This window comes from Burkholderiales bacterium (assembly GCA_035560005.1).
In the GTDB taxonomy this organism is placed as follows: Bacteria; Pseudomonadota; Gammaproteobacteria; order Burkholderiales; family Eutrophovitaceae; genus DASRFY01.
Genome location: DATMAN010000038.1, coordinates 1 through 55,769, shown reverse-complemented (window position 1 = coordinate 55,769; position 55,769 = coordinate 1). Strand labels below are relative to the sequence as shown.

The window sequence follows — 55,769 nt, the reverse complement described above, 5'->3', positions numbered from 1 at the left end:
CGCCTGGTGGTCGTTGAACCAAGCGATCCGGCTTTCCACGGATACCGGCTCGATGTCCGCGGTGACCTGGCGCGATGGGATCGTCGAGTTGTAGATCTCGACGATCTGAGGCAGATCCTCCCGCTTTGCCACTCTGTGCGCAGTCGTGCGCGTCACTCGAAATCCTCAGAGGGCCGGCATTCGGCGGCCAGCGGCGCGCGAGTCACGCTACCGTGCGCCCCGAGCGGGCCGAAGAAGCCGATGATGCGTTCAATCTTCGTGCCGTCCGCCGAAACGAACGCGATGTCCAGGCCTTCCGGCAGGGCCGTGCCATCGGCCTGGAGGACATGCCAGGCAAAGCGCACGACGCGGTGATGTTCGTCGAGTTCGCTGGTACGAACGACCTTCGCGCCCGGCCGACGCGCCTGCACCCTGGCGATGTGCGACAGGAGTTCCTCCACGCCGGCAGCATGCACCGTTGGGTCGGTATAGGTCGCGTTTGGAGCCCATACCGACGCGAGCAATTCCGCGCGGCGATGCGGGTCCGGTTCAGACCAGGCCTCGCAGTAGCGATCGATGACTGCTGCACGATCCACGTTGCACTCGAACGCAGACTGCCTGGCGGTTTCATTGGGATTCATTGGAGCGCGCACCTGCCCGACCGATAACATGAGACCCGATAGGATAGCCCGGCCGCCTGGGCCGGAGTCCCTGGGGGCCGAACGGCGTGGGCGGTTTGCCCGGCGCGAAGATCCGGTACTCCTCCATCGTGCTCAAGCCGCGAAGCGGCCTTCGATCAGTCCGGCTGCCGGTAATGACCCAACTCGATCAGCGCGCTCAGATTGTCCCACTCCGCGCAGGCTTCGGCGATCTGCCCGGACTGCGGCCGATAGATGCAAAGGTAACGGGCCTTTGAGCACCCGGCCCGGCGGCAACGGGCCCATCGGGCCGCGCTGCGTGCCGCTGAACGTCATGAGCGCCGCAACCTTGTCGTCTTCGGCCACCAGCAGTTCGATCCACTCGCGGGCGTCGGTAAACACCCTCGGCTCGCTCCGCAGATAGTCCTTGAGCGCCTCGCGGCTGGTGACCGGCGGATCGCCGGCCGGGCCGGGGAGATTTCGGCCAGCTGCTCGGCGACCCACTTCGCCAACGCGCCGGCGGCGGGATCGATGCGCACATAGGCGGCGGTATCGCAGGCCACCACGCGCGCCAGTACGGTGGTGAGGCGCGCAGGGAAAGTCCCCGCATCGCGATGGCGGTACAGATCGTAGAGCGCGCTCAGGATCACGTCGACGGTCTTGCCGGAAGGCAGGGCATTCCGTATCTGCGTCACCATACGCGGCACCGTCCGGAAGCGAAATACGCCAGGTGGCGTAGTTTATCGCTGCGCCGCTTGCCGTATTGGTCCGCCATGTGGCGGGCCCGATCATGAGCCGAGCCGCAATCGAAGCCGGGCCCGAAAACATCCCGCGTGAAAAGGCAGAACGCGAACACAGCGCGACCCCGAAGGTCTACCATGTATCGGCAGGCAGCCTCGCACCAGCGATTTGCTTCGGGAGCCCCCATGACGAACACAAGAAAATGGCTGGGAGGAGTGCGCCGCATCGCGGCGCAGCACGAGCAGCGCCATGTCCCGGGCGATGACCCCGGCGCAGCGGCCGCCGCCGCGCCGCGAGATTATCGGCATCCGAGCGTGCCGGGAGGCTACCCCGGCGCGCGAGTAGAGCTCCATGCCGCGCTGCTCGCGAGCGCGCCCTTCATTCCTTCGAAGTACTTCTACGATCCGCTGGGCTCCAGGCTGTTCGAAGCGATCACGCGGCTTCCGGAGTATTACCTCACGCGGGTGGAGACCGGCATCTTTTCGCGTTACGCCCAGCAGATCGGCAGGATCACGGGCCGCGGCGCAACGCTGATCGACCTCGGCGCCGGCAATTGCGAAAAGGCAAAGCGGCTGTTCGGCGTGTTGCAGCCCGCGCAGTACGTGGCGGTCGACCTCTCGACCGAATACCTGCGCGAGGCGCTGAACAGCATGCGGTACCTGTTCTCCGGAATGGAAATGCTGGCGCTCGCGCTGGATCTGTCGGGGCCGTTCTCCCTGCCCGACGCGGTTCGGGCCCGCAAGCGGCTGTTCTTCTACCCCGGTTCGTCGATCGGGAACTTCACGCCGGAACAGGCGCATGCGTTTCTCGCGGCGGTGCGGTCGCAGTGCGACGAGGACGGCGCCATTCTGATCAGCGTCGATCTGGTCAAGGACAAGGCGGTGCTGGATGCGGCCTACGATGACGCCCTCGGCGTGACGGCGGCGTTCAATCTCAACGTACTCGAACACGTCAACGCGCTGCTCGGTTCGGATTTCGACTTCAGGGACTGGCGGCACGTGGCGTTCTTCAACGAGCCTGCGTCGCGCGTGGAAATGCACCTCGAGGCCAAGCGCGGCGTTTCGGTCACCTGGCCGGGCGGGGGGCGCGACTTCGAGCGGGGCGAACGCATTCACACCGAAAACAGCTACAAGTACCGCTTGCGCGACTTCGAGGTGATGCTGACGCGGGCCGGGTTTCGCGACCTCATCGCGTGGACCGACGAAAAGCAGTGGTACGCAGTGTGTTACGCACGGGCGTGAGGGGCGGGGCCGTCTTCTCCAAAACGGACAGCGACATGAACGATCCAGGCAGACCCGATCCAGCCCGCGACCGGTCGCGGAATCCGCCGCCGAAGCGGGCGCGCGCCGGAGCGGATGCGGACTTCGCCGCGGTGCGGGCCCGAACGCTCGCGCTCGCCGAGCCGCTGTCCGAGGAGGATTGCTGCGTGCAGTCGATGCCCGACGCGAGCCCGGTCAAGTGGCATCTCGCGCACACGACGTGGTTTTTCGAGACGTTCATCCTCGAGAAGTACGAGCGTCCGTTCCGGCCGTTCAATCCGGCCTTCCGGGTACTGTTCAACTCCTACTACAACGGCGTGGGCGAAAAACATCCGCGCCCTCAGCGCGGATTGCTGACCCGCCCGGCGCTCCACGAAGTGCACGCCTATCGCGCGGACGTCGACGCGCGCATGGCGGCGTTGCTCGCGGCGCGGGGCGAGGACCGTGAGTTGCGCCTGCTGACCACGCTCGGCCTGAATCACGAGCAGCAGCACCAGGAACTGATTCTCACGGACGTGAAGCATCTACTCTCGATGAATCCGCTGAAGCCCGCCTACCTCCGGCGCACGAGCGCCTCGCCGGCGCGCGCTGCGCCCTTGGAGTGGCTGGAGTTCGAAGGCGGAGTCGTCGAAATCGGCCACGACGGCAACGGTTTCTGCTTCGACAACGAGCTGCCGCGCCACAAGCAGTATCTGCATCCTTACCGGCTCGCCTCGCGTCTGGTGACGAACGGCGAGTACTTGAGGTTCGTCGAAGACGGCGGTTACGGCAATCCGCTGCTATGGCTGTCCGAAGGCTGGGATTGGGTGCAGGCCAATGCCGTGGAGCACCCGATGTACTGGATGCGCGAAGGCGCGGCTTGGACCGAGTTCACGCTGAACGGCGTGCGCCCACTCGATCCGGACCTGCCCGTGGCTCATGTCTCGTATTTCGAAGCCGATGCCTGCGCCCGCTGGGCCGGCGCACGCCTGCCCACCGAAGCCGAGTGGGAGCACGCCGCCGGTTCGCTCCCGGTGACCGGCAACCTCGCCGGCGCCGAGGCGTTGCATCCACGCCCAGCGACCGGTCCCGGGCTGCAGCAGATCTTCGGCGACGCGTGGGAGTGGACGCAGTCGAGCTATGCGCCCTATCCGGGATATCGGGCGCCCGCCGGGGCGATCGGCGAATACAACGGCAAGTTCATGGTGAACCAGTACGTGCTGCGCGGCGGCTCCTGTGCCACGCCCGACGATCACATCCGCGCGACCTATCGCAACTTCTTTCCCGCGGCCGCACGCTGGCAGTTCTCCGGCGTGCGCCTCGCCCGCGATCTCTGATCTACGGTCCCGGAGAAATTCGACACCCCGACGCCTCTGCGTCGAGTGTCGGTATCGCCTGCTGTCCGAAACCGTTATCGCTCAGGCCAGCCTGGCCCGGGCTTCGTCGATGACGGCGAGCGCTTCGACTTCGATCAGCAGCCCATCCATGACCAGCGCGTCGATTCCGATCATGGTGCTGGCCGGCGGATTGGCCTGATTCACGTACTTGTTGCGCACCTCGGTGATGAGCGCCCTGTTCTCCGGCTTGAGCCCGACGACGTAGTGAGTGAGCTTCACCACGTCGTTGAAGCTGCCGCCGGCTTCCTCGAGGATGATGCGGATGTTCTCGAACACCTGCTGCGTCTGCGCGCGCAGATCGCCCTTGCCGACGAGGCTGCCGTCCTTGTCGAGGGCGATCTGGCCGCTGACATGAACCGTGACGCCGCCCTGGGTGGCCGCGGCATGAGAGAACGCGCCGATCCTGCGCACGTTCGCCGGATTGATGAATGCCCTTTTCGCCATTTTTCCTCCTCCAGAAGGTTTGTACGCGTTGCGCTCCTCCGCGATCTTCGCGTCCCGCTACTGTGAAAACGAAAAGAGCCTCGCAGCCGAGGCTCTTTGCGAATCACGGCAAGCTGGCGCTCAGGGCACATCGAGGCTGCCGATCGCCTTGGGATAAGTCACAATGCCCCACGGCATCTTCTTGTCCGCGATGCGCTTGACCGGCTCCAGGGTTTTCGCGTCGATCACGACCACTTCGTTCGAGCGCCCGCAAGCCACCAGAATGTGGCTGTCGTCCGGGGTGAACGTGAAATGCCAGCAGCGATCGCCGGTGGGAACGTTCCTGATCGGCTCGAAGGTTTTCGCATCGAACACCTGGAGGGCCTTGCCTTTGGCCAGGGCGACGAACAGGCGCTCGCCGCTGCGATCGAAAGCCAGCCCGTAGGGCACCTCGCCGGTCGGCACCACTTTCACGACGTCGAAATCCTTGTCGAGCACGACCAGCTTGTTGGAAAACTCCAGGCTGGCGACGTAGCCGCTGCCGTCCGGGATCATCTTGATGCCGCGCGGCCGGTTGCCGTATTCCTTGGTGCTGATCTTCTTCACCAGCCTGCCGGTGGCGATCTCGTGCACCGAGAGATTCTCGTCGGCCTCGTTGGTGACGATGATCAGCTTGCCGTCGGCGGAGAACTCGATGCCCTCGGTTTCCATCCCGCCCGTGATCGCGCGAATCACCTTGCCTTTCTTCAGGTCCACCACGGCAATCTTGGCGGGCTCGGCATCTTCTTCTTCGCGCGCTTCGGCCAGCGCCCTTGCCTCTTCCGAGCCGGGCTTGGGCGGCGGGCCGCCGACGGCCGCCGGTTCGAAGGAGACGAACGCATAATTGCCGCGAATGCGGACGAACTCCGGGTTCTTGCCGATCGGGATGCGCTTGAGGAGCCTGCCGCTCGCCCGGTCGATGACCGAGATATCGCCGGCTTCTCCGTTGGCGGTGACCAGCAACTTGCCGTCCGCGGTGACTCCGATCCCGCGCGGTCCCTCCGCACCGACCTTGAATTCCGTAACCGTTTCCAGCGTGTCCAGATCGATGACGGTCACATCACCATTCTGGTTACTGACGTAAGCCATTCCCCTGCCGCCGTCCGCGGCGAGCGCGGGCATACACGCCAGACACGCAAGAGCGAGTAACGCGCCAGGACTCCACGGGCGCTTGGCAGTGACGATCGTCATCGATTCTCTCCTCCTTTGTCAGTTCAGGGCTCGACCGGATATCGCAGGTATCGATTCCATTAGAAGCGCACACGCCACCAAAGTTTGCGCCCGGTCCCTGCAACCGGGAAAAATTCCCGTCCGCGCGCAGCCGCACCGGCAGCGAAAAGCGGAGGATAGCGGGGGCTGGCGCCCGGCTCAACACGAGCGGCAGATTGCCGCGCGCCAGTCAGCGCGTGAACGGCGCGGCTAGCCGTCGTAGGCGCGCAGCCGGTCGACGTCGAGAATGCGCACCGTGCGGCCATCCACCACTATGAGGCGCGCCTCGGTCAGCTCGTGCAGTACGCGCGAGAAATGTTCTGGGGTGATGTTGAGCCGCGAAGCGATGACCGACTTGCTCGCAGGCAATGTCACCGCCAGCGATCGTTCAGAATCGCCGTGCTCGTGATCGGGGCGCAGCAGATAGCCGATCACGCGCTGCGCGGCCGAGCGCAGGGAGTAGGCCTCTACGTCGCTCACCAGCTGATGCAGCCGGCGGCTCAGCCCCGCGATCACCCGCCGCGCGAACTTCGGGTCGCGCTCGATCTCCTCGAACACCACTTCCTTGGCCACGTGCAGCAGCATCGAGTCGGTCAGCGCCTGACCGGTCACGACGTAGGGCTTTTCGAGGAACATCACCGCCTCACCGAAGCTCTGCCCGGGACCCATGATCTCGATCACCTTCTCGTCGCCCTGCGGCGTGACGAAGAGAAGTTTGACCTGGCCGTAGACAACGATGTGGAAACCGCGGCAGGGGTCACCCTTCTGAAACAGCACGTCGCCGCGCTTGACGCGCACTTCGCGCGTCCCAGACGCGATGCGATCGATCTCTTCCGCGCCCAGCTCCCGGAACAGCGGAAGATTGTTCAGGAAAGCCTGAGTCTTGATCGGAACGGTCAGCATGCTGCTTCCAACGCTTCGAGCCCGCGCGGTCCGTCTGTCATTATGCGGCGATCCGCGCGCAACCGGAATCGCGCGCATGGTCCTCCTCGGCGGAGTCGATCCGGCGCGAACGACCGCAGGCCGGATTCTAGGCCACCCGCGTCAGCCGATCTTCCGGGGACGACTCGGGCACCGGTTGCCCGCTGTCGCCGTACCACGCGAGCTGCTCGCGCAACTTCACGACTTCGCCCACGACGATCAGCACCGGCGGGCGCAATTCCGCTGCCGCGACCCGCCGCGGCAACGTGCGCAGATCGCCCGACACCACGCGCTGATGCGCGGTGGTGCCGCGTTCGATCGCTGCGGCAGGGGTCGAGCCGGGAAGCCCGTGGGCCGCAAGCTGCGCGCAGATCGCCTCCAGGCCGGCGAGCCCCATGTAGATCACCACGGTCTGGCGCGGGCGCGCCAGCGCCAGCCAGTCGAGGTTGACGCTGCCGTCCTGCAGGTGGCCGGTGACGAAAACGACCGACTGTGCATGGTCGCGGTGCGTCAACGGGATCCCCGCGTAACAGGACACGCCGCAGGCCGAGGTCACACCGGGTACCACCTGGAAGTCGATGCCCAGCGCTGCCAGTTGCTCGAGCTCCTCGCCGCCACGGCCGAAGATGAACGGATCGCCCCCCTTGAGCCGCACGACGCATTTTCCGGCGGACGCGAACTGCACCAGCAACTCGTTGATGCGCGGCTGCGGAAGGGTGTGGCGGCCGGACTCCTTGCCGACGTAGATGAGCTGCGCATCGGCACGCGCCAACGCCACGATCTCTTTCGCCACGAGATGATCGTAGAGAACGACGTCGGCCCGCCGGATGGCGCGCAGCGCCTTCAGGGTCAGCAGCTCCGGGTCGCCGGGGCCGGCACCGACCAGCAGCACGCAGCCGGACGAACGACGCCCGCGGCTCGCAAAGCCGAGCGAAGCGGTCGGAAAAGGCGAAGGCGATGACACCGCGTCCGCCTTCCCGGGGTCGGGCAATCCTCCGTCGTGAATGGTCATCCGCTGGTCCACCGCCGGTGCCTCGTTGATCGCACTGTAACCGCGCGGCAGCACCCCTCGGCTTGATTTGAATCAAGGATGACCACGTTTTCATCGCGACAATGTATCGCGCAACGGCACGGCAAATTCTGAAACCCGGCAAACGGAGGTCGAAATGCAATCCGCCCGCATCCTGACTGCGTGCAGCACGGCGTTACTGGTCCTGTGGCTGGCAGCGGGGAGAGTCGGCGCCGACGAGGAAAAGGAAAAGCACGGCGAGAAGCCGGGCGTGAGCGAGGAGGAGCTGAAGTACCAGGCCGGCGCCTCGCCGCTCGCGGAGGAACCGATGCACCAGGACATCAATCCGAAGGCGCCGCCGATGACCGCAGCCGAGTTCGAGCGCGCGCGCCAGATCTATTTCGAGCGCTGCGCCGGCTGTCACGGCGTGCTGCGCAAGGGCGCGACCGGCAAGCCGCTCACACCGGACATCACGCTCGAACGCGGCACCGAGTACCTGAAGGTCTTCATCAACTACGGCTCCCCCGCGGGCATGCCGAACTGGGGGACTTCCGGAGAGCTGACCGAGAAAGAAGTGGACCTGATGGCGCGCTACATCCAGCAGACCCCGCCCACCCCGCCGGAATGGGGCATGAAGGAAATGAAGGCGACCTGGAAGGTCGTCGTCCCACCCGAGAAGCGGCCCAAGCGCAAGATGAACCGGCTCGACGTGGATAACCTCTTCTCGGTGACGCTGCGCGACACCGGAGAAGTGGCCATCATCGACGGCCACAGCAAGAAGATCGTCAACATCGTCAAGACCGGTTATGCGGTCCACATCTCGCGGCTCTCGGCCTCGGGACGCTATCTCTATGTCATCGGCCGCGACGCCAAGGTGAACCTGATCGACCTGTGGATGGAAACACCCGACAACGTGGCCGAGATCCGCATAGGGCTCGAAGCGCGCTCGGTGGACACTTCCAAGGCCAAGGGCTACGAGGACAGGTACGCCATCGCCGGGTCCTACTGGCCGCCGCAGTACGTGATCATGGACGGCGACACGCTCGAACCAAAGAAGATCGTCGGCACCCGCGGCATGACGGTTGACACGCAGGAGTACCACCCCGAACCGCGCGTAGCCTCCATCGTGGCCAACCACCACAAGCCCGAGTTCGTGGTGAACGTAAAGGAAACCGGCAAGATTCTTCTGGTCGACTACCGGGACATCCGCAACCTCAAGACCACCGAGATCGGTGCCGCCCGCTTCCTGCACGACGGCGGCTGGGACGCCACCAAGCGCTACTTCCTGGTCGCGGCCAACCAGTCGCACAAGATCGCGGTGGTCGATGCCTTGCGCGGCAAGCTCACCGCGCTGGTGGACGTGGACAAGATCCCGCACCCCGGACGGGGCGCGAATTTCGTGCATCCGAAGTTCGGCCCGGTCTGGGCAACCGGCCATCTGGGCAGCGAGAAGGTCGCGTTGATCGGCACCGATCCGATCAAGCACAAGCAGTACGCGTGGAAGGTGGTGCAGATGCTCGAGGGCCAAGGCGGCGGCAATCTGTTCATCAAGACCCATCCGAAATCGACCAACCTGTGGGTGGACACGCCACTCAATCCCGATCCCAAGATTTCCCAGTCGGTGGCGGTGTTCGACATCCGCGACCTGTCGAAGAAGCCGCAGATCCTGCCGATCGCGGAGTGGGCGGGCGTCGGCGAAGGCGCCAAGCGCGTGGTGCAGCCCGAGTACAACAAGGACGGGGACGAAGTATGGTTCTCGGTATGGAGCGCCAAGAACCAGGAATCGGCGATCGTCGTGGTGGACGACAAGACCCGCAAGCTCAAGGCGGTCATCAAGGACCCGAGGCTGATCACTCCGACTGGACACTTCAACGTCTACAACACTCAGCACGACATCTACTGAGGAGCGGAAACATGAAGCTCGGTCCGATCGACATCCTGATCGCGGTCGCCGCGGCGATCGTCTTCTTCCTGGCCGGACAGGCGTCGGCCAACGACGCCGGAAAGCTCGCCGACGCCAAGGGCTGCATGGCCTGCCACGCAATGGACAAGAAGCTGGTCGGCCCTTCCTACAAGGACGTGGCGAAGAAATACAAAGGCAACAAGGACGCGCAGGCGGCGCTGGAAAAGAAGGTGATCGACGGCGGCAGCGGAGTGTGGGGCGCGATCCCGATGCCGCCGCACAAGGGCAAGCTGAGCGATTCCGAAGTCAAGCTGCTGGTGCAGTGGATCATGGCGCAATAGCACCGGCAGGCACGAAGAGACAGCGGCACATCATTGATCTGACCTGTATTTGGTGCACTCCAGTTTCGCGGGGGCTCTGCCCCCGTTTTTTTGCTGCACACGAGCCGATTTGACCTGCCTCAAAACATCCGCTGCTCGGTGCAGGCAAAGTTCTCTGGTGGCCATTTTCAAACTGTTCGTGCGGCAAACGATTCACAGCGGTTCCGGACTCGCCCTCGCCGCCTCGCTGGCGCTTGCGGCGCAGGCAGCCTGCGCGGTCGACCCGGCAGAACCGAGCCTGGCGCGCAGGCAGGAACTGGCCCATCTCATCCGCCACGACTGTGGCGCCTGCCACGGCTTGCGCCTGACCGGCGGGCTCGGGCCGGCGCTCGATCCATCGAGCCTGCGCGGCAAGCCGCCGGAAAATCTCACGCGGATCATCCTCGATGGCCGCCCGGGCACGGCGATGCCGGGCTGGCGGACTTTCCTCAGCGAGCGCGAAGCGCGGTGGCTGACCGAGGCGCTGATGCGCGGCCTGGATTCAGAAGAAACACAAGAGCGAAGCACGAGAACACGAAGGCACGAAGAAGTGCAAAACCAGGAGCCGGAATAGGCGTGAAGATTACCGAGAGACTTTTCCGCAGTTGTGCTGCGGCAGCGGCGTTTGGCCAGCGGTGCAGACGGATGAGGGCTTTCTTGTCACCCGAACTGCCTTCGTGCCTTCGTGCCTTCGTGCTTCGCCTTTCCGTCTCGGGGTTTGCGCTCGCCGCTTCGCTGGTTGCGCCCGCCGCGCAGGCGCAGTTGCGAGGCACGGGCGATCTGGGGATCGTGATCGAGCGAGCCGCGGGCAGCGTCCGGGTGCTCGATACCAGCGCGCGCACCGCCATCGCACGCGTCGAGGGTCTGGGGGATCTGTCGCACGCCTCGGCGGTGTATTCGCGCGACGGGCGCTACGCCTTCGTGTTCGGGCGCGACGGCGGGCTCACCAAAGTCGATCTGCTCGGCGCGCGCATCGACGCACGCATCCTGCAGGCCGGCAACAGCATCGGCGGGGCCATCTCACAGGACGGCCGCGTGGTCGCCGCGCAGAACTACGCGCCCGGAGGCGTGAAGCTGTTCTCCGCGGACACGCTGGAGCTGCTGGCCGACATTCCCGCCGAGTTCGGTGATGCGCAGCAGCGCTCGAAGGTGGTCGGACTGGCCGATGCGCCCGGCGGCCGGTTTGTCTTCAGCCTGTTCGACGCCGGGGAGATCTGGCTGGTGGACGCCTCGAATCCGCGCCGGCCCGGCGTGCAGAAGTTCGCGGCCGGCCTGCAGCCCTACGACGGACTGGTGACGCCCGACGGCCGCTGGTACGTCGCGGGCCTGTACGGCGAAGACGGTCTGGCGCTGCTGGATTTGTGGCATCCCGAGCGCGGCGTGCGGCGGATCCTGCAGGGCTATCGCCAGGGCGAAGAGAAACTCCCGGTCTACAAGATGCCGCATCTGCGCGGTTGGGCAGTCGCCGGCTGCCGTGCCTTCGTGCCGGCGATCGGGCGCCACGAAGTCCTCGTTGTCGACACCGAAAGCTGGCAGGAGACCGGGCGCATCGCCGTGGCCGGCCAGCCCGTGTTCGTGGTGGCGCGGCCCGATGCGCGCCAGGTGTGGGTGAGCTTCGCCTTCCCCGATAACGGGCGCGTGCAAGTCATCGACACCGAGTGCGGCTGCGTGGCGCGCACGCTCGAACCGGGGCGGGCGGTGCTGCACATGGAGTTCACCCCGCGCGGCGAGGCGGTGTGGATCTCGGCGCGCGACGACGACCGCGTCGTGGTCTACGACACGGCAAGCCTGCAACGCGTTGCCGAAGTCCCGGCCGACAAACCGAGCGGCATTTTCTTCACGGCGCGCGCGGCGCGCATCGGGTTCTGAAATGGACGCGGCAGGGTTCCGGCTGCTCAACGACTTCCAGCGCGGCTTCCCGCTGTGCGAGCGCCCGTACCTGGAGATCGCGCAGCGGCTCGGGCAGAGCGAGCATTGGGTGCTCGCCAAGCTCGCCCGGCTGGAGCTGGCCGGTGTGGTCGGCCGGATCGGCGCGGTGTTCGCCCCGAACACGATCGGCGCCAGCACGCTCGTGGCGGCTGCGGTGCCTCCGGAGGCGCTGGAGCGCGTGGCGCAGGCCGTCAACCGCTTCCCCGAGGTGAACCACAATTACGAACGGGATCACGCGTTCAACCTCTGGTTCGTGGTCACCGCTGCGGATTCCGGGAGGCTGGCACGCACCCTCGCAGCGATCGAGCGGCAGGCGCAATGTGGACCGCTGTTGTCGCTGCCATTGCTCGAGGAGTATCGCATCGATCTGGGTTTCGACCTGCGCGACGGGCACACCCAGGGAGGCGCCGCGCCGGCCCTGGCCGCGCGCGTCGCGCTGGATCGCGGTGAACAATGCCTGGTGGCCGCAGTGGAAGAAGGGCTGCTGCTCGTCCCGCGTCCCTATGCCGCGCTGGCCGACTGCTGCGGGCTGTCTGAAAAGCGGGTCCTGGAGACGCTGCAGCGCTGGCAGGTGCAGGGGCTGATCCGTCGATTCGGCGTGATCGTGAGACATCGGCCGCTGGGCTTCAGAGCCAACGCGATGGTGGTGTGGGATGTGCCGGACGCGGCGGCTCGCGGCTTCGGACTGCGGCTGGCTGCCGACCCGCGGGTCAGCCTGTGCTACCGGCGCGCGCGCGCCGAGCGCTGGAACTACAACCTGTACTGCATGCTGCACGGGCGCGAGGAAGCGCAGGTGCGCGAGCGCCTGGCCGGGCTGCGCAGGGCCGCCGGCCTCGAGTCCTTCCCCTGCCAAGTACTCTTCAGCCGGCGCAGTTTCAAGCAGACCGCCGCGCGCTACGCGCCGCTCGAAGTCCTCGCCGATGCCTGAGCCAGCGCTCGATACCCTGGATCGCGCGATCGTGAATCGGCTTCAGCAAGGCTTTCCGATCTGCGAGCAACCCTATCTCGAAGTCGCGCGCGAACTGGGCATTTCGCAGGACACGCTGATCGCGCGCCTCAAACGCCTTCTCGTCGAGGGCGCCCTGACGCGGTTCGGCCCCCTCTACCAGGCCGAGCGCCTGGGAGGCGCCTACACCCTCGCGGCGATCCAGGTTCCGGAAGACGATTACGAACGGGTGGCCCGGATCGTCAACGCCTATCCGGAGGTCGCGCACAATTATCGGCGCGAGCACGCGCTGAACATGTGGTTCGTCGTCGCGGCCGGGAACCCGGCGACCGTTACCCGCGTGCTGTTCGAGATCGAGCGCGACTGCGGCCATCCCGTGTTCGAGTTCCACAAGCTGCGCGAATACTTCGTCGCGCTCGACCTGCCGCTCTAGCCGGAGAACCCGACCATGGCCCCGGACATCCAGCTTGATGCCTTGGACAGGGCGATCGTGCGTGCGACGCAGTCCGGTCTTCCCCTCACCCCGCGCCCCTACCACGATGTCGCCGAGCTGATCGGAATCAGCGCGGAGGAAGTGATGGAGCGCATGAAGCGCATGCTCCGGCTCGGCGTGATCCGGCGCATCGGCGCGATTCCCAATCACTACGCCATCGGCTATGTCGCCAACGGCATGTCGGTGTGGGACGTGGACGATGCCGTGGTGGACGATCTCGGCGAGCGTCTTGCGCTGAGCGGGCTGGTCAGCCACTGCTACCTGCGACGGCGCCAGCCTCCGCTTTGGCCGTACAACCTTTTCGCGATGGTGCACGGGCACGATCGGGCGCAAGTCGAGGAGAAGGTGCGGCGGATCGCCGAGCTGCTCGGCAGTGCCAGCCGCGGGTACGAAGTGCTCTACAGCAGCCGGATTCTCAAGAAGACCGGCCTGCGGCTCACTTGAGGATAAAGCGCGGTGAGCGCTTTCCCGCGGGAATCCAAGGAGACATGAGCGGATGTTCCGACTGACGCAGTATTTGAGGGAAATCGAAAATCCGACGCCGTTGGGCACGGGAGCGCGGCCGAGTGGGCCGGTCGTCATCTGGAACCTGCTGCGGCGCTGCAATCTCGCCTGCCGGCACTGTTACTCGATCTCGGCCGACCACGACTTCCCGGGAGAGCTCGCCACGCCGGAGATCTTCGCGGTGATGGATGACCTGAAGCGCTCCGGCGCGCCGGTGCTGATCCTCTCCGGCGGCGAGCCCCTGCTGCACCCGGACATCTTCTCCATCGCGCGGCGCGCGAAAGACATGGGCTTCTACGTCGGGCTGTCCACCAACGGCACGCTGATCAACGAGCACAACGCTGGAGACATCGCCGCCGCCGGATTCGACTACGTGGGCGTGAGCCTGGACGGCATGCGCGACACTCACGACCGCTTCCGCCGCATGCCGGGCGGCTACGACGCGGCACTCCGAGGGATCCGCCTGGTGCGCGACGCGGGGCTGAAGGTGGGGGTGCGCTTCACGCTCACCCAGGACAACGCCCAGGACCTGCCGCACCTGCTCGAACTGATCGAGCGCGAGCGCGTCTTCAAATTCTATATGTCGCACCTCAACTACGCCGGGCGCGGCAACGTGAACCGCGCGCGCGACGCGCTGCATCTGACCACCCGCTGGGCGATCGACCTGCTCCTGCGCACCGCCTGCGACCATCTGCGGCGCGGCCTGCCGACCGAGTTCGTCACCGGCAACAACGACGCCGACGCGATCTGGTTGCTGCGATGGGCCGTGAAACATCACCCGGGACGCGTGGCCCACCTGCGCGCGAAGCTCGGCGAATGGGGTGGCAACAGTTCCGGGATCGGCATCGCCAACATCGACAACCTCGGCAATGTCCATCCCGACACGATGTGGTGGGAATACACCATCGGCAACGTGCGCGAACGTCCTTTCTCCGAACTGTGGAACGACGTTTCCGATCCCCTGATGCGCGGGCTCAGGCAGCGTCCGCGCCCGGTTCGAGGCCGCTGCGCGCAATGCCGCTTTCTCGACGTGTGCAACGGCAACACGCGCACCCGTGCCTGGCAGCTCACCGGCGATCCGTGGGCGGAGGATCCGGCTTGCTACCTGACCGACGAAGAACTGGGCATCGCCGATGCCTCTCCGCGCCTCGTCCTCACGCCCTACTCGCGCGCGCGCCGCACGGCCCCCGAGGGATCACAATGACCAGAACGAAGCACGAAGACACGAAGAAAAACAGGATCCGAAAGAAAAACCCGGGGGGATGTCTCCGAAGCATTGCGAGGAACGAAAAGAGGAATCATCAAGGCGTCCCTGGGCGCCGCTGTCTTGTGCTCGTGTTGCTCTTGCCTTCTTGTTTCGCTCTTCTGGCCCTTGCCGGCACAGCCATGGCGCAGGAGGCGCAGGCGCTGTACAGGGAACACTGCGCCGCGTGCCACGGCGCGGACCGTCTCGGAGCGACAGGGCCGGCTCTGCTGCCCGAGAACCTCGAACGGCTCAAGCGAGCGGCGGCCGAACAGCTCGTCGCGAAAGGACGGCACGCCACGCAAATGCCCGGCTTCGAAACAGAACTCTCGGCCGCGCAGATCCAGTCGCTTGTCGAGTACATCTTTACGCCGCTTGCGCGGATGCCGATCTGGGACCGGGCCCAGATCGAAGCCTCACGCGTCATTCACCGCGCCGCCGGAAGCCTGCCCGCGCAGCCCGTCTACGATGCCGATCCGCTGAACCTGTTCGTTGTGGTCGAGGCCGGCGACCATCACGCGACGATCCTGGATGGCGACCGGCTGGAACCGCTCGCCCGATTCCCCACGCGCTATGCCCTGCACGGAGGGCCGAAGTTTTCTCCGGATGGACGCTACGTCTATTTCGTCTCGCGCGACGGCTGGATCTCGAAGTACGACCTTTGGAGCCTGGCGATGGTCGCGGAGGTACGCGCCGGGATCAACACACGCAATGCAGCGGTCTCCGGCGACGGCCGATACGTGGCCGTGGGCAACTACCTGCCTCGCACGCTCGTGATCCTCGAAGCGGCCGATCTGTCCGTCGTCCGCGTCATCCCGGTTCAGGACAGGGACGGCCGCCCTTCGCGTGTGGGCGCGGTGTACGACGCCAAGCCCCGGAAGAGTTTCATCCTGGCGCTCAAGGACATTCCCGAGATCTGGGAAATGTCCTACGACCCCGAAGCAGAGCCGGTGTACGAGGGCCTGGTGCACGACTACCGCATGAACGAAGGGCTGGCGGCGCCCGGCCAGTTCACTGCGCGCCGTGCAGTACTGGAAGAGATCCTCGACGATTTCTTCTTCGATCCGAGCTACGCGTATGTCATCGGCGCGGCGCGCGACGGCGGCAAGGGCCAGGTGGTCAACCTCGACGTGCGCCGCAAGATCGCGGAGGTCGAGCTGCCGGGGCTGCCGCACCTGGGGTCGGGAATCTCCTGGGAGCTGGACGGGCGCTGGGTCATGGCAACGCCCAACCTCAAGGCCGGCGTGATCAGCGTGATCGACATGAAGACCTGGAAGACCGTCAGGCAAATCGAGACGCTCGGACCGGGCTTTTTCCTGCGCAGCCACGAGAACACGCCTTACGCCTGGACCGATTCCTTCAACAGCCCGAACCGCGATGCGCTGCAAGTGATCGACAAGCGCACGCTGCAGGTGGTGAAGACCCTGCGGCCCGCCCCGGGCAGGACCGTGGCGCATGTCGAGTTCACCCGAGACGGGCGCTATGCCCTCGCCAGCGTGTGGGAAGAGGACGGCGCGCTCGTGGTGTACGACGCGGCCACGCTCGAGGAAGTCAAGCGCCTGCCGATGCGAAAACCCGTGGGCAAATACAACGTCTGGAACAAGATCACCCGGTCCTCGGGCACGAGCCACTGACACGGGGATCGGACCGCCGGCACTGGCACACGCGGGGATCCTTCGGAGTTAAGATGGACGGGAGCGGAGTTCACGCGCATGTCGATCCCGATCGAGTCCTATCTCACCTTCTTCGCCGCCAGCGTTGTGCTGGCGCTCGCGCCGGGCCCGGACAACATCTTTGTGCTGACGCAGTCGGCGTTGCGCGGACGCAGGGCCGGTCTGCTGATCACGCTCGGGCTCTGCACCGGGCTCGTCGTGCACACCGGCGCGGTGGTGGTCGGGGTGGCCGCCATCTTCCAGACGTCCGCCGTGGCGTTCACCGCGCTCAAGCTGGTGGGTGCGGGTTACCTGTTGTATCTCGCCTGGCAGGCGTTTCGCGCGTCAGCCTCGCCGATTCGGGCCGAGGTCGAAGCCGCGGTCGCGGGCTGGCGGCTCTACCGCCGCGGCATCGTCATGAACGTGACGAATCCCAAGGTCTCGATCTTCTTCCTGGCCTTCCTCCCGCAGTTCGCGGATCCGAAGCGAGGGGCGCTCGCGCTCCAGCTCATCAGCCTCGGAGCGGGTTTCATCGTGGCCACGCTGATCGTGTTCGGCTCGATCGCCCTCGCGGCGGGCGCGATCGGGAGCTGGCTCGCGCGCTCGCGCCGCGCGCAGATCGTGATCAATCGCGTGGCCGGGGCCATCTTTGCCGGACTGGCCCTGAAGCTCGCCGCTTCCGAGCGTTGATCGCCCTGGGGGGCGCAGCGCCGCGCCGTTTGATTTGGGTCAAGGATTTCCGGCCGCCCGCGGGACTAAGGTGAAGCTTGCCTTGTCCCTGAAGAGTGAGGTGGACATGATCTCGAAGAGCGCATGCGCAGCGCTGCTTGCCGGGCTGGGCAGCGCGAGTATCGCCATTGCGGACGACGTGGCGGAAGGCGAGAACCTGTACCGGACCCAGTGCCAGATCTGTCACGGCAGCATCACGGTGCAGAGCGGGAAACGCTTTGAGCCCACGCAGCGGCAGCCGGTGTTGCTGGCCGCGAACCGGCATGGCGCGACGACGGTAACGGACGTCCCGCACACATCGATCGCCTGGAACGACGAGGCGCCGCGCGTCGCCTTCGCGCCGCCGTTCGGACCGAATCTGCGCGGCGTGGTCGGCCGCATAGCCGGGACCGCCCCCGGCTTCAGCTATTCGCCCACGTTCATGAAGACGCTCAAAGGCATGCAGTGGAACGAGGCCGCGCTCAACGTCTGGATCACCGATCCGCAGGCCTGGGTGCCCGGTGTGTACATGTTCTACAAGCAGCCGGACCCCGAGGTGCGCCGCAAGATCATTGCGTACCTGAAGGCGAATTCCTGAACGGCCCCGGCGCCATCAGGCGTTGCCTGCCTCGCGCCGGGACGAATCTGCTCCGGTCAGCGGATCGTTGAGGTGGTTCAGCAGCACGAAGGCGATGCCATGAATCGCCTCGTGGCGCGTCAGCCCTTCGCCCATCCGCCGCTCAAGGGTCGCGCGAACGACCGTCCGGTCCTTTCGGCCAGCTGACAGCGAATCGACCACGCGAGCCCGGGTCCGATGTCGATCAGGCCGCGGTGCATCTGCAGCAGGCTCGCGCCCGCCTCGATGCGCGCGCAGGCCTCATCGGCCGAGCGAATTCCTCCGACCGACAGGATGGCCATGCGCGCGCTCTTCAGGCGCGCCAGCTCGCCAATCAGGACGCCTGGCCTGACGGTCGTTTCTCCGGGCTCGGGGTCGGGCGTGGCGGCGAGGAGGCCTTCGAACTCCAGCGCGGCCAGATGCCCGACCAGTCGCGCCAGTTCCTCCATCGTGTCCTCGTGCAGCACCGCCTTGACGGCGATCGGCACTTGACGGCCGGTGCGCGCCGCGAGCCGCAACTGCGCTTCCTTCACCTTGGCGAGCAACACCGGCAGGATATGCGGCGTCTCGCGCGCCGCGATCAGCACCGAGCCCAGATTGAGCGTGAAGTAATCCGCGAAGGGCCAGCCCTTGTGCAGACAGAAGGCGTAATCGCGCGCCGCTTCCGCCAGTGGCGTCGAGGAGTTCCTGGCGATGCTGATGCCGAGCCGGCAGCGCTGGACGCGCAAGTGCGGCCGGTGCCAGCCCCGGCGAAGCAGGCTGGCGACCAGAACGTCGATCCCGCGGTTGCGTCCCGGCTCCGGACGCGGCGTCACGGTGCCGGTCTCGACGAACGCCAGGCCGAGCCTGCCCGCGCGATGCGCGATCTCGCCGTAGCGGTCGAGCCCGGCGGCCATGCCCATGCGCCCGGACAGGCGCATGCCCATCACCTCGATGTGCGTCTCATCCATGGCGCCGGGCGAATTCGCTCATGAAGCTCGCCAGCGCGCAGGCGGTTTCTTCGCTCACCGCGTTGTACAGACTCGCGCGGATGCCGCCTACGCGCGGATGCCCCGCGAGATGCAGGAAGCCTTCCTCCTCCGCCTCGCGCAGAAAGATCGGCGTCAGCGAATCCTCGGCGAGCCAGAAGCAGACGTTGATCTGCGACCGGTCCTGCGCGGCGACCGTGCAGCGGTAGAACCCGCCCGAGCGGTCGATCACTTCGTAGAGCTGCGCGCTCTTGCGCTGTACTGCCGCCTGCATCGCCTCCAGCCCACCCTGCGCCAGCAGCCACTTGAACACCAGGCCGGCGAGATACACGGCGAACATCGGCGGGGTGTTGTAGAGCGAATCGTTGTGCGCCTGCGCCAGGTAATCGAAGACCGTGGGCGTTGCCGGATGGGCGCTGCCCAGCAAATCCTGGCGCACGATGACGACGGTGAGCCCGGCCGCCCCGATGTTCTTCTGCGCGCTGGCGTAGATCAGCCCGAAGCGCGACACGTCGATCGGCCGCGTGAGGAAATCCGAGGTCATGTCCGCCACGAGGGGGAGCGCGCCGGCGTCGGGAAACTCGCGGTACTGCCGTCCATCCGCCGTCTCGTTCGAAGTAAGGTGCAGGTAGGCGCCGCGCGAAGCGATCGCCGGCGCACGATGCGGCGGCAGCACTTCGACTTCGCAGTAGCGCTGCGCCTCGGCGATCGCGCGCCGCGACCAATAGCCGGTGTCGGCGTAGCAGGCCATCGTCCGGCCGCGCAGCAGGTTCATCGGCACCAGGGCGAACTGCGCCGAAGCCCCGCCCTGCAGAAACAGCACGCGATAGTTCGCCGGTACCGCGAGCAGCGTCCGCAGGGCCGCGACCGCCTCGGCCAGGAGATCCATGAACTCGCGGCCCGTGAACGGCAACGCCAGCACGCTGCGCGCGCTGTGCCGCCAGTCGGTCAGGTCGCGCGCGGTGCGCTCCAGCACCTCGGCCGGCAACTGCCCCCCGGCGGCGGCCAGGTTCGCCGCGCCCGCGCGCGATGGTGTGGCCTGCAGGCGCCGTTGGAACAGATTCGTCATCAAGCGCTTGGGCACACGCGAGCTTCAGAAGAGAAACGCGCCGTGCTGCGCCGAGGCCATGAAGAACAGCAGCGGAATGGACAGCACGGTATTGACCCGCGCCGAGAGAAAAGTCACGCGCGAGGCGCGCAGCCGCTCTTCCAGCGGCGCGGGCACGAAGCCCAACACCTTCTTCTGGTGCGGCCAGAGCACGAGCCACACGTTGAGCATCATCAGCGTGCCGATCCACAGTCCGATGCCGATCACCGCGTGGTAGCCGGCGAGCGTCACCGCGTCCACGATCCAGCCGCGCCGCCAGAGCATGAGCACGCCGCTCGCCCAGGTCACCACGGAAGCCCAGCGGAAGATGGCGTGCTCGCGCGCGAGCAGGCTCATGAAGCGCGGGCTGGCGGCGTCCGTCAGGTCGGAGGCCGCCAGCGGCTGGTAGCTCGGCCGCTGGATCAGGGTCGAGTAGTTGTGACCCATCCAGACGATGCCGGCGAAGAAATGCAGCCAGCGCAGCAGCAGATCCAACGCTTGAGCTTCCATATACCCAAAGATCCAGAGCGAAACACGAAGACACGAAGAAAACCCAGCAAGGTTGAAAAGAAGACTGTCAGCGTGGGGCGTTCATATCCCCAAGCTGTCACAGTCTGTGTCTTCAGGTGTTCGTGCTGGAACGTGCATCCCTCATGTCGTTGCGAAGCGTGGCCTCCTATATGAGTCGTTACCCCCGCGCTTTCTTCGGGTCTTCGTGTTTCGTCCTTCTGCTTTTCCTTCACCAGAAAGGTGCGTGCACCAGCCAGCGGGCGAGAAGCCAAAGCGCCACAGTCAGCGCGATGCCGGCCAGGATCGTGCCGAATGCGCTGTCGAGCAGATTTCTCATCCCGGCGCGATCTCCGGTTCCTCGCGGCTCGCCCGCCGCATCACCAGCGGCTGGTGCGCACGGCCCGGGTCGCTGGCCCGCGCCACCGCCTCGACGATCAGATAATGGTGCGGCGACTTCGCGCACGCGGGATCGGTGTTGGCCGCGTCCCCCGTGAGCAGCAGCGCCTGGCAGCGGCAGCCGCCGAAGTCTTTCTCCTTCTCGCTGCAACTGCGGCAGGGTTCCTTCATCCAGTCTTCTCCGCGGAACTTGCTGAAGGCCGGCGACTCGTTCCACAACCACGCGAGACTCTTCTCGCGCACGGTCGGAAATTCCAGCCCCGTGATCACGCGCGCTTCCTGGCACGGCAGCGCCGTGCCATCGGGCGCTATGGTCAGGTGAATCGAACCCCAGCCGTTCATGCAGGCCTTCGGGCGCTCTTCGTAGTAGTCGGGGATGACGAAGTAGATGGTCATCTTTCCGTCGAGCCGCTCGCGCGCCTCCTGCACGATGGCCTCGGCGCGTTTGAGCTGCCCGAGCGAAGGCAGCAGCTCGTCGCGGTTCACCATCGCCCAGTTGTAGTACTGGATGTTGGCGAACTCGAGATAGTCCGCGCCGATGTCCTCGGCCATTTGCAGGATCTCGGCGGTGAGGTCCACGTTCTGCCGGAACACCGGAACGTTGAGCACCATCGGAAACCCGTAGGCCTTGATGAGCCGCGCCACTGTCAGCTTGTGGTCGAAGGCGCGCGTACCGACCAGCTCGTCGGTGAGGTCGCGCCGGCTCGACTGGATGGAGAGCTGGATCTGATTCAGGCCCGCGCGCTTCAGGGCCGCGAGCCGTGCCTCGGATAGCCCGATCCCGGACGTGATCAGGTTGGTGTAGTAGCCCAGGCCATGCGCCTCTTCGACCAGCGCTTCCAGGTCCTTGCGCAGCATCGGCTCGCCGCCGGTAAAGCCGAGTTGCAACGCCCCCAGCTCTCGGCCTTCACGCAGCACACGCTTCCACTCTTCCGTGGTGAGCTCGTCGCCGTAACGGGGGTAGTCCACCGGGTTGCTGCACCAAGGGCAGGCGAGCGGACAGCGGTAGGTCAGCTCCAGCACCAGCCACAGCGGCTTGCCCTGCCCGTCAAGCCTGACGACGGATCCATCCTTTGGCATGGGACACCTCCAGGAATTTCTGCACCGATTCGCCGATCCGGGCGGGATCGGCCGCAAACTCGCGCGTGATCTCTTCGACCAGCTCGCCGACGGTGTGCCGGCCGTCGCAGCGCTTGAGGATTTCGCCGGCGGTGTCGTTGAGCTTCACGACACCCTCCGGGTAGAGCAGCACGTAGGCCTGCTGGGTGTGTTCCCAGCGCAACAGGAACAGCGGGTTGATGACCGGGCGCTCGTGAGCCCCGAACGCATTGGCGCAATTCATGATCGATGCTTCCTTCGGCGGGGCGGGAGCGGATCGCCCGCCCCCGCTCGGCACGCGACTAGCGGACGTACACGTACGCCGTGACTTCGAAGCCCAGGCGAATATCGCAGTACGCCGGGTCGGTCCACTGTTTCATGTCTTCCTCCTTGGGACAGCGTTTCGACGGCGTCGTGGGCGCGGCAGACGCGGTCGCCGCCCACCGGCGAGTGCCGGAACGCTGTGCCGCACGGGAAGCGGAGAGGCGCCCCAGAGACTCCCCGCGCGGTCAACGTTCGGCTCGATTATGTTTGCGCCCGCGGGCAGGCCGCGACGCGAACTTGCGCGATCGCGCATCGGGAAATTGATGAAAGTCGCCTCATGACTTTCATGGATTTCGAGGCGGGTGCCCGTTTTTTCCCGATTTCTTGATCCGGATTAAGGTTTCCAAAATCTGCTCCCACCGCGGAGGACGTAAAGGATGCAGAGGAAATACAAAAAGAAACGACTTTGGACGAACCGCGAAAGCCGCCAGGAACCCCAAGAAAGCACACAAACAACCGATCATCTCGTTTCCCTGACGCTCTTGGTGGTCATTTTCTGATTTGCCTTCCTCCGCGTCCTTTGCGTCCTCCGCGGTGGGCGTTTTCGTTAGGCTAGCCGGGTCTGCCGTCGAGGCGAGGCAGCGAAAGGATCGGGAGGTAGACGATCAGATACAGCACGAAGGCGAGGCTCCAGGCCGTGGCGGCGCCAATCAAGACCGCGCCGTACTGCGCCGGCAGCGCGAGCGGCCCGAACACCCGAAGAGCCGCGGCCACGTGCACCAGCACGTACGCCAGCGTCTCGCGTCCTCCTGCCTGCAAGGGGCGCGCGGTGTGTCCGCGTGCGGTGCGCGTGATCATGCCGATGATCGATCCGCCCACCGCTCCGGTACCCAGGGCATGCAGGAACAGGCCAGCCGGGATCTCAGGATAGATCGCCGAAACCGCGAGCAGAATCATGCCCAGCGGGATCCACGCGTAAGACAAATGCAGGATCCACAGGATCGGGCTGCGCAAAGTCGAGAGCGGGTCCCAGAGCACGAGTCTCACTGCATGCAAGGCCGCCGCCGCGCCGGCAAGGGGCGCGAGCAGCCAGGCCGGCGTCCCCGCGAGTTCCGCGGCGAGCGCCGTCGCGAGCACGCCGATGGCCGCGGCGTCGAGTGCTGCCACCCGGCGAACGTTGGCCGAAGGCATCGCATTCTTCGTGAAGCTCGGCGTCACCCGGCCCGACATGATCGAAACGATCAACACGACCAGGAACAGCGCGCCGCGCGCGGGGACCGTCGGGGGCAGCGCCAGCACCCCGAGGCGTGCGAGATGGAACAGGAGATTGGCAGCCGCGAACAGCAGCAACAGGCCGACGAAGAACAGATTGCGATTGCCGCTGCGCTTCAACGGAAACCACAGGCTGAGTGCGACGAGCGGGAGAAACGCGCAGTCCACCAGCGCCGCCAGCACACCGGGTCCGGTCAGCATCGCCAGCCGGCCGGCGAGCCAGAGGGCCGCCAGCGCGGCCAGCGCAGCGCCGGTCGGCGTGGGCAGCCCGGTCCAGTTGCGCGCCGCCGTGAACAGGAATCCGGTGATCACCGCAGCGGCGAAACCGAACACCATCTCGTGTGCGTGCCAGGCCATGCCGCCGAACTGGCCCGGCTGCGGAATGACTGCGTACCACTGCGCCACCCAGACCGGAACGCCGAGCACGGCCAGCAGCGCCGCCAACAGGTAGAACGGCCGGAAGCCCAGATTGAACAGTGCGAATCGGCTCGAAGTCACGGCAGGGGCGGCGGTCGCGCAGGTCGGCAGCGCCGCAAGGGCATTGCGGAAATCTTACCGGCGCACCCGTCGCGCGTCAGGCCGGCCTGAGCTCGAGAGTGTCGAACAACGCCGCGATCCGCGCTTGCACGCTCGCCAGCCAGGGCGAGCGGCGCGGTTGCAGCAAGTGCCGGTCGGCGCAACCCTGCGCGCGAAATTCCTGGATCACGTAGCGCCTCACGCCCAGTCGGGCGAGCGAGCGCGCCAGCCGCAGCAGCTCCTCCGGCGCCATCAGGTCGGGGTGGACCGTGGTCCGCACTTCGCAGGCGACCCCCGAGTCGATCACCGCACACAGGCTGTCGAGTGCGCGCAGGGAAGATTTGCGGGCGCCGGTGAGGGAATCGTAGCGATCGAACGGCGCCTTCACGTCAAGCCCCACCCAGTCCAGGTGAGGCAGCAGCCGCTCCAGCCGCGAGGGGTACGGACCCGCGGTGTGCAGCCCGATCTTCAAGCCCAGCGCGCGCATTTCGCGGACTGCGTCCTCCAGCGTGAGCTGCGCTGTGGGCTCTCCGCCGCTGAACACCACCGCATCGAGCAATCCGCGGCGCCCGGCCATCTTTTCCCGGAGGCCGTCCCAGCTCAGTTCTCCCTCTCCTCGGCGCGGCTGCAGATGCGGGTTGTGACAATAACGGCAGCGCCAGGGACATCCCTGGCAGAACACCACCGCGGCCAGCTCGCCCGGAAAATCGGACACCGACAGGCCGACGAAGCCGCCGACGCGCAGCACGCCTGGAGCCGCCCGCGCCGGCGCGAGCGGATAGCCGCCGGCCCGGCGCTCGGCCCGCTTATCTTCCATCGGCGCGCGACTCGCGGAAGAACTTGCGCTCGCGGTGCTCGGCCTTCTTGCCGATGTTGAACGACGCCACCGGCCGGTGATAGCCCATCACGCGCGTCCACACTTCGCAGCGCTGGCGCTCCTCTGCCCGCAGCTCGATCTTCTGTACCTGTACGCTCATCGCTTCTCCTTTCAGAAAAATATGAACCACGGTGGACACGGAGGACACGGAGAAAAACAGGAACTTGGAGTAACGCCCATGCAAGCAGCGGGTGCAAACTCACGTGGTCGATCTGTCCCCAACCCACTTCGCATCGAGGGCCAATTCAGTCAACGCACCTTCTGACACTCTCTTGTCACCTTTCTCGTTCTTCCTCCGTGTCCTCCGTGTCCTCCGTGGTTCAATTTCGTTACGTAGATTCCGGCAAGAGAACGAGCCGGAATACCGACGAATCGATGCGAACGACACCACGCATGCGCTCGCTCACCACGACCGAGACGCGGTCACCGTAGCGGGCAAGCCGTGCCAGCAGCCGGTCGAGGTGCGGCAGCTCCTGCTCGCGCAGCGCCTCGATCCGCAGCGTTACGGTGGCGGCGGTCCTTCCGAGCAGCCGCTCCAGATGGCGTGCCGCACCGCGGAAGAAGGCGCCAGGCAGCGCCCCGCGCAGGCTCACCGAGACCGCGGGCGCGACCGTTTTCAACGACAGGGCGAGCCGCACGCCCTGCGCGTGCCGCTCCACCCGCCGCCGGAACGCATCGAACAGGCGCAATGCCTTGCCTGCCTCCTCGCGGGCAACGGGGAAATGCCGGTCCACGTAGTCGCGCATGGACAGGCCGCAGATCCAGTCCACGATCGCCAGCGGCAGCGAGCGCGGCGAGCCGAACGGCAGCGAACGCAGGAAGTGCCATGTCCGCGGCCACCCGCCGGGCAGCACGCCCCTCACCATCAGCCGCCAGACGATGCGCAGCCGTTCGGCTGTCGAGTATTCCCCGCCGTACACCGGCAGGCGCATGTAGCGGAACTTGTTGCGGATGCGAGCGGCGATGGCCGCATCGCTCGTCAACTGCCGGTACATGGCCTCGTAGCCCCCGACCATTTCCTCGTAGCTCATGCGCTCGGGCACGACGTTGGTCGCCGGCTTGGTGTTGTCGGTACCGGCGACCGCCGCGCGCAGGCGCCCTGCTTTCTCCAGCCGCTCGTAGAGCGGCGTCTTGGGCAACGCGGTGAGCAAACCGACCATCGCCGCCTGGACGCCGGACTCGACGATGAAGCGCGTCTGATGCTCGAAGGTCGCCACCGTGTCGGTGTCGAAGCCGACGATGAAGCCGGCCAGTACGTCGATGCCATGCTCGTAGATGCGGCGCACCGACGTCAGCACGTCTTCGTGCGTGTTCTGCGTCTTGCGGGTCCGCTTCAGCGTCTCGGGATCGGAAGACTCGATGCCGACGAATACCCAGCTGAAACGCGCTTGGCGGAACAGATCGAGCAGCTCCTTGTCCTGGGCGAGGTTAAGCGATACCTCGGTGCCGAAACTGAACGGGTAGCCATGCCGGCGCTGGTAGTCCGCCAGGAAGCGCAGCAGTTCCCTGGCCACGGCCCGATGCCCGATCAGGTTGTCGTCGACGAAGAAGGCGTTGCGCGCGCCCGCGCCGCGCAACGCGTCCAGTTCGCGCCCCACCTGCTCGACGCTCTTGTGGCGCGGCTTGCGGCCGAACATGACGATGATGTCGCAGAACTCGCACAGGTACGGGCAGCCGCGCGAGAACTGCAGGGTCGCGGTCGTGTAGCGGTCGAGCTTGAGCAGATCGAAGCGCGGCACCGGCGAATCGGCGAGCGACACCGTCCCGGTCTCGCGGTACAGCGGTTCCGGCCTGCCGCGCTCCAGATCGGCGCAGTACTGCTTCCAGATGTACTCGGCCTCGCCCGCCACGACGCTGTCCGCGACTTCGGCATAACGCTCGGGGCACAACGAAGCGAAGCTGCCGCCGGCGACCGTGCGGTATCCCGCCTTGCGATAGTAACGCAGCAGTTCGCACTGGCGCGCGAACTGCACGCCCATTCCGCACACGCCCACGACATCGGCATCGGGTGCGAGCGGAACCGTTTCCACGTTTTCATCGACGATGTTCACTTCCCAGTGTGCCGGGGTGAGCGCCGCGAGCGTGGCGAGCCCGAGCGGCGGGTTCACCGCGCGCTTGTCCGGCAGCACCTCGTTCACCGCCCAGCGGAAGCTCCAGAAGCTTTCCGGGTATCTCGGATTGATCAGCAGCAGCTTCATGTCTTCTCCTTCGAGCTTCCACCGCGGAGGTCGCAGAGGACGCGGAGTAAAGCAACGCGAAAGAGATATGAGATGGCTGCGTCGCGCCGTGCGGTGCGGCAGATCCCGAGCGGATGCATTCCGGCAGAACCAATCATCACGTTCGGCTGAACCCTGAAATCATTCTCGATTTCGTTCTTCCTTTGCGTCCTCTGCGTCCTCCGCGATGAGCGCTTTCGTACCTGTCAAGCAGCGAGCGAGGCGCGCTTGCGGGCCAGCAGGATCTCGTCGCACTTCGGGCAGAACTCGTGTTCGCCGGCGAGGTAGCCGTGCTTCGGGCAGATGGAGAACGTCGGTGTCACGGTGATGTAGGGAAGGCTGAAGTGCTCCAGCACCCTTTTCACCAGCCGCTTGCAGGCCTGCGCCGAGCTGATCTTCTCGGTCATGTACAGGTGCAGCACCGTGCCCCCGGTGTACTTGCGCTGCAGTTCTTCCTGGCGCTCCAGCGCCTCGAACGGATCGTCGGTGAACCCCACCGGCAGTTGCGAGGAGTTGGTGTAGTAGGGCGCGTCGGACGTGCCGGCCTGCAGGATTTCCGGCCAGCGCTTGCGGTCTTCCTTGGCGAAGCGGTAGGTCGTGCCCTCGGCCGGCGTGGCCTCGAGGTTGTACATGTGTCCGGTTTGTTCCTGAAACTCGAGCAGCCGGGTGCGGATGTGATCGAGCAGGCGGCAGGCGAGTGCGTGGCCGCGCGGATCGGTGATGTCATACCCGTCCCGGGTGAAGTTCCGGATCATCTCGTTGATGCCGTTCACGCCCACGGTCGAGAAGTGATTGCGAAGCGTGCCGAGATAGCGCTTTGTGTAGGGGAACAACCCGTCGTCCATGTGGCGCTGGATCACCTTGCGTTTGATTTCCAGGCTGGTCCTGGCCAGATCGAGCAGCTCGTCCGCCCGCGCGAGCAGCGCCGCTTCGTCGCCGGCATGCAGGTAGCCCAGCCGCGCGCAGTTGATGGTCACCACGCCCAGCGAGCCCGTCTGCTCGGCGGAACCGAATAGCCCGTTGCCCCGCTTCAACAGCTCCCTCAGGTCGAGCTGCAGCCGGCAGCACATCGAGCGGATCATGTTGGGCCGCAGGTCCGAGTTGATGAAGTTCTGAAAGTACGGCAACCCGTACTTGGCCGTCATCTCGAACAGAAGATCCGCGTTGGGGTGATCCCACGGGAAGTCGCGGGTCATGTTGTAGGTGGGGATCGGAAAGGTGAAGACCCGTCCTTTCACGTCGCCCGTCATCATGACTTCGATATAGGCGCGATTGATGAGATCCATCTCGGCCTGCAGCTCACCGTAGGCGAACGGCATCTCCTGGCCGCCGATCACCGGTACCTGTTCGCGCAGATCCTCGGGGCAGGTCCAGTCGAAAGTCAGATTGGTGAACGGGGTCTGCGTGCCCCAGCGCGAAGGCACGTTCAGGTTGTAGATCAGCTCCTGGATGCACTGCTTGACCTCGTGGTAGCGCAGGCCGTCCTTGCGCACGAAGGGCGCCATATAGGTATCGAAGGAACTGAACGCCTGCGCGCCGGCCCATTCGTTCTGCAGCGTGCCGAGAAAGTTCACGATCTGGCCGACGGCACTCGACATGTGTCTGGGCGGCGAAGCCTCGACCTTGCCCGGCACGCCGTTGAGCCCTTCGGCGAGCAGCGTGCGCAGCGACCATCCGGCACAGTAACCGGCGAGCATGTCCAGATCGTGGATGTGGATGTCGCCTTCGCGGTGCGCCTCGCCGACCTCGGGGGGATAGACGTGATTGAGCCAGTAGTTGGCCACCACCTTGCCGGAAACGTTCAGGATCAGGCCGCCCAGCGAGTAGCCCTGGTTGGCGTTGGCGTTGATGCGCCAGTCGCGGCGTTCGAGGTACTCGTTGACCGAGGACGCCACGTCCACCAGCGTCCTGCGGTCCTCGCGCAGCTTGCGATGCTGCTCGCGATAGACGATGTAGGCTCTCGCGGTCTTGAAGTGATCGGCCGCGATCAGCGTCTGCTCGACCACGTCCTGGATCGCTTCGATGCCGGCCTCGCGGCCGCCGAATCGATGCGCCAGCACCTTCACGACCAGCGCGCTCAGGCGCGCGGCCTCCTCCGGCCCGAATTCCCCGGTCGCCTGCCCCGCGCGACGGATCGCGGCGCGGATACGCCCTTCGTCGAACGCGACGATCGAGCCGTCCCGCTTGACCACTCTTGTCGGCATCGCCGGATGCAAGGCCAGGGTGCCGCCCGCTGCGCTCACGCACACCTCCTACCTTTTGTGGACGTGCGCAAAACCTAGCGCAACCCGTTGTGGGGACACAACGCCGGGGCGCGGTCGACCGCCGCTTCCTTCGATTCTCTTGATCTACATCAAATCTGGCGGCCGACGCGGGCGCTCAACGACTTGATGGAGGTCAAGACTCGCACCTACCCGCTCGCGTAACTTTCGCCTTCAGAGGAGATCGCGAATGACTCGGCCACACCCCCCTCACGCGCTCGGGTATGCATCCAGCGCTGACCGTTGCTGACCGTCACGATGCTGCCGGGTTGGTGTCGGCACCCACTGCGATCGCAAGAACTGCAGGTTGCCCAAATACTGGGCGAGCCGAGCTTATGCGGGACGCCTGACCGGGTTTTCCGCCGACCCGGTGCGGTGCTTCGCGAAAGCGCCTCTCAACCCCTGCCCCGGGGCGAATACTCTGCCGGGTGCCCGGCTCGCTCAAAATGATGGAAGCGCTCTACTTCACGCTCATCGGCGTGGCGCTGTACTTCGCGGCGGACTGGATCCTCAACCGCATCGAACAGGCGCGCGGCGCCCGCTTTCAGCATCGCGATCTCATCTACTTCGCGATCATCCTCACCCTCGCCCTTGCGACTTTCTATCTCATCAACCACTTCGGCTCGCGTCCAGGCTGAGGCCGGTCGCTCGCCTGCAAGATCGCAACGAGCCATCAGCAGAAACGAGCGAAACACGAAGACACGAAGGCACGACGAAGAACAAGAAGGCACCGACAACACATCACGCGTGCAACCCTTCATGTCGCGGCTTTTCGTGTTCAGGTTGCCTCTCCGAGCGCCGTTCACTTGATACTGATCTTCCGGCACTTCTGCATGTCTTCGCTCTTCCTCTAGCACTTCCTCAATCTGAACCAAGGCTGTCGGGCTTCACGTTCGCTAGCGTCCTTCGCCAAGATGGCGGAATGTCGATCGCATGGCGTTGCTCATGCCCGACCAAGCCAATCGCCGTGCGGGCAGAGAAGGGGGGATGCGGGACTTTGTTCAAGGGGCGATCTCTGCGGCAGAAAGAACTCGCCGCTGGAGTACTTCTCTCCGACGATGGACATGGCCGGGATCAGCGCCCGGCTCATGATCGTCATCGAATCGAGACCCTGCGCCAGCGCGGCCTCGATTGCCTGCAAGGTCTCTGCCCGCCTGCCGGCCACGACCCTGGCCTTGATCGATTCGATCGTCTCGTCCATGCCCCCGCCCCGCCGCCTAGGCTGCGCTTGAGCGGCAACAATGCAAATGCTAAGCACGGCCAGAAGGGCGCGGCTTAATCCAGATCAAGACACGAGCGCGCGCCCGGCGCTACCCGAGGCGCCCCGACGCTGCCTTGCGGCCGAGTTCGGCCACCGCGGCGCCCATCACGAGCCCGCTCATCGCCACCCAAGCGTTGTAGGAAGCAAGCAGCGCCAGGCTCTCCTGGCGAGCCAATGGCGCGAACGGCCCCGCCCCGCTCAGGGTGCCGGCCAGGCTGATGGCCGCTACGAGAAGACTCGCGGTTGCCGCACCCGGGACCGCGAAGCGCAGCGCGGCCCACATGACCGTCGGCAGCGGTGCAAAGGCGAGCGGATAGCGCTGTCCGTCCGCAAACACCAGGGGGGTAAACGCCACGGCGGCGACCAGCGCGGTCACCACGATCAGAGCAGCCGCCTCCGCGTACCAGCGCCAGCCGCGCCCGAATATTTGCGACGCAGCAAGCGCCAGCAGATACGGCGCGACCACCAAGACTCCGGCCGCGCTCGCCAGCCAGCGGTTCAGCCACACCGCCACGAGTTCGTCCTGCGGGACCATGCCGGCGAACCAGAGCACCGCGACCGCGGTGGCGCAGGCGAGCGCGCAGCCCAGAAAGGCGCAGATCAGGACGAGAGCCATTGCATCGCGCAATCGCCCGAGGGTGCGATCGAAGTCGGCGTACCGGCGCAGCAGGTAGACCGCCAGAAGGGTATTCAACACGTTCGCCACGGCGATCGCGCCCGCCACGAGCGGGGGCAGACCGTGTTGCAGCCCCACTGCCAGCGTCCCAATGGCGATCGCCGGCCAGTACCGGTAACCGAAGATGATGAGCAGCGCAAACCCTACACCCGCCGCCAACCCGAGCGGACCGACGTACGGCTCGTGCACATGCGCGATATGCACGCCAAGCTGCCCCAGCAGCCAGTAGGCTACCGTGCCGAAAGCCAGGATCCCGGCATACTGCGCAAGCTTGAGCTGCGATGGCTGTGCGATCGATTCACCCATCTTGCCTGCACGACTATGCCGTGGGGAGTGCAACGCTGACTTGACGCAAATCAATAGTCAGCTTGCGGGTTGTTCGGGCCTGGGATCGGGCAACGAGCGCCCGGCTCGCCCTGGCCGGATCGCGAGCGTGAAGCGGCCGTGCTCAGCCGAACAGGCCGGCGCGCAACGCACCCAGCACTCTGGCTGGAGCGAAGTCGGGCAGCCGGGGAAGGGGCAGCGCGTCGAGCGCGTTCTTCACGGCCAGACCCAGTTCGGTGTCGCCCTCGATGACCAGTCTGCGCGAAAAGAACAGCGAATCCGGGTCGACCTTGCGCCGCGCGAGCGCGGCGAAGTCGGCGGCACAGGCCGAGATGGTGGCGTCCGGCGCGGTCGGCCGGAGACGCGCGCGAAAACCGCGGTCGCCGATCGCAACGCACAGATCCAGCCCGAGATCGGTCACGCGCAACGCGACGGTCTTGCCGATGAGCGGTGCCAGGGCTTCGGGCAGGCGCGCGCCCGCCGCCAGGTTGACCGCGACGCCGAGCGCGAGCGCACCCGGCAAGCCGGCAAGGGCCGCGAGGGGCGCGGGAAGCGCCGGCAGACGCCGGGGGCTCACATGCACACCCGCTGCAGGCCGGGGCGGGCGTGCCAGTAGCCGTTGCAGGTCCCGCCGGGCTCGGCCGACTCGATGCGAGCCGCTGCTTCGGTCGCGGGCAACCGGCCATCGATCGCGTCGCGCAGGATCTGCAGCCACTCCACGCAGCGCTGAGCCCGGGGGCTGACTCGGACCGAATGCACCTCCAGCGCGCGCAGCGCGGGCAGCTCGCGCACCAGGTTGTAGACCGCGTCCGACTGGGTCTGCGTGCCGTTGAGCCGCAAGAAGGCCTTGCCTTCTTGCGTGCAAAGCAGCAGTCCGTCCGGATGCTCGAGGCAGACGAAACCGCAATCATCGCGCCGGCGCTCGTAGTGGCGCGCGGTGAAGCAGCGCGCGGAGAATGCCAGCGGCAGGCGTCCCAGGACGAAAACCTCGGTTTCCAGTGTGCGCGGGCGGTCGCGCTGCAGGCGCTCCAGCGCCGCCCGGGAAAGCTCCACCGGCATCACCCAGCGCGTGGCGCCCATGCGCGCCAGAATTTCGAGGGTCCTGGCGTTGTAGCTGTTGATGTGCGGTCCGGCCACGAAGCGCACGCCGGCCAGCGTGGCCAGCGCGACCGCGGACAGGTCGTTGGCTTCGACGGCGAAGCGGCCGTTGGCGACGATACGGCGCTGCCATCTCACGTCCGATTCCGATTCCAGCAGCGCCTGGGTGCTGAGCACGACCTCCTTGCCCGCAGCGGCGAGACGGTGCGCGATGTCCAGCCAGTCGTGCAGCCGCAGTTCGTGCCGCCGTGCGCAGACAACCTCGCCCAGATAGACGATGTCGCAGGGCGAAGTTGCCACCTCGCGGTAGAACTCCAGCACGCGCTGTTTCGGCCAGTAGTAGAGCAGCGGTCCGAGCGCAAGCTTCATGCTGACCTCATTTCCAGGGGCGCTCGTAGGCGCCGAAGGTGTGCTGACTGCCTTCGGCCAGCGCGTCCAGGCGCGCGAGCCAGTCGGCGCGCGGCCGCCATGGCTGCCGATCGCGCTCTAGGGCATCGATGGCCGCACGCCAGACCCGGGTGACTTCCGCGACATAAGCGGCACTGCGCTGGCGACCTTCGATCTTCACGGCTTTCACGCCGGCGGCCGCGAGCCGGGGCAGCAGCTCCAGCGTGTTCAGGCTCGCCGGTTCCTCGATGGCGTAGCGGGTGCGCTCGCCGACCGCGTAGCGGCCCTTGCAGAGGGTGGGATAAGCCGCGCGCTCGTGCTCGGCGTAGCAATCCACCAGCACGCCATTCAATCGCGACTCCAGCCCCCGCGAACCCTGCTGCCAGCGCACCGCCGCGGCCGGGGAGCACACGCCCGCGGTGTTGGGCGACTGGCCGGTGACATAGGAGGAGAGCGCGCAGCGCCCTTCGACCATGACGCAGAGGCTGCCGAATCCGAAAACCTCGATCTCCGCGCGCGCCTTCGCCGCCACCTGCGCGACTTGCGCCAAAGTCAGCACCCGCGGCAGCACCGCGCGGCTCACGCCGAATTCGCGCACGAACAGATTGATCGCCTCGTAGGTCGTGGCCGAGCCTTGCACCGACAGGTGGCGGTGCAGACTCGGCCGGCTGCGCGCGGCATAGTCGAGCACCGCCATGTCCGCGGCGAGGATCGCGTCGGCGCCCAGGTCGGCGGCGCAGTCCACCGCGCGGCACCAGCGCTCGACCGCGTCGGGCTGGGCGTACGTGTTGATCGCGACGTAAACTTTCGCGCCCCGTGCGTGCGCGTGCGCCACCGCGCGCTCGAGCTCGGTCTGCGAGAAATTGAGACCGGCGAAGTTGCGCGCGTTGGTGCCGTCGCGCAAGCCGACGTACACGGCGTCCGCGCCATTGTCCACCGCCGCCTGCAGCGCGGCCAGGTTTCCCGCTGGACATACCAGTTCGAGTGCGCCCACATTCATTCCCCTGCACTCCCCAAAACGTCTCGGCTGCTCACCGCTGAGGACGCGGAGGAAGGACAGATCGGGAATTCACCACAAAGGCACGAAGCCACGAAGATACACAAAGAAGAACTTCATGTGCTTTCTTCGTGCTCCTTTGTGTCTTTGTGCCCTGGTGGTGTGCTTTACAGGGTTCCCTCTTCCGTGTCCCCCCGCGCCCTCCGCGGTGAGAGCTCGTCAGTTGACTGCTTGCTGGCGGCCGCGAAGAACGCTCTTGAGCACGATGACGATGAACATCACTCCGCCGATCACCGCGATCAGTCCGCCGAAACCCATCAGCCCCATCGCCGCCACTTTCTCCAACGCGTCCAGCCCCTGCGCGGCGCCGGCTACCTTGCGCTGCACGCCGTAGCCGCCCGACCAGACCAGGCCGGTGATGTGCAGCATCTGCCCCACGCCGTAGAGCCGGGCCTGGACCCGCGCCGCGCGCGCGTTCACGCGCGAATAGCCCAGCCGCGGCAGCAACAGGTAAGCCACGCCCATGAAGGCAAGGGTGACGCCGACGATGCTGCCGTGGTAGTGGGCGGGCACCTTGACGTTCGAGCCCTCGATGGTGAGCCCGATCAGCCCGCCAAAGGCGAACAGGACGGCCGACATCGCCAGCACGGCACGCAGCGCCTGCTGGCCCGCTGTGCCCGCCCTTGCCCGCCACAGCGCGTAGATGACCGCCAGTCCGATGGGAAGTATCGTCAGCCCGCCGCCGAAACGCATCAGCCAGGTGAGCAGGCGATGGTGCTCGACCGAGGCGACGTCCCAGGCGAGATAGATGATCGGCGTGACGAACACCGAGGCGAGCGCGATGCCGAACAGCAGCACCGCCACGCGCGGCGTGAGCGGCAGCGGGCAGCCCGACTCGGACGCGAGCCACAGCCACGCGGCGAACATGAGCAGCGTCCACGTGAACTGCAGGACATGGCCGCCGCCCCAGAACAGCAGCTCGTAGTAGGCCTTGCCCTCGAGCGCCGCCGGCACTTCCAGCCAGGACCAGAAGAACGCGCCGAGTGCGATCGCGGCGGACACCGCCGCCGCGTTGAGCGCAAAGCGCAAGGCGCCCTGCCCGTCCAGCACCGTTCCCACGCGCGGCACCGCGCGCATTGCGCGCAGCACGAGCAGACCCGCGCCGACGGCGAAGGCCGCGAGCCCTCCCAGGAAGAGCGCGCCGTCCAGCACCGGCACGTAGTTGCTCATGATCGGCTGCGGCGCGCCAACGAAGGCCGCGGCCGCCATCGCCAGCGCGCCCGCGCTGCACACCACGAGCGCCGTCCATCCACCGGGCAGCCAGGCGACGGTGCAATTGAGACTCCAGAACACGCCCGCAAACGCGCTGAACCACACCAGCACCGAGAGGTCGACGTGCACCACGAGCGCTACGTGAAAGAAATCGACCAGCGGGAAGAAACCCTGGACCAACGGCGTGCGCGAAGCGACCAGCAGCACCGAGAAGAGTCCCGCAGCGATCAGCGAGACGACACCGAGCATCAGCCAGGCGAAGGCCAGCCGCGCGCGGGCGTCGCGCGGGACCGCGAGCGCGTAGTCAACGCCGGGAAGGCTCCAGGAGGCTGGAGAGACCGGGGAATGCGAAAGCATTTTCATGCGGCTTCTCCTCGGCGCGCCAGGCGCTGCGGCTGGCCGGCATGCGCACGCAGCAGCGCCAGTTCCGTGGCCACGCGCCGGGACTCGCCGCCCGCGGCCGGCACCAGGCGCACGCGATCGCGCGGCACCGAGCGGCGCAGCCGCGGGTCGCGCCGAGCGCTGATGCGCTGCTCGATCCACTCGGCGCCGAGCCGGTAGGCGCACTCACCTTCGCCGCAGGTGCTCACCACCACGCCCTGCGCGCCCAGCCGCAAGGCATAGGCAATGAAAGACGGCGGCAGCATGCCGGCGCACGGCAGGCCGAAGACCGCGACGTCGCGGCTCGCCAGCGATGCGACCTCGGCCGCGCAGTCGCAACCGAAGACAACGTAGCGGGCGCGGTCCGGTGCGGGCGCGAGCGCGGCGCGCAGCCGCGCGCGCAGCGAATCCACGGTGAGCTGCGGCAGCTCGATTCCGCTGGCGAGCACGCGCGCCGAACGGAACGGCGTGGAAGACGGACAGGCGCCCACACAGATGCCACAGGCCGCGCAGCGGTCCGGATCGACCAGCGCCTGCAATGTCCGTCCGCCGGTAATCGAATGGGGAACGAGCGTAATCGCCACGTACGGGCAGTCGTCCACGCACCGCCCGCAACCGTTGCAGTTGCGCGGATCGACGACCGCCGCCGGTGCGCGTGGCTCGCGCACGAAGAGCGGCAGGGCCGCGAGCAGAAGGGTCGCGGCGCCGGCCAGCCACCACACGGTGGCCGCGGAGGTCTCATACATGAGCGGATGCACGAACATGTAGAACCAGTCGAGTCCGAGCTGTCGAGGCACGCGCGCGAGATCCGCGGGCGGCTGGCTGAGCGCCGGATGGACCACGCTCACCGCCAGCAGCGCGGCGAAGCTGCAGGCCGCCAGCCGGCGCGACGGCAACACTGCCGCGTGGCTCAAGCGCTGGATGTGCGTCCACATGCCGAGCAGCAGCGCCAGCGGAATGCCGATGTGCAGGAACACCAGCAGCGAGAAGAGGCGGTCGTCGACCGCGTCGGGCGCGATGAAGTTGCGCGCGAGCGGCTCCCCGAAGATGCCGAGCGCATCGAGCCACTCCATGGTCGCGGTCGCGGAGAACTGCGCGAGCCGGTCCCACACCAGCCAGTAGCCGCCGATCGCCGCGGCGTAGGCGAGCCAGATCAGCGGCACGCCGGTCAACCAGGAGAATGTACGCAAGCCGCCGAAGTGACGCGACAGCGTCTCTTTCAACAGATGCACGAGCATGACTACGCAGAATCCGGCCGAGGCGTAGCGGTGCAGGCTGCGCATCAGTCCGCCCAGGTACCACTGCTCGTGCGTGATGCGCTCCACGCTTTGCCAGGCACCGGTCACGCTGGTGTCGAAGAAAGCGTAGAGATAGACCCCGCTCGCGGTAACGATCCAGAAGAAGTAGAACCCGAGGGCGCCGAGGTTTCGCAGCGGATTGTGGCGCGCGCCGGTCACGCCGTCGACTGCGCGTTCCATCGCACGCCACCATTGCGGGGAGCGCGCGGGGATTTGTGCACGGCCCGGCGTTTCGCCGGCGCGGCGCACAGCCGGCATCGCAACGGCGGTGGTGGGAGCAACGGCGGTCATGGTCAGCGTCTGAAAACCAGCCCCTCGCCCCGCGCGTCGAAGTCGACCAGCAGGATTTGGGCAGGCGCGAGCTCGAGCGACTCTTCGCGCTGGTGATTGAACTCACCGCTCGCGATGTCCGACAACCTGGCTTCGAAGCGGTGGCGGCCGGCCGGGACCGGAAAGCGCCGGTACACCGACGTCGCGCCGTCGCGAGACAGTCCAGAAGGCTGCAACACGTCGCTGTAGAGCAGCGCGCCGTCCATTTCCAGCTCGATGCGCGTGGGCGCACGCTCGCGCGGGCATTCCTCGCGGATGCGCATGTTGGGCGGCAGCTTCGCCAGCTCTTCGTCGCTGCGCCGGCGGCACGCGCCGATGTGCTGCGCGGTGTGCGTGAAGCTGACCTTGACCAGGGCCTGGTCGGGTGCCAGATGCGTGTAGTTGGGCGAGGTGGAGAAATAGCCGAGCGCGGCGGCGAACAGCCCGTAGAGCACGACCTGGCCGATGACGCGGGCGATGGGGTTCATGTCATTCTCCGGTCACGTTGCCGCCGGCTCCGGCGCGGGGGTAAAGGCGTCGGAAAAGCAGGCATCCTCGGACAGCCCGCGCGCGATGAACTCGGGATGCGCCGCCTCGACCATCTGCATCGAGCCGCAGGCATACACTTCGTAACCCTTCAGCGTCGGGAAGTCCTGCAGGATCGCCTCGTGCACCAGGCCCGTGCGGCCGCGCCAGTGGTCTTCGGGCTTCGGCTCGGAGAGCACCGGCACGAAGCTGAAGTTCGGGTGCTCGCGTGCCCAGCGTTCCGGAAGTTCGGCCATGTAGAGATCTTCCCGGCTGCGCACGCCCCAGTAGAGCACCATCGGCCGGCGCACGTTCTTGCGGAAGGCGTCTTCCAGCATGCTCTTCACCGGTGCGAAACCGGTGGCGCCGGCCACGAAGATCACCGGCCGCGGGCTTTCCTCGTTGAGGACGAACGCTCCGAACGGTCCTTCGAAGCGCAGCCGGTCGCCCACCCGCATCTTCTCGAATACCCAGCCGGTGAAGCGCCCGCCGGGCATGCGCCGCACGTGCAGTTCGATGAGATCCGAGGCGCCGGGCGCCGTGGCGAAGGAGTACGCGCGCCGGGCACCGTCCTGAAGAAGGATGTTGATGTACTGCCCGGCGCGATACTCGATGCGCTCAGACCCATCGAGCCTCAGCCACAGCAGCATGACCTCGGGCGCCGCGCGTTGCATGCGCACGACGGTCGCCTCCCACACCCGCTTCGGCAAGGCGGCCGTTTCCACTTCGATGTCCAGATCGGAAAGAGGGATCGCGCAGCACAACAGCGCCATTCCACGCGCCCGCTCCTCGTCGGAAAGCACCGACTTCTGGTAGGGACCGTGATCCACCTGGCCGTGCACGATCGCCACCTTGCACACGCCGCAGCCGCCGTTACGGCAGTCGTAAGGCAGCGCGATGCCCTGCCGCAAGCCGGCTTCCAGCAGCGTCTCGCCCGCGCGCACGGTCGCGGAGAGATTGGCGGGACGGAAGGTGACGTGGTGCTCATGGCCGCGCGCGCGGCGCGCCGGAAGCCAGGGCACCAGAAACAACAGCAGCGTCGCGCCGAAGGCCAGCGCCCAGACTTCGCCGGGCGACCACTCGTAGATCAGCGGATAGAGCGGCAGGTAGTACCAGTCGAGCGCCAGCGTCGCGGGCACCACGGCGAGATCGGCCGGCCCCTGGCTCATCGCGGGCTTGAGGAGCGAGAGCACGACCAGCGCGAGCCCGAGCGGCAGCCAGATCGCGCGCGGCGGGTTGATGCGCGCCCGCGGAACGCGCTGGGTATGCACCCAGGCGAGGATCAGCACAGCGAGCGGTATGCCGATATGCAGGAACGAAAGCAGGGAGAACAGGCGATCGTTGACGCTGCCGCGGAAGGCGAAGTTGCGCGCTGCCTCGCCGGCGAAGATGGGGAACCAGTCGAGCCATTCGCCGGTGGCGGTGGCCACGAACTGGCCGAGACGGTCCCAGGGCAGCATATAGCCGTTGATGCCCGAGGCGTAGGTGAGCCACAGCAGCACGACCCCGGTGGCCCACGAGAACCAGCGGAAATCGCGGTAGCGACCGAACACGAAGTGCCGGAGCATGTGCAGCATCATCACCAGCACCATGCCGTCGGAGGCGTAGCGGTGCAGGCTGCGCATCAGTCCGCCCAGGTACCACTGGCGCGTGAGTTTTTCCACCGAGTCGTAGGCTTCCGTCACGCCCGTGTCGAAAAATGCGTACAGGTACAAGCCGCTCGCGAGCGCGATCCAGAACAGGAAGAAGCCGATCGCGCCCAGGTGATAGAGCGGATTGAGGGCCTGGCCGAAGAAGGCGTTGAAGCCGGCTTCCACGCGCAGGAACAGCCACTGCCCCGCCTTCTGCATGCCGCGGGTCATCGGCTGCGCCCCTGCTGACGGGGCGGCGCTGCAATGCCGGGAGTCATCTTCCTTCGCCTGCCGATAGGTCGCGCGTAACGCGCGCAGGACCACTCTACCGGCGGATGCCCGGGTCCCATTTGATTCGCATCAAGCCCAGCCCAGGGAAGACCGGATTCAGCACTCACCGCAGAGGACGCGGGGGACGCGGAGCACACCTCAAAAGCGAAACACGAAGCAGGAAACGGCAATCAAGCCTCGTGTCGGTCTCCTTTGTCTCTTTGTGCCTCCTGCCTTTCCTCTGCGTCCTCCGAGGTGAGAGCTTTCAGATCAGCGGCGCTGGCGGCGCCACTCGCGAAGCAACCCGAAGATGACGGTGCTCGCGATGGTCAGGCCGGCGAAGATCTCGATGAACAGCGAATAATCGAGCCGGTAGCGGCCGCTGGAACGGTCGTAGACCGTGCAGAACAGCCGCACCTTCTCGAGCCAGGCGCGCCAGTCTCCTTGCGCGACCGGCGCGCCGGTGATGAGCTGCTTGAGCGGCTCGACCAGCAGTGGCGCCTCGAAGCGCTCGCCGTAGATCTGGCGATAGACACGGCCCCGCGCGTCGAGCACCGTGACTTGGGCGACGTGATCGAAGCCTTTGGGCGTCGCATACCAGGTAAAGCCCAAGGTGCGGGTGAAAGCGGCAATGGTCCGGGTATCGGTTGCGAGAAAGTACCAGCGCCGATCCTCGATTGCGTGCTCGCGAGCGAACGCCGCCATCGCCTGCGGGGTGTCGAATGGCTGGTTGAAGCCTACGGTGAGAACGGAGAACGCATCCGGCCCGAGCGCCGCGCGCGCCGTGGCGACCGCGCGCTGCAGGTACCTCACCGACACCGGGCAGGCCTGGAAGCATCCGGTGTAGATGAACTGCACGAGCAGTGGTTTGCCCCTGAACTCCGACAGGCGCACGCTGCCACCGTCGCTGCGCACGAGCGCGTAGTCGTCGACCTGCGCGCCGATCGCCGCCTGGCTCAGCGCAAGCGCCTGGTCCGTGTCCGGCGCCGTGGCCTGCGCCGCCGCCAGCGCCGGCATCGCCGCCAGCACCACAGCGATCAATGAACGCCAGGCCATGTCGAGATAGCCGAACACTGAGGGCACTCCGAAGGCAGGGCACGAAGGCACCAAGACACAAAGGAGCACGAAGACTTCTTGTTGTTTCCTTCGTGACCTTTGCTCTCTTTGGGTCTTTGTGGTGAATCTCCGGTCTGCATTTCCCCGCGTCCTCCGCGGTGAGCGCATGAGTCCTCAGCGAAGCGCGGCTTCTAGCATGGCGGCGGAAAGCAGCAGCGCGAGCTGGGCGAGCGAAGCGAAGAACGCCTTCATCGCCTCGCGCCGATAGGGATTGCGCATCAGCCGGTAGCTCTTGTACAGGAACCAGCCGCCGCCCAGCGCCGCGCCGGCGAAGTAGATCCAGCCGGCGCCGTAGAACACCGGTAGCAGGGAGACGGCGACGAGCGCGGCGGTGTTTCCGAAGATCACGCGCGCGCTGCGCACATTGCCGATCACCGCCGGAAGCATCGGCACGCCGGCCGCGACGTAGTCTTCGCGGTAGGCGATCGCCAGGCTCCAGAAGTGCGATGGCGTCCACAGGAAGAGCACGATCGCGAGCAGCAGCGGTTGCGGATCCAAGGCGTCGCCCGCCGCCGCGGCGCCGGCGAGCACCGCGAAGCTGCCCGCGAGCCCGCCGATCACGATGTTGAGCCACGTGCGGCGCTTGAGCCACACGGTATAGACGATCGCGTAGAAGAAGGCGCCGAGAAAGACATAGAGCGCGGTGAGCGCATTCAACGCATAGGCCGCGGCGGCGACCGAAGCGGCCAGCAACGCCATGATCACCCACATCCAGCGCGCGTCGTGCACCAGTTGCCCGGTCACGAACGGCCGGTCGCGAGTGCGCGACATGCGCCGGTCGAGATCGTGCTCCACGTACTGATTGAACGCCCCGGCCGACGCGGAGGCCACCAGCACCGACAGCCCGAGCACGAGCATCTGCCACGCCGACAGCGCCGGTCCCGCGGTCATCGATACCGCGGCCAGCGCGGTCCAGGTGATGACGACGCCGATCCGCAGCTTGAACAGACCGAACACCGCTCTCACAGTCGTCTCCCGTCCGATCCTCCGCCCCGGCTCAGCCGATCAGCCACACCTGGGACAGGTACTTCCAGTTGACGAAGTAGTACAGGACGAACGCCACCAGGAACACCAGCGCGAAGACAAAGGTGCCCGGCGCAGCGAACCCGCGGATGCCGAGGCCGCCATGGCCCTCGATCGCGGCCGCCACCGGCGGAAGGCGCAGCGGATTGATCTTCTCGCCGTAGGCATCCTTCGCGTCCAGACGCTTGCCCCACAACAGCGATCCCACCGTGATGAAGATGTAGATCGCCCCGCCCACCATCGCCAGCAGTCCCGACAGACCCATCAGGCCCATCATGAGGTAAGCCGTGCCCGGATACTCGTAGGGCATCACCGCGCCGGTGAACGCCATATCCCAGTGCCGTCGCGACACGCCCAATGTTCCTGCACCCATCAAAAACAACGCCACCAGCGCCATGCCGATACCGAAGATGTACGGCTGCCACTTCGCGAGCCCCGGCAGGATCATCTGGCGGCGAAACAGCACCGGGATGAGGAAGTAGGTCAGTGACATGAACGCCAGCGTGGTGCCCACCACCACAGTCGCGTGGAAGTGGCCTGGCACGTAGACGGTGTTGTGGATGATGATGTTCAGTTGCTCGGTTCCCATCATCACGCCCGAAATTCCGCCCAGGAAGCCGAAACCGAGAAGCGAGATGAACATGCCCGAGAACACCGGGTTGCCCCACGGCGCCTTGCGGATCCACTCGAACAGGCCACGGTTGTAGCCCTTCTGCCGCTGGGCCACCTCGATCGAACCGGGGACGGTGAGCCCGTGCACCATGCTGGCCAGCACCGCGAGGTACATCGCGTAGCTGGTGTTGAAGACCTTCCACTCGGAGCTGATGCCCGGATCGACCAAGACGTGGTGCGCGCTCGCCAGTTGCAGGAACAGGATGTAGAGCAGGAAGGCGCTGCGACTCACCTTCTCCGACATCGGCTTGGCGCCGAACACGATGGCCGCAATCGCATACCACACGGCGACGTGCGCCGAAACGTTGATCTGCTGCGAGGAGTGCCCGAAAGCCCACCACACGGTCTTGTACATCAGCGGGTCGATGTGGCTGATGTAACCCACGGACCAGAGGAAAGTCGGAATCAGGATGATCGCTCCGGAGGCGATGGTGAAGATCGCGATGATGGCGGCGGTGAGCGCGCCGAAAGTCACCAGCGGGATGGATCCCTCGTAGGTGCGCTCGGCGCGCGCCACGACCAGGGTGCCGAGGAAGACGAAGCAGCCGATCAGCGCGCCGACCGCGAACAGGATCAGCCCGAGATAGAAATGCGGCTGGGCCGGCATCGGCGCGTAGGAGGTCATCATCACGCTGGAGGCGCCCTGAAAGACCGCGACGTTGGTCACGATCGAGCCGATCAGCATCAGGGCGAACCCGAGCCAGGCGATGCGCGGCGTGGCCAGTCGGCTGCGCAGCAGGGTGGAGGAGCAGAAGTACAGCACCGCGATCTCGAAAAAGATGATCCAGAAGATGAGCATGTCGATGCCGTGCGCGGTGAGCGTCATGTAGAACTGGTCGGCGGCCAGCAGGCGCACCGCCGGCCAGCGCGTGAGCGTGACCAGCAGCGCGAGCACCCCGCCGATGAGCAGCCACACCACAGCCGCGACCGCGTGCGCCTTCATCAGCGTCTCGGCGGACTTGTGGAACTGCAGCCCGGTGTCCGGACAGGTTCGGTACAAGGAAACGGTGGCCATCTGCCCTCCCTGCTATGGCTTGTCGACGACGTACAGATTGGAGACCATCGTGTGATGGCCGATGCCGCAGTACTCGTTGCACAGCACCGAGTATTTGCCGGCGCGCGTGGGCGTCACGGTGTACACGCCTTCGTAACCGGGGATCACCTGGATGTTCATGTTCTCCGGTTGCAACGAGAACGTGTGCATGTAATCCATCGACGACAGGTGCAGCCGGTAGGTCTGCCCCTTCTCCAGCTCGAGGATCGGCCACCACGACCACAGCCGCGCGATCAGGTAGACGTCGCTGCCCGCGGGGGGATGCACCACCGGGATCTGCTGCTCGGTCTCGGTGCGCACCGTGTACTTGTCTACCATCGCCTGGGCCTTGGCGCTGTACGCCTCGGGTGTGGTGCGGTAGGCCTCGCTGGACAGATTCTGTTTTCCGAACACGTGCCAGTACGGCATCATGAAGAACATGACCAGGCACCACAGGAACGCGATCGCGATCCAGGTGCCCTCGACGCGGTCCAGCGGCTGTTTCCACCAGACCCGGCTGGGCGGCGGCAGAATGGCGCTCATGTGCGATCCTCCCCGAGGCTGCGGTTGCTCACTTGGCGATCGGGATCGTGACGATCTCCATCACGCCCCAGACGATGTAGAAAACGGTCGGGATGGCGATGCCGAAGAAGAGCAGCAGGAACGGGTTGTCCAGGATCTGCTGCATCACGGGCACCCGCTCCTGGCCGGACTCTTCTCCCCCTGCCGAGGTGGCTCTGGTGGAATCGGTCATGGTCGGTCTCCTCTACGCGACGGCGAGATTCGTCCGCCCTTTCGGGCACTGTGGCTAGCAGGCTACGCGGACGGATAGCCAAAAGAATTGATCGGAATCAAGAAACGTCCGACATCGGGACCGGGGCTGTCATCGGCGCAAGTGTCTGAATAGAATGCGACCTCGCCTGGCCTATCGGAGCCGGACAATGACCGAGTTTGATCGCCGTCAAATCGCGGCCTGGCTGCTCGCCTGCTGCGCGCTGGTGTTCGCGATGGTGGTAGTGGGGGGCGTGACCCGCCTGACCGGGTCCGGACTGTCCATCGTGGAGTGGGAACCGCTGGTCGGGACCATCCCGCCGCTTTCGCAATCGGACTGGGAGGAGCTGTTCGAGGAATACCAGGCCACGCCTCAGTACCGCAAGGTCAACAGGGACATGTCGCTCGACGAGTTCAAGGGAATCTTCTGGTGGGAGTACATCCACCGGTTGCTGGGGCGCGCCATCGGGGTGGTGTTCTTCGTGCCTTTTGTCTGGTTTCTCGCGCGCCGAAGGATAGAGCGGCCGCTCGCTTGGAAGCTGGGAGGCATTTTCATTCTGGGCGCTCTGCAGGGCGGGATGGGCTGGTACATGGTGATGAGCGGACTGGTCGACGACCCGCGGGTCAGCCAGTACCGCCTCGTGGCGCACCTAGGGCTCGCCTTCCTGATCTTCGGGGCGATGCTCTGGACCGCCCTCGACCTGCTCTGTCCGGCGCGCGCCGTACTCACACCCGCGCGGCGCAGGCTCGCGCGCCATGCCTCAGGACTCACGGCGCTGATCTTCCTGATGGTGCTCTCCGGCGGCTTCGTCGCGGGCATCCGCGCCGGACATGCCTACAACACCTTTCCGCTGATGAACGGGCACTTCGTGCCGCCGGAGATCTTCATGCTGGAGCCCTGGTGGGCGAATCTGTTCAACAACATGGCAACAGTGCAGTTCAACCACCGGCTGATCGCCTGGCTGCTCATCCTTCTGGTGCCCGCGCTGTGGTTTGCGTCGCGACGGGCGGCGCTCCCGCATCGTGCCCGGCTGGCCGCCAATACCCTGCTCGTTCTGCTCGCGCTCCAGGTGGCGCTCGGCATCGGCACGCTGCTGCTCGTCGTCCCGGTGCCGCTGGCCGCCGCGCATCAGGGCGGTGCAGTGCTCGTCTTCGGCGCCAGTCTCTGGTTTGCCCACGCGCTGCGCAAAGGCTAGAACCTATCTCAAAACCCCCGGCGGTCGCGTTGCGACGAGAAGCGGTCGGATGCGAGGCGGCGCGCGAAGGACAGTAGCTGAGCCTACGACCGAGCGCGCCAACGACGCAGACGGCCGCTTATCGTCGCAACCCTTCGGGGCGGGGTCACTTGGGGCGCAGCGCGTCGTTGCGGCTCGGGTCCTTGGCTCTGGCCAATGGTCCCCTCGCCGCGCCTCGCGCTGCATCCCCGGCAACCCCGCCGCGGCCGCCGGGGATTTTGAGATAGGTTCTAGAACAACGAGGCGCGAGGACATCGGGAAGATCAAGAAGAATCGCCGCCTTTGTTTTGCCGGTGCCTTGGTGATAACAAACGTTTGCGAAACATGCCCTCGCCGCTGATCGCGAGACTGGCTCTGCTCGCCACCGCCCTGGTATTCGCCATCCTGGCGAGCAGCGCCTACCTGCGGCTCTCGGCCGCGGCGGGTGACTGCGCATTCCGGCCCGAGTGTGCGACGCGGAGCGTGCCAAGTCTGGCGCGCACGATCGCGAGAGCCGCGCACCGGCTCTCGGCGTCGGTTGTCGCCGTGGTCGTGCTGCTGATTGCGGCACTTGGCTGGCTGCGCCGCGAGGCTGGACAGGAGACACGCTGGCTCGCCCTCGCGTTGATCGTGCTCACTGCGTTTCTCGCGGTTCTCGGCGCCGCCGCGCGCGACAGCTACGCACCGGCGGTCACGCTGGGCAATGTGATCGCGGGCAACGCCATGGCGGCGATCGGGTGGTGGCTGTATCTGCGCAACCGATCTGCATCCCCAGCCCCGCGGCACGGCCGGGCGCTGCTCGCCGGCTGCGCGGTCACAGCATTCGCCATCTCGTTGGCGCTGGCCGCACCGGCGGCGAGCGGAGCGGTGGCGTCCCTGTCGATGGGCATGACGCTGAGCATCGCCGCCACCCTGACCTTGCTCGCGAGCGTCTGGTTCTTCGCGCGCCTCGCATCCGCGCCTCGTTGATACGGATCAAGGAAGGCGCCGGTTCGCCGTCTCCAGAATGGGGCGTGTTCGCGGCGGCCCGGAGCGGAGGATGGCGATCGGTGATTTCATGACGCAGATGCACCGTGCCTGCGACCGTCACTTCGCGGATGCCGAGACCGCGATCGCGCAGGGCGACTGGACGGTCGGCGCGGCGCATTTCGCGCGGTTCCGTGGCGCGCTGGAACGGCACTTCGAGGCCGAGGAGACGATCCTGTTTCCCGCCTTCGAGGAAGAAACCGGCGGGGAGATGGGTCCGACGCGGGTCATGTCCATCGAGCATCTGCACATGCGCGACCTGGTGCTGGACCTGGCGAAGACGCTCGAACGACGCGATGCCGCGGCCTACCTGGAGCTTTCCGACACGCTCGCCATCATGCTCCGGCAGCACAACATAAAGGAGGAGCAGGCGCTCTATCCGATGATGGACGAAGCGCTCGGCGAGCGCAGCGAGGCATTGCGGGCGGAGCTGGAAGATCTGGCCGTCGAAGACTGAACCACGCATGCAGCCGCCCAGAGTGCTCGACTGCCGCGGGCTGGAGCCGCCCGAACCATTGGAACGCGTGCTGAGCGCGATCGCCCGGCTCGGCACGGATGAGCAGGTGCTCATGCTGATCGACCGCGAGCCGCGGCCGCTGTACCGCATTCTGCGCGAGAACCAGTACGGCTACAGGACCGAGCTGAACGAGCAAGGCTGGTTCGAAGTTCTGATCTGGCGGCGACCGTGAGATCCGCCTCGCTCTCCTTCGGCCAAGCGCCGCCGCTGTGGGTTCCATTTCGCTTTTTTGTCAGCGCGCCGCCTTTCGGTCTGGCAGCCTGCCTCGTGCTGCTTTGGGCCGGGCCGGATGCATTCGTTTCACGCTGGACGCCGGCGCTGCTCGCGATCACGCATCTTCTGACCATCGGTTTTCTGGCCATGGTGATGATGGGCGCGCTCGTCCAGGTGCTGGCAGTCGTGGCCGGCGCGCGGCTTCCGGGCGGATCGACCACCGCTGCGTGGGTGCATGGCGCGCTCGCGGCCGGCGCGACGCTGCTGGCGGGCGGATTCCTGGCGCTGCGGCCGTGGTTGCTCGCAACGGGGGCGGCCGCGCTTGCCGCCGGATTCGGCATGGCAATCGCGGCGTGCCTGCTCGCTCTGCGCAGAGCCAAGTCGGCGGGGCCGGTCGTGACCGCGGCGCGCCTCGCGCTCGTCGCGCTGTTCGTCGCCACGATGCTCGGGGCAACGCTCGCCCTGGCGCTCGCGCTCGGTTGGCCGATGCCGCTCGAGAAGCTGACGAATCTGCATCTGCAGTGGGGGCTCATCGGCTGGGTGTTGCTGCTGGTGGCGGGCGTGGCGACCCAGGTCGTGCCCATGTTCCAGACCACGCCGGAGTACTCGGTGCGCGCGGTACGGGCTTTCTGCTGGATCACGTTCTTCGGGCTCGCAGCGGCGGCCGCGGCGATGATTGCGGGGGGACCCCTCTGGTCGCTGGCGGCCCAGACCGTGCTCGCGCTCTCGGTTGCAGCCTTTGCCCTGTACACGCTGGTCCTGCAATCGCGACGGCGCAGGCGCGCAGCCGATCCCACGCTGCAGCTCTGGCGCGCCGGGATGTGGTGCCTGCTCGTTGCGAGCACACTGTGGTTTGCGGCGCGGATCTGGCCGCTCGCGCAGTGGCGCAGCTACGACCCGCTGCTCGGAACGCTCGCGATCTTCGGATTCGCCGTCTCCGTGGTGAATGGGATGCTCTGTCGCATCGCCCCGTTCCTTGCCTGGCTGCACATGCAGGCGGCGGCCCGAGGTACCGCCATACCTCCCACCCTCAAGAGGATCCTGCCGGACCGCTGGTGTGCGCAGCAAGGGATGGCACACTGCACGGCGCTGGCGCTGCTCATCGCCGCCGCGATCTGGCCGCAGCCGTTCGCCCACGCCGCAGCGCTGGCTGCGGCGGTCTCCTTCCTGCTGTTATGGCGAAACCTTCTGCACACGCTGGGCGTCTGCCGCGCTTTCCGCGCTACTGTGCCGGTCGGGTGCGGGGACCGCGCTTGCGGCCAGAGCAAGCGGTCTGGGTTCAGCGCACACCCGATGCGCTGACCGCCAACTGCGCCGCGAAGGCCCGCGGCCGGCCGGTTAGGCCGCGCGCCGTCATCCCGACCAGAACGTCGAGCACGCAGTAGAAGGCGCCGACCGCAAGCGGCGGATTGAGGCTGGTCAGGCCGAAGTACGGCACCTCGCGGTGCCATACCCAGTTGCCCATCCACGTGCCATAGAGTTCCATCAGGAGCGAGAGAACGAACATGACGGCGTAAAGAACCCGCCCTTCGTGCCTGAACATGCACAGGAGAAACATTCCGGTGAGCAGGATGCTGAACGTGTCGAAGCGGCACCACCATGCCGCCAGCGCATAGAGCGCCGCGATCGCCGGAACCGCGGCAACGAACCATCTGGGGGCTCGCGAGGCGGCCGTCAGTCCGAGCCACAGCACGAGCACGTGCCCCGGCGGAACGAAGAAGGGGATGTTCTCCAGCCGATAGGTGTACAGACCCCAGACCAGGGAGAGAAAGATCTCGCCCGCCGCACTCCAGATCAGGCAAGCGTAGAAGGGAAGGCGCCATCCGCGGGGACTGGTGCCGAGGAGGCGGAAGAAAACGGCCCACATCCACACGCTGGCCGCAAGCTGGCCGGTCAGCCCTCCATACCGGTCCACGATCAGACCGAGGAGCAGCGCCGTGACGACCAGCGCGAGATTGAGCCCTCCGGCCGGATTCGGGAACGTGCCTCGAAGGGCGCCGGGCCCATCGATGCCGAGATCGAGCGCATACCGTTGGCTGAAGCTGCCCCGCATCTGCCTGCTGAGCGTGCGTATCGAGTCAGTCCACCACGGCCAACGCCTCGATTTCGATCAGCAGCTCGGGAGCGGCGAGTGCCTGCACGCCGACCAGGGTGTGCGCCGGAGGCTTCGGGAAGTTCTTCTTCACCATCTCGCCGATCCATACGCGGTCCTCCGGCTTGAGATTGACGACGAAGGTCGTGATCTTGGCAACGTCCGCCATCGAGGCGCCCGCCGCCTGCACCGCGAGGCGAAGGTTCTCGAACACCTGCTCGGCCTGCCTCTTCACGTCGCCCGCGCCCACCACGTTGGACTGGTCGTCCCGCGCGGTCTGACCGCTGATGTGGACGGTCTTGCCGCCTTCGGCGATCACGACCTGGGTGAAGGTGGAAGGCTTGAACAGGCCATCGGGATTGATGAAGCGCAGATCCGCCGCGCCTCCAGCCAGTGGAATGCAGCATCCGAACGCGACCACGCTGAAACCTCCGAGACGCATGGCTTCCTCCTCGATCGATCCGTGTCCTATCCGCACGCCGATTGCAGCCAGCGGGCCTCGCGCGAACCCGCCTCCGGCTTCGAGTACTCCCAGCTGCCCGGCGGCACGATCGCGTTCTTGAGCAGTCGTCCGGATTCGTCGTAAAGGGAGACCGCAGCCAGGGCCAGGAGGCCTTGCGCGCAATCGGCCAGAAAACGCACCACGCGGCTCGCGGGTGCTCCGGTCGGACGCTGCTCGGGATCCTTCCAGGTCACGCGCACCTCGAAGCGCGCGAAGTCGCCTTGCCTGCGAATGGATTCCGAGTCGAACTGCGCCCGGTGATGATCGGCGATGGCCGCCAGGGACTCGATCGTGTAGTCGTCCTGCGCGGACGCGGGGAGTATGGCCAACGCCATCCAGGTCAACACAAATGCTGATCGCATGCTTGTTCCGGGTGTCGGGGCAGGTGGTCGCTATTCGTTAGGTCGAGCCTAGGCCACGCGGTTCCTGCGCGCAAGCGCCGGCCACGGCTGCGGTGTGGCCGATCGATCGGCTTGCTGCGTCGCGACACGACTGGGAGCGGCTTGCGGCGACCGATCATCCTTGAACTTTCCGGGCCAGCGACTAGAACGATAAAGGGAGCCGGCGCTGCCGGCGTATCCCGGTCCAATCCTGAAGCAACGAACTCACAGGGGGAGAAACGAATGAAGAAGCTCGAACTGGCGCTGGCGATTGCGGTCGCTTTCGGCGCGGGTGGCGTCCTGGCGGGAAACAATCCGGTGGACGAGAAGTGGTGGCCCAGCGAACTGGGCGCAGACGATGAAATGGGCGGTGCCAAGTACATCACCGAGCAAAAGCGCATCGCGGCCGCCAAGCTGGTCAAGCGCGGGAAGATGGCGCTGCTCGGCCACCCATACAGCAACCACATGCCGCTCGTTCCCGGGCGCACTTTCGCGCTCAGCATTCCGAGCGGGGGCACCACGACCCACGGCCCGCTCAACTGGCCGGGCGACAACTTCGACCAGACCTTCTATGACGAGCTGGTGACCGCCGAGATCGGCCAGGTCGGCACGCAATGGGACGGGCTTGCCCACCCGACCATCCGCATCAAGGGCGTGCCGGGCTGGAAGGACGGCGACTACTTCTACAACGGCCATATCTCGCAGGAAGTCGGTACAGCGCGGGGCTTCAAGAAGCTTGGCACCGAGAAAGCCGGAGGTTTCTTCACCCGCGGCATCCTGATCGACGTGGCCGCGCTGAAGGGCGTGCAGCGCCTGCCCAAGGGCTATGCGATCACCATGGAAGACTATCGCGCCGCGCTTTCGCGTCAGGGCATCGGCGATGCAACGCAAGGCGACGTAGTGCTGTTCCGCACCGGCTGGAACAGCCTGTGGAAGACCAATCACCTCGGCCGGCCAGCGGGCGAGAAGGTCAAGAGCGACGAGCAGTTGATGAAGGACAACGCCGAGTTCGGCTCGGGCGAGCCCGGCGTCTCGCCGGAGGTGTGCGACCATCTCGCCTCGAAGAGGATCTCGATGATCGGGTCCGACACCTGGGGCTTGGAGCCCTATGACTTTTCCAAGGGCATGCCCGAGTCGTTTGCCTACTGCCACATGAATCTGGTGGTTCGCCGCGGCATCTCCAACTTCGAGAACCTGGACCTCGACGACCTCTCCGCCGACAAGGCCTACGAGTTCCTGTTCGCCTGGGCGCCGCTCAAGCTGGTGGGCGCCACCGGCTCGCCGGGCAATCCGGTCGCGGCTTACTGATCGCTTACAAAGTCCGGGCATGAAGCCGGCGCCTTTTCGCGCCGGCTCTTTGTTTTCTACGCCGGCGCAGGAACCGTGGTGGCGCAGCGCATGCAACTGCGCTGCCGGGCAAGACCATCCGCACCCCGTTCCGCCCGCCGTCTCGTGTCGGGTCTTGATCGATCGCGTCGGGGACGCGGCAGCTCGCGCCTGCGGTCCGCGAGGTGATTCAGCGCAGATCGCCCGCGCGGACCTTTTGCGCGATGGCGTAGACCAGCGCGCGGATGCGCTTCATGGAGACAGGGTCGGGCATCTTGCCGAGATGCTTCCAGCGCCGGGCTTCGAAGAAAAGGCAGGTACGCAACTCGGTCAACGTGCCCGGAGTCTTGGCCGCGATCTGCGCGCATTTGTCGATCGAACCCCAGTACTTGTAGCCGTCGAAGGTGAGTGCGAAGGGTTCGATTCGCGACCACGGCTCCTTGAAGGAAGGAATGTCCCCCGGGCTTAGTTCGCTATTGGCCAATTCCAGCGGCATGCTCTGCTCGATGCAAGGATCGGACCCGAAAAGAGAACCGATTCAATCACCTGCAGAAACAGCCCGCGGCTCTGCCAACGAGCGTCGCGCACGAACGACAGGTCGATGCGCGGACTGTCGCGGGCGGGTCTGGCGCACGACGCGGCACCGCTTGGCCAGCCGCAGCAGCGAGCCCAACTGTTCCTCGGAAGCATCCGTGTCCAGCCGCCCGGCTTGGGCGAGAAGAGCGCGACTTGAGGGTCGTCGCGGTGGCGCTTCCTGAACGGGGCCTGGATCGATCGAAACGTTTGGCCCGTCATGCCGGCATCCCTAGGGGGCAGCGTTGTGCCCGTTGCACCGTGCGGGCAGCGATAAACTGCCCGCTGCCGGAAGATACGGCTGCTTCGCGCCGGGGCGGCGATGGGTTTGTCGTGCCGCTACGCGACACCCGGCAAGGTTCCTGCTACTCGGCGAACATCGGACGGAGACCTCATGCGCTTCACTCGCCTCCTGCCTTGGGTCGTCGCAGCCGGCTGCGCGCTGCTGGTACTGGCGATCATGCTTTCGGCTCCGCCCGTTTCGCGGGACAGAGTCGCCTTCGGCGACTTTGCGAGCGAGGGCCTCTATCTGGTCATGGTGCTGGTCTGGCTCACGATCACGGCGCGCCTCGACCTCAAAGCGCGCATCGCAGTGCCGCTTCTCGGCGGTTTCGCCCTGCTTGCGTTCGGTGCGGTGGAAGACATGCTCGACGAGCTGTTCACGACCGGCCGGTGGCTGGCGCTGGAGAACGTCGGCATCCCGGCAGGTACGCTCCTGGTTGGCATCGGGCTCTACTTCTGGGGCCGCGAGCACCAATGGGCGATGCTGCGGCTGCGGCAGGAAAAGGACGTGTTTCAGAGCTGGAGTCAGCGCGACGAGCTGACCCGCCTGTTCAATCGGCGCCACTTCGACACCGCGCTCTCCGGGCTGTTGTCCGCGGCCAAGTCATCCGGGCACCTCCTGGCGCTGGCGATCGCCGATATCGACGATTTCAAGCGCTACAACGACACGCTGGGTCACCCGGCGGGCGATCGCGTTCTTCAGGCTGCCGGGGAAGCCCTGAAGCGCGCGGTGCGCAAAGCCGACCAATGCTTCCGGATCGGCGGGGAAGAGTTCGCGGTGATCCTGCCGGACTGCAGCCCGCAGTCGGCGGCCGAGATCGGCGAACGCATCCGGCGCGCGTTCGAGATGCTGCCGGTCCCCACCGCGGGCGCTCAACGACGTCCTACGGTCAGCGTGGGGATTGCCTTCTTGCGGCTCGCCGACAACGTCCACACACTGCTCAAGCGCGCCGACGATGCGATGTATCGCGCCAAGAAGGCGGGCAAGAACCGGGTCGAGATCGAACTCTAGCGCAGTTCGAACGAGCGCTCCGCCAGCATCGTCTCGCCCGCGCCCAGCGCAATGGTCCAGCGGCCGGGGATGAGTTCCTGCTCGGCGTCGAGCACGTGGCCGATACAGCCCGAGGCCTTCCCGTTTGCGACCGCGAGTTCGACTTCCTGGATGAAACCGTCCACGCTTCGGCCGGCTCTCTTCACCACGGGGTGGGTGACGATCTTCTGCAGATCCGCCTCCCCGTCCTCCAGAAAGCCGCTCACTTCGAAGCAAAAGCCGAAGCGTTCCCCGATGCGAAGCGGGATCTCCAGCGTCGCCTCGAGCAACCGGTCCTGGCCGCGCACCCGCGCATGACCCGCGGTGCGGATGAAACCGCCGCCGGTCTCGGCGTAGCGGCCGAAACTCGTAACCTCGGCCTCGAGCAAGTGCTCCTGCACGCGCCCATGGTGTGCGAGCGTCAGCCCGCTCGCGGTCAACAGGGCGATCATTGCGACGCTCGTTCTCGTCTTCATATTGTGGCTGCCTTACCTCATCCCTTCATTTCCGGCACCGTGAAGAAGGACGTGGGCCGCAGGATCTTGTTTTCCATCCGGTCGAGCAGCGGGAGCGCCTTCTCCAGGTAAGCGGCCGCGCCGGGGTCCTGCATCATCCTGGCTCGCCGCGCATCCCGGTCGGCGAGATCCTTGTATGCCCACATGTGCACGACCTGCGACAGCGGTCCGATGTCGTTACTGACGTACCAGCCCACACAATGGCCGAGGTGCTTGAGCTGGATGGGCAGCATCTCCTTTTCGTACAGCTTCAGGAATTCGTTGAGCCTGCCCGGCTTCACCCAGTAGGTGCGATGATCGACGATCATGTTTTCTCCTTTCTCATTATCAAGCTCTCACCGCGGAGGACGCGAAGGACGCAGAGGTAAACAGCAACTCGGAAAAAAACGCGCAACAGGATAGGGTAACAGCGAGGGAAAGCCAAACGCGATTGCTCGCGGCGCGCCTTCGGCACACGCCTGCTGTCGGATTTTTCCTGTACTGGCGATCCAGGTGCAGGGCGGGTCCGGTCCGTTCCTCCTCGACCTGTCATCCGTGTACTCCGGAAGAGCCAATTCCGCGTTTCGCATTTCGTCCGCGTCCTCGGCGTCCTTAGGGGTGAGAGCCTTGTTCTCTCATCCACCGATATATTCCCCGATAACGCGGTTCAGGAAAGCAGCGTCCTCGGCCCGGGTCGAAGTCGCCGCCTGATGCCCCTGCACCGAAGGAATCTCGACGAAGCTGGCTCCGGGGATACGCTGCGCGGCCCAACGGGCGGACTCCTCCGGGTTGAACAGGTCCAGCGGCGGCGCGAGCACCAGGGTTCTCGCCTGGATCGATCTAAGTGCACCCTCCGTTCCGCCCTGTATTCCGGGACTCGCGCCGACATCGTGCGCTTCGTAGGCCCACGACTGATAAAGATAGTCGTGCGCATCGAAGCCCACCGTCGCGTTGTACGCGACCAGTTTCTCGAACCAAGCGGCAGCCGCCGCAGGATCGGGAGCGAATTCGGCGACGGCAGCCGGCGTGCGGGAAAGCAGTGCGCTCATCAGGCCCGTATAGGCTTGCCAGCCGCGCGTGGGAACTTCCCGGAACCCGTCGGCAGTCCATGCGGGATCCGCCATCAGGCAGAGCCGCGCGGTGTGCACCACCATCCCCGCCCACGGCGCGGTCTTCGCCATCGGTGTCATGGCCACAACGCAGCGCATGAAACCGGGGTGGCTCACCGACCACTGCAGCGCCTGCATCCCGCCCATCGACGCCCCGACCACCGCCACGAGCCGGTCAACGCCAAGCACTTCCGTCAACAGTCTGTGCTGCGCATGTACCATGTCCCGGATCGAGAACTTCGGAAAGCGCATCCGCGGCTGGAACGGGCTGTTCGACGGCGAAGTCGACATCCCGCTGCCGATCGGATCCGCGCACACCACGCAATAGCGCTCGGTGTCGAGCGCCCTGCCCGGCCCGATCAGGAAGTCGAGGCGATGATGATTGCCGGCAAGCGAAATGCAAACCAGGACCGCGTTGTCGCGCGCAGCGTTCAGCCGGCCGTGTGTCACATAGGATTGCACGAATCCGCGGATTGCCTCGCCGCTTTCCAGCTCCAGGTTCCCCAGCTCGGCGAAGCGGTGCGGGCTGTCGATCCAGCCCGGCTGCATCGGCGG

The 55,769-nt window shown here is 66.1% G+C and carries 59 protein-coding genes and 1 pseudogene (1 of these 60 running past the window's edge); 21 read left to right on the top strand and 39 right to left on the bottom strand.

Features of this window, described 5'->3' with window-relative positions; translation table 11 throughout:
- From VNM24_05275 to VNM24_05265, 3 genes are all read right to left on the bottom strand, one after another.
- Positions 1-156 carry the start of a GNAT family N-acetyltransferase gene (locus VNM24_05275; GenBank protein HWQ38014.1) on the bottom strand. 345 nt of this gene lie to the left of the window's left edge, so 156 of the gene's 501 nt are visible here — the first part of the coding sequence; it begins with the start codon at positions 154-156; its stop codon lies beyond the left edge, outside the window.
- Complete coding sequence (locus VNM24_05270; GenBank protein HWQ38013.1) at positions 153-575, bottom strand: nuclear transport factor 2 family protein; 423 nt, start codon at positions 573-575, stop codon at positions 153-155. Before VNM24_05270 ends, VNM24_05275 begins: the two co-directional genes overlap by 4 nt.
- A 374-nt stretch (positions 576-949) precedes the next feature.
- Positions 950-1,315 carry a hypothetical protein gene (locus VNM24_05265; protein ID HWQ38012.1) on the bottom strand — a complete coding sequence of 122 codons (366 nt, stop codon included), beginning with the start codon at positions 1,313-1,315 and terminating at the stop codon, positions 950-952.
- A 228-nt stretch (positions 1,316-1,543) separates the two neighbouring features.
- Here VNM24_05265 and egtD point away from each other — a divergent pair, with 228 nt between their 5' ends.
- Both egtD and egtB read left to right on the top strand, forming a co-directional pair.
- Positions 1,544-2,599 carry an L-histidine N(alpha)-methyltransferase gene (gene egtD / locus VNM24_05260; GenBank protein ID HWQ38011.1) on the top strand — a complete coding sequence of 352 codons (1,056 nt, stop codon included), beginning with the start codon at positions 1,544-1,546 and terminating at the stop codon, positions 2,597-2,599.
- Between the two features lie 35 nt (positions 2,600-2,634).
- Positions 2,635-3,933 carry an ergothioneine biosynthesis protein EgtB gene (gene egtB, locus VNM24_05255; GenBank protein ID HWQ38010.1) on the top strand — a complete coding sequence of 433 codons (1,299 nt, stop codon included), beginning with the start codon at positions 2,635-2,637 and terminating at the stop codon, positions 3,931-3,933.
- Positions 3,934-4,014: 81 nt separating this feature from the next.
- Here egtB and VNM24_05250 read toward each other — a convergent pair whose 3' ends face one another.
- The 4 genes from VNM24_05250 to cobA form a co-directional block, all read right to left on the bottom strand.
- The gene (locus VNM24_05250) at positions 4,015-4,437 is read right to left on the bottom strand and encodes a RidA family protein (GenBank protein ID HWQ38009.1); all 423 of its coding nucleotides are present in this window, start codon (positions 4,435-4,437) and stop codon (positions 4,015-4,017) included.
- A 120-nt stretch (positions 4,438-4,557) separates the two neighbouring features.
- On the bottom strand, positions 4,558-5,646 hold the full coding sequence (locus VNM24_05245; GenBank protein ID HWQ38008.1) for a cytochrome D1 domain-containing protein: 1,089 nt from the start codon (positions 5,644-5,646) through the stop codon (positions 4,558-4,560).
- Between the two features lie 228 nt (positions 5,647-5,874).
- Complete coding sequence (locus VNM24_05240) at positions 5,875-6,567, bottom strand: Crp/Fnr family transcriptional regulator (GenBank protein ID HWQ38007.1); 693 nt, start codon at positions 6,565-6,567, stop codon at positions 5,875-5,877.
- A gap of 127 nt (positions 6,568-6,694) precedes the next feature.
- Entirely contained in the window at positions 6,695-7,609 is a 915-nt protein-coding gene (cobA, locus tag VNM24_05235) for a uroporphyrinogen-III C-methyltransferase (GenBank protein HWQ38006.1), read from the bottom strand.
- A gap of 313 nt (positions 7,610-7,922) precedes the next feature.
- On the opposite strand from cobA, the gene VNM24_05230 reads away from it, so the two are divergent.
- From VNM24_05230 to VNM24_05180, 11 genes are all read left to right on the top strand, one after another.
- Entirely contained in the window at positions 7,923-9,497 is a 1,575-nt protein-coding gene (locus tag VNM24_05230; protein HWQ38005.1) for a cytochrome D1 domain-containing protein, read from the top strand.
- Positions 9,498-9,508: 11 nt separating this feature from the next.
- Entirely contained in the window at positions 9,509-9,838 is a 330-nt protein-coding gene (locus tag VNM24_05225) for a c-type cytochrome (GenBank protein ID HWQ38004.1), read from the top strand.
- A 157-nt stretch (positions 9,839-9,995) separates the two neighbouring features.
- A complete protein-coding gene (locus tag VNM24_05220; GenBank protein HWQ38003.1) occupies positions 9,996-10,430 on the top strand; it encodes a cytochrome c in 435 nt (144 codons plus the stop codon).
- Between the two features lie 161 nt (positions 10,431-10,591).
- Complete coding sequence (locus VNM24_05215) at positions 10,592-11,725, top strand: cytochrome D1 domain-containing protein (GenBank protein HWQ38002.1); 1,134 nt, start codon at positions 10,592-10,594, stop codon at positions 11,723-11,725.
- 1 nt (position 11,726) lies between these two features.
- On the top strand, positions 11,727-12,713 hold the full coding sequence (locus tag VNM24_05210; protein ID HWQ38001.1) for an Lrp/AsnC family transcriptional regulator: 987 nt from the start codon (positions 11,727-11,729) through the stop codon (positions 12,711-12,713).
- Positions 12,706-13,164 (top strand): Lrp/AsnC family transcriptional regulator, encoded by a 459-nt coding sequence (locus VNM24_05205; GenBank protein ID HWQ38000.1) that lies wholly within the window; start codon positions 12,706-12,708, stop codon positions 13,162-13,164. Before VNM24_05210 ends, VNM24_05205 begins: the two co-directional genes overlap by 8 nt.
- Before the next feature lie 27 nt (positions 13,165-13,191).
- Positions 13,192-13,668 carry an AsnC family transcriptional regulator gene (locus VNM24_05200; GenBank protein HWQ37999.1) on the top strand — a complete coding sequence of 159 codons (477 nt, stop codon included), beginning with the start codon at positions 13,192-13,194 and terminating at the stop codon, positions 13,666-13,668.
- 52 nt (positions 13,669-13,720) lie between these two features.
- The gene (gene nirJ / locus VNM24_05195) at positions 13,721-14,932 is read left to right on the top strand and encodes a heme d1 biosynthesis radical SAM protein NirJ (protein HWQ37998.1); all 1,212 of its coding nucleotides are present in this window, start codon (positions 13,721-13,723) and stop codon (positions 14,930-14,932) included.
- A gap of 182 nt (positions 14,933-15,114) precedes the next feature.
- A complete protein-coding gene (locus VNM24_05190) occupies positions 15,115-16,605 on the top strand; it encodes a cytochrome D1 domain-containing protein (protein ID HWQ37997.1) in 1,491 nt (496 codons plus the stop codon).
- 78 nt (positions 16,606-16,683) lie between these two features.
- Positions 16,684-17,313 carry a LysE family translocator gene (locus VNM24_05185; GenBank protein HWQ37996.1) on the top strand — a complete coding sequence of 210 codons (630 nt, stop codon included), beginning with the start codon at positions 16,684-16,686 and terminating at the stop codon, positions 17,311-17,313.
- Positions 17,314-17,419: 106 nt separating this feature from the next.
- Entirely contained in the window at positions 17,420-17,929 is a 510-nt protein-coding gene (locus VNM24_05180) for a hypothetical protein (GenBank protein ID HWQ37995.1), read from the top strand.
- A 119-nt stretch (positions 17,930-18,048) separates the two neighbouring features.
- Here VNM24_05180 and VNM24_05175 read toward each other — a convergent pair whose 3' ends face one another.
- The 10 genes from VNM24_05175 to VNM24_05130 form a co-directional block, all read right to left on the bottom strand.
- Positions 18,049-18,897: a hypothetical protein gene (locus tag VNM24_05175; GenBank protein ID HWQ37994.1), complete on the bottom strand. Its 849-nt coding sequence runs from the start codon at positions 18,895-18,897 to the stop codon at positions 18,049-18,051.
- Complete coding sequence (gene serC / locus VNM24_05170) at positions 18,890-19,984, bottom strand: 3-phosphoserine/phosphohydroxythreonine transaminase (GenBank protein ID HWQ37993.1); 1,095 nt, start codon at positions 19,982-19,984, stop codon at positions 18,890-18,892. Before serC ends, VNM24_05175 begins: the two co-directional genes overlap by 8 nt.
- A gap of 24 nt (positions 19,985-20,008) precedes the next feature.
- The gene (locus VNM24_05165; GenBank protein ID HWQ37992.1) at positions 20,009-20,512 is read right to left on the bottom strand and encodes a urate hydroxylase PuuD; all 504 of its coding nucleotides are present in this window, start codon (positions 20,510-20,512) and stop codon (positions 20,009-20,011) included.
- A gap of 333 nt (positions 20,513-20,845) precedes the next feature.
- A complete protein-coding gene (gene pqqE / locus VNM24_05160) occupies positions 20,846-21,988 on the bottom strand; it encodes a pyrroloquinoline quinone biosynthesis protein PqqE (GenBank protein ID HWQ37991.1) in 1,143 nt (380 codons plus the stop codon).
- Complete coding sequence (gene pqqD / locus VNM24_05155) at positions 21,957-22,250, bottom strand: pyrroloquinoline quinone biosynthesis peptide chaperone PqqD (protein ID HWQ37990.1); 294 nt, start codon at positions 22,248-22,250, stop codon at positions 21,957-21,959. The genes pqqE and pqqD overlap by 32 nt, the downstream gene beginning before the upstream one ends.
- A 632-nt stretch (positions 22,251-22,882) precedes the next feature.
- Complete coding sequence (locus tag VNM24_05150; protein HWQ37989.1) at positions 22,883-24,040, bottom strand: NnrS family protein; 1,158 nt, start codon at positions 24,038-24,040, stop codon at positions 22,883-22,885.
- A 76-nt stretch (positions 24,041-24,116) separates the two neighbouring features.
- On the bottom strand, positions 24,117-24,875 hold the full coding sequence (locus tag VNM24_05145; protein ID HWQ37988.1) for an anaerobic ribonucleoside-triphosphate reductase activating protein: 759 nt from the start codon (positions 24,873-24,875) through the stop codon (positions 24,117-24,119).
- Positions 24,865-25,035 (bottom strand): anaerobic ribonucleoside-triphosphate reductase, encoded by a 171-nt coding sequence (gene nrdD / locus VNM24_05140; protein ID HWQ37987.1) that lies wholly within the window; start codon positions 25,033-25,035, stop codon positions 24,865-24,867. The genes VNM24_05145 and nrdD overlap by 11 nt, the downstream gene beginning before the upstream one ends.
- A 229-nt stretch (positions 25,036-25,264) precedes the next feature.
- Positions 25,265-27,133 carry a radical SAM protein gene (locus tag VNM24_05135; protein HWQ37986.1) on the bottom strand — a complete coding sequence of 623 codons (1,869 nt, stop codon included), beginning with the start codon at positions 27,131-27,133 and terminating at the stop codon, positions 25,265-25,267.
- A gap of 224 nt (positions 27,134-27,357) precedes the next feature.
- Positions 27,358-29,355: a ribonucleoside triphosphate reductase gene (locus VNM24_05130; GenBank protein HWQ37985.1), complete on the bottom strand. Its 1,998-nt coding sequence runs from the start codon at positions 29,353-29,355 to the stop codon at positions 27,358-27,360.
- A gap of 485 nt (positions 29,356-29,840) precedes the next feature.
- Here VNM24_05130 and VNM24_05125 point away from each other — a divergent pair, with 485 nt between their 5' ends.
- Positions 29,841-30,050 carry a hypothetical protein gene (locus VNM24_05125; GenBank protein HWQ37984.1) on the top strand — a complete coding sequence of 70 codons (210 nt, stop codon included), beginning with the start codon at positions 29,841-29,843 and terminating at the stop codon, positions 30,048-30,050.
- Positions 30,051-30,355: 305 nt separating this feature from the next.
- On the opposite strand, the gene VNM24_05120 is transcribed toward VNM24_05125, so the two are convergent.
- From VNM24_05120 to VNM24_05050, 15 genes and pseudogenes are all read right to left on the bottom strand, one after another.
- Entirely contained in the window at positions 30,356-30,613 is a 258-nt protein-coding gene (locus VNM24_05120; protein ID HWQ37983.1) for a B12-binding domain-containing protein, read from the bottom strand.
- A 109-nt stretch (positions 30,614-30,722) separates the two neighbouring features.
- On the bottom strand, positions 30,723-31,655 hold the full coding sequence (locus VNM24_05115; protein HWQ37982.1) for an MASE1 domain-containing protein: 933 nt from the start codon (positions 31,653-31,655) through the stop codon (positions 30,723-30,725).
- 142 nt (positions 31,656-31,797) lie between these two features.
- Positions 31,798-32,250, bottom strand: coding sequence for an SCP2 sterol-binding domain-containing protein (locus tag VNM24_05110; protein ID HWQ37981.1), 453 nt, complete (start codon positions 32,248-32,250; stop codon positions 31,798-31,800).
- Positions 32,247-33,140 carry a U32 family peptidase gene (locus VNM24_05105; GenBank protein ID HWQ37980.1) on the bottom strand — a complete coding sequence of 298 codons (894 nt, stop codon included), beginning with the start codon at positions 33,138-33,140 and terminating at the stop codon, positions 32,247-32,249. The genes VNM24_05110 and VNM24_05105 overlap by 4 nt, the downstream gene beginning before the upstream one ends.
- 7 nt (positions 33,141-33,147) lie before the next feature.
- On the bottom strand, positions 33,148-34,158 hold the full coding sequence (locus tag VNM24_05100) for a peptidase U32 family protein (protein ID HWQ37979.1): 1,011 nt from the start codon (positions 34,156-34,158) through the stop codon (positions 33,148-33,150).
- A 216-nt stretch (positions 34,159-34,374) separates the two neighbouring features.
- Positions 34,375-35,790, bottom strand: coding sequence for a cytochrome C oxidase subunit I (locus tag VNM24_05095; GenBank protein HWQ37978.1), 1,416 nt, complete (start codon positions 35,788-35,790; stop codon positions 34,375-34,377).
- Positions 35,787-37,286: a hydrogenase iron-sulfur subunit gene (locus VNM24_05090; GenBank protein HWQ37977.1), complete on the bottom strand. Its 1,500-nt coding sequence runs from the start codon at positions 37,284-37,286 to the stop codon at positions 35,787-35,789. Before VNM24_05090 ends, VNM24_05095 begins: the two co-directional genes overlap by 4 nt.
- Positions 37,287-37,399: 113 nt before the next feature.
- Positions 37,400-37,903, bottom strand: coding sequence for a hypothetical protein (locus VNM24_05085; GenBank protein ID HWQ37976.1), 504 nt, complete (start codon positions 37,901-37,903; stop codon positions 37,400-37,402).
- A 12-nt stretch (positions 37,904-37,915) separates the two neighbouring features.
- Positions 37,916-39,109, bottom strand: coding sequence for a 2Fe-2S iron-sulfur cluster-binding protein (locus VNM24_05080; GenBank protein ID HWQ37975.1), 1,194 nt, complete (start codon positions 39,107-39,109; stop codon positions 37,916-37,918).
- 96 nt (positions 39,110-39,205) lie between these two features.
- A pseudogene (locus VNM24_05075) lies at positions 39,206-39,790 on the bottom strand (cytochrome b N-terminal domain-containing protein).
- A 321-nt stretch (positions 39,791-40,111) separates the two neighbouring features.
- Positions 40,112-40,915: an SCO family protein gene (locus VNM24_05070; protein HWQ37974.1), complete on the bottom strand. Its 804-nt coding sequence runs from the start codon at positions 40,913-40,915 to the stop codon at positions 40,112-40,114.
- Between the two features lie 156 nt (positions 40,916-41,071).
- The gene (gene cyoE / locus VNM24_05065; GenBank protein HWQ37973.1) at positions 41,072-41,923 is read right to left on the bottom strand and encodes a heme o synthase; all 852 of its coding nucleotides are present in this window, start codon (positions 41,921-41,923) and stop codon (positions 41,072-41,074) included.
- A 31-nt stretch (positions 41,924-41,954) separates the two neighbouring features.
- Complete coding sequence (locus VNM24_05060) at positions 41,955-43,667, bottom strand: cbb3-type cytochrome c oxidase subunit I (protein ID HWQ37972.1); 1,713 nt, start codon at positions 43,665-43,667, stop codon at positions 41,955-41,957.
- Positions 43,668-43,679: 12 nt separating this feature from the next.
- Positions 43,680-44,228 carry a cytochrome C oxidase subunit II gene (locus VNM24_05055; protein HWQ37971.1) on the bottom strand — a complete coding sequence of 183 codons (549 nt, stop codon included), beginning with the start codon at positions 44,226-44,228 and terminating at the stop codon, positions 43,680-43,682.
- Between the two features lie 28 nt (positions 44,229-44,256).
- On the bottom strand, positions 44,257-44,439 hold the full coding sequence (locus tag VNM24_05050) for a hypothetical protein (protein HWQ37970.1): 183 nt from the start codon (positions 44,437-44,439) through the stop codon (positions 44,257-44,259).
- A gap of 187 nt (positions 44,440-44,626) precedes the next feature.
- Between VNM24_05050 and VNM24_05045 the strand changes: the two genes are divergently transcribed.
- The 5 genes from VNM24_05045 (at position 44,627) to VNM24_05025 (ending at position 48,728) form a co-directional block, all read left to right on the top strand.
- Complete coding sequence (locus VNM24_05045; GenBank protein HWQ37969.1) at positions 44,627-45,652, top strand: COX15/CtaA family protein; 1,026 nt, start codon at positions 44,627-44,629, stop codon at positions 45,650-45,652.
- A 363-nt stretch (positions 45,653-46,015) separates the two neighbouring features.
- Positions 46,016-46,639 carry a hypothetical protein gene (locus VNM24_05040; GenBank protein ID HWQ37968.1) on the top strand — a complete coding sequence of 208 codons (624 nt, stop codon included), beginning with the start codon at positions 46,016-46,018 and terminating at the stop codon, positions 46,637-46,639.
- A 70-nt stretch (positions 46,640-46,709) separates the two neighbouring features.
- Positions 46,710-47,153 carry a hemerythrin domain-containing protein gene (locus VNM24_05035; protein ID HWQ37967.1) on the top strand — a complete coding sequence of 148 codons (444 nt, stop codon included), beginning with the start codon at positions 46,710-46,712 and terminating at the stop codon, positions 47,151-47,153.
- A 7-nt stretch (positions 47,154-47,160) separates the two neighbouring features.
- Positions 47,161-47,385, top strand: a complete 225-nt coding sequence (locus VNM24_05030; protein ID HWQ37966.1) for a DUF2249 domain-containing protein — start codon at positions 47,161-47,163, stop codon at positions 47,383-47,385.
- Complete coding sequence (locus tag VNM24_05025; GenBank protein ID HWQ37965.1) at positions 47,382-48,728, top strand: permease; 1,347 nt, start codon at positions 47,382-47,384, stop codon at positions 48,726-48,728. The genes VNM24_05030 and VNM24_05025 overlap by 4 nt, the downstream gene beginning before the upstream one ends.
- Here VNM24_05025 and VNM24_05020 read toward each other — a convergent pair.
- The 3 genes from VNM24_05020 to VNM24_05010 are packed head-to-tail and all read right to left on the bottom strand — an operon-like array spanning position 48,706 to position 50,382.
- Positions 48,706-49,479 (bottom strand): hypothetical protein, encoded by a 774-nt coding sequence (locus VNM24_05020; protein HWQ37964.1) that lies wholly within the window; start codon positions 49,477-49,479, stop codon positions 48,706-48,708. The two genes, VNM24_05025 and VNM24_05020, sit on opposite strands and share 23 nt — an antisense overlap.
- A 25-nt stretch (positions 49,480-49,504) precedes the next feature.
- Complete coding sequence (locus VNM24_05015) at positions 49,505-49,960, bottom strand: RidA family protein (protein HWQ37963.1); 456 nt, start codon at positions 49,958-49,960, stop codon at positions 49,505-49,507.
- A gap of 26 nt (positions 49,961-49,986) precedes the next feature.
- The gene (locus tag VNM24_05010; protein HWQ37962.1) at positions 49,987-50,382 is read right to left on the bottom strand and encodes a surface-adhesin E family protein; all 396 of its coding nucleotides are present in this window, start codon (positions 50,380-50,382) and stop codon (positions 49,987-49,989) included.
- 261 nt (positions 50,383-50,643) lie between these two features.
- On the opposite strand from VNM24_05010, the gene VNM24_05005 reads away from it, so the two are divergent.
- Positions 50,644-51,708, top strand: coding sequence for a cyclase family protein (locus VNM24_05005; protein ID HWQ37961.1), 1,065 nt, complete (start codon positions 50,644-50,646; stop codon positions 51,706-51,708).
- 208 nt (positions 51,709-51,916) lie between these two features.
- Here VNM24_05005 and VNM24_05000 read toward each other — a convergent pair whose 3' ends face one another.
- Positions 51,917-52,222, bottom strand: a complete 306-nt coding sequence (locus tag VNM24_05000) for a hypothetical protein (GenBank protein ID HWQ37960.1) — start codon at positions 52,220-52,222, stop codon at positions 51,917-51,919.
- Positions 52,223-52,693: 471 nt separating this feature from the next.
- Between VNM24_05000 and VNM24_04995 the strand changes: the two genes are divergently transcribed.
- A complete protein-coding gene (locus VNM24_04995; protein HWQ37959.1) occupies positions 52,694-53,593 on the top strand; it encodes a GGDEF domain-containing protein in 900 nt (299 codons plus the stop codon).
- Here VNM24_04995 and VNM24_04990 read toward each other — a convergent pair.
- The 3 genes from VNM24_04990 to VNM24_04980 form a co-directional block, all read right to left on the bottom strand.
- Positions 53,590-54,063: a DUF3859 domain-containing protein gene (locus tag VNM24_04990; protein HWQ37958.1), complete on the bottom strand. Its 474-nt coding sequence runs from the start codon at positions 54,061-54,063 to the stop codon at positions 53,590-53,592. The genes VNM24_04995 and VNM24_04990 overlap by 4 nt on opposite strands.
- 41 nt (positions 54,064-54,104) lie before the next feature.
- Positions 54,105-54,434, bottom strand: coding sequence for an NIPSNAP family protein (locus VNM24_04985; protein HWQ37957.1), 330 nt, complete (start codon positions 54,432-54,434; stop codon positions 54,105-54,107).
- Between the two features lie 306 nt (positions 54,435-54,740).
- A partial coding sequence (locus VNM24_04980; protein ID HWQ37956.1) for an alpha/beta fold hydrolase occupies positions 54,741-55,769 on the bottom strand: 1,029 nt, incomplete at its 5' end.

Bases quoted from the DNA above. Each gene is read 5' to 3' on its own strand.
- VNM24_05265 (HWQ38012.1), bottom strand. From the start codon at position 1,315: ATGGTGACGCAGATACGGAATGCCCTGCCTTCCGGCAAGACCGTCGAC.
- egtD (HWQ38011.1), top strand. From the start codon at position 1,544: ATGACGAACACAAGAAAATGGCTGGGAGGAGTGCGCCGCATCGCGGCG.
- egtB (HWQ38010.1), top strand. From the start codon at position 2,635: ATGAACGATCCAGGCAGACCCGATCCAGCCCGCGACCGGTCGCGGAAT.
- VNM24_05250 (HWQ38009.1), bottom strand. From the start codon at position 4,437: ATGGCGAAAAGGGCATTCATCAATCCGGCGAACGTGCGCAGGATCGGC.
- VNM24_05245 (HWQ38008.1), bottom strand. From the start codon at position 5,646: ATGACGATCGTCACTGCCAAGCGCCCGTGGAGTCCTGGCGCGTTACTC.
- VNM24_05240 (HWQ38007.1), bottom strand. From the start codon at position 6,567: ATGCTGACCGTTCCGATCAAGACTCAGGCTTTCCTGAACAATCTTCCG.
- VNM24_05230 (HWQ38005.1), top strand. From the start codon at position 7,923: ATGCACCAGGACATCAATCCGAAGGCGCCGCCGATGACCGCAGCCGAG.
- VNM24_05225 (HWQ38004.1), top strand. From the start codon at position 9,509: ATGAAGCTCGGTCCGATCGACATCCTGATCGCGGTCGCCGCGGCGATC.
- VNM24_05210 (HWQ38001.1), top strand. From the start codon at position 11,727: ATGGACGCGGCAGGGTTCCGGCTGCTCAACGACTTCCAGCGCGGCTTC.
- VNM24_05205 (HWQ38000.1), top strand. From the start codon at position 12,706: ATGCCTGAGCCAGCGCTCGATACCCTGGATCGCGCGATCGTGAATCGG.
- nirJ (HWQ37998.1), top strand. From the start codon at position 13,721: ATGTTCCGACTGACGCAGTATTTGAGGGAAATCGAAAATCCGACGCCG.
- VNM24_05190 (HWQ37997.1), top strand. From the start codon at position 15,115: ATGGCGCAGGAGGCGCAGGCGCTGTACAGGGAACACTGCGCCGCGTGC.
- VNM24_05185 (HWQ37996.1), top strand. From the start codon at position 16,684: ATGTCGATCCCGATCGAGTCCTATCTCACCTTCTTCGCCGCCAGCGTT.
- VNM24_05180 (HWQ37995.1), top strand. From the start codon at position 17,420: ATGATCTCGAAGAGCGCATGCGCAGCGCTGCTTGCCGGGCTGGGCAGC.
- VNM24_05175 (HWQ37994.1), bottom strand. From the start codon at position 18,897: ATGGATGAGACGCACATCGAGGTGATGGGCATGCGCCTGTCCGGGCGC.
- serC (HWQ37993.1), bottom strand. From the start codon at position 19,984: ATGACGAATCTGTTCCAACGGCGCCTGCAGGCCACACCATCGCGCGCG.
- VNM24_05165 (HWQ37992.1), bottom strand. From the start codon at position 20,512: ATGGAAGCTCAAGCGTTGGATCTGCTGCTGCGCTGGCTGCATTTCTTC.
- pqqE (HWQ37991.1), bottom strand. From the start codon at position 21,988: ATGCCAAAGGATGGATCCGTCGTCAGGCTTGACGGGCAGGGCAAGCCG.
- pqqD (HWQ37990.1), bottom strand. From the start codon at position 22,250: ATGAATTGCGCCAATGCGTTCGGGGCTCACGAGCGCCCGGTCATCAAC.
- VNM24_05145 (HWQ37988.1), bottom strand. From the start codon at position 24,875: ATGGAAGATAAGCGGGCCGAGCGCCGGGCCGGCGGCTATCCGCTCGCG.
- nrdD (HWQ37987.1), bottom strand. From the start codon at position 25,035: ATGAGCGTACAGGTACAGAAGATCGAGCTGCGGGCAGAGGAGCGCCAG.
- VNM24_05135 (HWQ37986.1), bottom strand. From the start codon at position 27,133: ATGAAGCTGCTGCTGATCAATCCGAGATACCCGGAAAGCTTCTGGAGC.
- VNM24_05130 (HWQ37985.1), bottom strand. From the start codon at position 29,355: ATGCCGACAAGAGTGGTCAAGCGGGACGGCTCGATCGTCGCGTTCGAC.
- VNM24_05120 (HWQ37983.1), bottom strand. From the start codon at position 30,613: ATGGACGAGACGATCGAATCGATCAAGGCCAGGGTCGTGGCCGGCAGG.
- VNM24_05115 (HWQ37982.1), bottom strand. From the start codon at position 31,655: ATGGGTGAATCGATCGCACAGCCATCGCAGCTCAAGCTTGCGCAGTAT.
- VNM24_05105 (HWQ37980.1), bottom strand. From the start codon at position 33,140: ATGAAGCTTGCGCTCGGACCGCTGCTCTACTACTGGCCGAAACAGCGC.
- VNM24_05100 (HWQ37979.1), bottom strand. From the start codon at position 34,158: ATGAATGTGGGCGCACTCGAACTGGTATGTCCAGCGGGAAACCTGGCC.
- VNM24_05095 (HWQ37978.1), bottom strand. From the start codon at position 35,790: ATGAAAATGCTTTCGCATTCCCCGGTCTCTCCAGCCTCCTGGAGCCTT.
- VNM24_05090 (HWQ37977.1), bottom strand. From the start codon at position 37,286: ATGGAACGCGCAGTCGACGGCGTGACCGGCGCGCGCCACAATCCGCTG.
- VNM24_05085 (HWQ37976.1), bottom strand. From the start codon at position 37,903: ATGAACCCCATCGCCCGCGTCATCGGCCAGGTCGTGCTCTACGGGCTG.
- VNM24_05080 (HWQ37975.1), bottom strand. From the start codon at position 39,109: ATGAGCCAGGGGCCGGCCGATCTCGCCGTGGTGCCCGCGACGCTGGCG.
- VNM24_05060 (HWQ37972.1), bottom strand. From the start codon at position 43,667: ATGGCCACCGTTTCCTTGTACCGAACCTGTCCGGACACCGGGCTGCAG.
- VNM24_05055 (HWQ37971.1), bottom strand. From the start codon at position 44,228: ATGAGCGCCATTCTGCCGCCGCCCAGCCGGGTCTGGTGGAAACAGCCG.
- VNM24_05050 (HWQ37970.1), bottom strand. From the start codon at position 44,439: ATGACCGATTCCACCAGAGCCACCTCGGCAGGGGGAGAAGAGTCCGGC.
- VNM24_05045 (HWQ37969.1), top strand. From the start codon at position 44,627: ATGACCGAGTTTGATCGCCGTCAAATCGCGGCCTGGCTGCTCGCCTGC.
- VNM24_05040 (HWQ37968.1), top strand. From the start codon at position 46,016: ATGCCCTCGCCGCTGATCGCGAGACTGGCTCTGCTCGCCACCGCCCTG.
- VNM24_05035 (HWQ37967.1), top strand. From the start codon at position 46,710: ATGGCGATCGGTGATTTCATGACGCAGATGCACCGTGCCTGCGACCGT.
- VNM24_05030 (HWQ37966.1), top strand. From the start codon at position 47,161: ATGCAGCCGCCCAGAGTGCTCGACTGCCGCGGGCTGGAGCCGCCCGAA.
- VNM24_05020 (HWQ37964.1), bottom strand. From the start codon at position 49,479: ATGCGGGGCAGCTTCAGCCAACGGTATGCGCTCGATCTCGGCATCGAT.
- VNM24_05015 (HWQ37963.1), bottom strand. From the start codon at position 49,960: ATGCGTCTCGGAGGTTTCAGCGTGGTCGCGTTCGGATGCTGCATTCCA.
- VNM24_05010 (HWQ37962.1), bottom strand. From the start codon at position 50,382: ATGCGATCAGCATTTGTGTTGACCTGGATGGCGTTGGCCATACTCCCC.
- VNM24_05005 (HWQ37961.1), top strand. From the start codon at position 50,644: ATGAAGAAGCTCGAACTGGCGCTGGCGATTGCGGTCGCTTTCGGCGCG.
- VNM24_05000 (HWQ37960.1), bottom strand. From the start codon at position 52,222: ATGCCGCTGGAATTGGCCAATAGCGAACTAAGCCCGGGGGACATTCCT.
- VNM24_04995 (HWQ37959.1), top strand. From the start codon at position 52,694: ATGCGCTTCACTCGCCTCCTGCCTTGGGTCGTCGCAGCCGGCTGCGCG.
- VNM24_04990 (HWQ37958.1), bottom strand. From the start codon at position 54,063: ATGATCGCCCTGTTGACCGCGAGCGGGCTGACGCTCGCACACCATGGG.
- VNM24_04985 (HWQ37957.1), bottom strand. From the start codon at position 54,434: ATGATCGTCGATCATCGCACCTACTGGGTGAAGCCGGGCAGGCTCAAC.